We start from the raw sequence: 57,671 nt of genomic DNA, 5'->3' as shown, positions 1-57,671 counted from the left end.
AATCGTGATTCATCCCTCGCAGCAGCCGATGATTGAAGAAGTGCTCGGCTCCGGAAGCTTGATGGGTATCAATCTGCAATACATCTACCAGCACGAACCCAAGGGGATTTCAGATGCGGTTCACAAGGCGCAGCCTTTCATTGGCGGGGACGCGTTTGTACTTCTTCTTGGCGACAATCTCATACGTCAGCCTCTTTCCGTATTAAAGGAAAGTTTGATGGTTCACGGGCACGATGCTTCGCTGCTTCTTGCCGAAGTTACCAGTCCCGGCGATTTCGGAATTGCTGAGGTGCAGAACGGCCGGATCGTCGGACTGGAGGAAAAACCGGCTCAGCCGAAATCTAACCTGGCAGTGGTAGGGGCATATGCTTTCAAGTCTTCTATTTTTGAGGCGGTTACTTCCATTGCGCCTTCCCGGAGAGGTGAGCTGGAGATCACGGATGCCATCCAGTGGCTTATTGATCAGAGGTACTCCGTTGCCTATGACCTGTGCCGAAAGGGAAGCATTGATGTCGGTACCTTCGGACGGTGGCTGGAGGCCAACCGGTGGCTGCTTGACGAACAATCCGAACCCGTTACGATACATGAAACGGCTGTCGTACAAAACTGCCGGTTCATCCCGCCGGTAACTGTCGGACATGGTTGTTTCCTAAAGGACTCTATCATCGGGCCCTATGTTTCCGTCAGTTCCGGAGCCATGATTGAACAATGCCACCTGGAAAACAGCATCGTTCTGCATCAAGCCCGCCTGCAGCATCTTCCCGGGACCATCAGAAACCAGTTTATCGGATTTAAAGCTGCGTTGGCCGGCATACCAACCGAAAGGAGTGCAACGAAAGGAGATAAGATGTAATGGGCGATCGGGAGAGCATCATACGCACTTGCCGCAGAATGAGGATCGAACGGAAGCTATCCGCCTACTTTCATAAAAGGGTGACCTTGGCCGAAGGAGATATACGCTGCCTGAAAGATACCCAGAAAAGCCAAGTTTGGCGGCTGGGCATCCGCAAAGACGGAAAAGCGGGCTATATCGTGCTGAAGATCATCAAGCCGCTTCCTTTCACCAGGGAAAAAAGCCTGGTCGAGATCAACATGTACCGGAAGGCCAAACCCGTCCTGAACCGGTTCATGCCGGACGTGTATTATACCGAGTCGCTCGTAAACGGAGGGGAATTTTGGGCCTTTATGCAGTATGTGCGCCCCACCTCCAAAAGAAAGCGGATAAGCATTCATGAATTAGAGACCGTGATGAAAAATTTAGCCCAGTTTCACAGCCTAACCTATAACAGGCGGTTTTCCCGCCACCGACGCAGGTTTGAAGGATGGCTGCCCTTTCACTATTCGTCCGACCAAAAACAGCTCAGGCTTGTCACAATGCAAAAAACGCTGGCTTATTTGGATCAAGCCATGCAGAGGCCTGATCTTCACTCTATTCTCGCTCCGCATTATTCCTTTCTTGAGGGACAGCTCAGGAAGGGACCGGATTTTTTCCGCAGGCTGAAACGCGCGGGGCAAAGTGTCGTGCATCAGGACCTAATCTCACTAAATATTAGTTTTACCGGCTCCTCCTCACAACAAGTCGCATTTATCGACTGGGAAAGCGCTAAATTCGCTCCCTGCTGGTTCGATGTGGTGCATGCCGTCCGCATGTATATCATGGAACATCCCGAGTGGGAGAACAGGGAAGCTCAGCTTGCGGAACGGTGCGCACGCACCTATGCCAGAGCGATGAAGCGCCTCGGGATCCGGTTCGGGTCCCCCGCTGTAACTTTATATAAAATGGCTTCCGTTCAAATGATTTTGCAGCATTACCTGTATTTGTTTTTGCGAAGGGCAATGAAAGGAAGGCAACCGGCCCCGGATTTGGTGAGAGATTTACAAAAACTCAATATTTGGGGCCAACAATTGGGCTTGCATTAGACGGATGTGCTTCTTTCCCCCTCACTCCTCGGGTCCTTCTGCATAAAATATAGGACGAAGGAGTGAGGTGAATGGCCGGAAAGACCATCAACGGCAGTACGATTATCCACTTTTGGAACGAACATCAACTCTCGAAGCACATCGAATCGGCCTTCGGCAAAGAGGCGGAACTGAATCGGCGGGGAATGAAATGCTTTAAGGATTCCTTCAAAAGCAGCATATGGAAGCTGAATCTCCTTACGAAAAAAGGCCCCTCTTCGATTATCCTGAAAGTCTTCAAATCGTACGACCGGGAAAAGAATGCCGTAGAGCTGAATATGTACAGCAAGGCCCGAAAAGCTTTCGGTGACTTTATGCCCGAAATCTATCATGCCGAATACAGTAAGGAAAGCAAAAATGTCTGGGTCCTGATGGAAACCATTCAGTCCCTGGAAAGCCAGGTGGTTTACACTCCGCATCATTTTGACCAAATCATCCCCGCTCTGGCCAAGATGCATGCCCGTATGCACGGACACCGTTTTTACGAACACCGGGATGTGTTCGCGGGGTGGTTGCCCGAATATCATTCCGAAGAAAAGATCCAACGGAGGAATGAAATCAAGGAACTCACCTTGGCGTATTTGGAAAAGGCGATGAACCGTCCCGACCTGAATGCCGTCCTGGCTCCCTCCTATTCTCAGATACAGCGAATCATACGGAAAGGCCCCCACTATTTTCCGGAGCTTCTGGAGGCGGGGCAAAGCATCTGCCACAGCGACCTGCAAGCGCTGAACATCGGATGCAACAACATCAAAGACGCCCGATGGAATGTAAAGTTTCTCGATTGGGAAGGGGCCCGCTACGACCCCTGCTGGTTCGATCTGGTCAGCCTGGTTGGCGTTTTTCTATCTTACCGGGATGACTGGAGGAAAGACGAGACTGCCATCGTAGCCCGTTGTGCCCGGCTTTATGCCGATGAAATGCGCAAATACGGCATTGTCTTTAAGCAGGACCCCGTTACGCTTTATACAATGGCGGAGATGCAGTTGATCCTTGAAAAAAATCTGTACCTGCAGCTGTATTGGGAAGTGGAAGGTGTAAAAAGAGGATACCTGCTGCGCGGATATATGGAAAAGATCAACAAGGCAGGCAAACAAATGGGACTCTGATAACACTTCCTGCATTGAACAGAAAGGAACGAATCGGATGAGCAAAGATGTAACGACCTTTCATACTTTCAATCTTCTGCTCGGAAAGCTGCCTGCGAGAAAGCATCTGCTCAGGCTCCCCGCATTTCCAATAGACCGCAAAATTCATATCCGGGTGGAGCGTACGCTTCCTTTTGAATTTATCAGCAGTGTCCTTCCCCCCTTCATGGGGTTGTGGGGCTGCGGATATACAATCAGCTATTCCGACTATGACCCCAGCCTTTCCCGCATGACGTCCTCAGCAAATGCGGATGTTTATTTGTTGTGGATGGATTGGCGGGTGTATCGGAAAGCCATGACGGCGGAGCAAGCCGCCGATTGGCTGAGGGACAGGATTCAAGTACTGAGAAAGTCTACCGACAGACCCGTCTTAATAAATACCTGGCTGGAAGAAAACGAGGCCTCGGATGTGCTGTGGAGTCCGCAAATGAGCGGCCGGGGCTGGGTCAGGGAACTGAATCTGCGTCTTGGCGCCCTGGCCGGCGACCTTCCCGGATGTGCGCTGATTGATTTGGCCAGCGTCGCCGGGGATACGGACGGGGCATTTTACGATGGCAGGAACGATAAGCTGAGCAACTACCCGTTCTCCGATCAGGCTTCGGTATCCATTGCCCGTCATTTGGGAGTGCATCTTTTCCCAGCCGTTCTCGCCCCGCGCTTAAAGGCGCTCGCGCTGGATCTGGACGATACGTTATATAAAGGTGTACTTGGGGAGGACGGCATCGAGGGCGTGAAGCTGACGGAAGGACATGAGAGGCTGCAGCGGCTTCTGCTGCAGCTGAAGGAATCCGGCCTGCTGCTTACGTTATGCAGCCGCAACGAAGAAGCCGATGTGAGAGCATTGTTCGAAGCGCGCAAGGACTTCCCTTTGAGCTGGAACGATTTCGCCGCTGTGCAGGCCAACTGGAAGCCGAAGGAACACAATATCCGGTCGTTAGCGAAAACTTTGAATATCGACCCGTCGGCTTTTCTGTTTATCGACGATAACCCGGCGGAGCTCCTTAAAGTATCCCGGGCTTTGCCTCAGGTAAAACTGCTGCCCGCCGATGAAGACGGCATGGCTACTTTTCTTCGTCTCTGCCACTATCCGGGTCTCTATCAGCTTCGCGCGGATGCAACGGCTTCGGTAAGAACCGCCGATATTCAAGCTAATCAGGTACGAGAAACCCTCAAGAGTAATGCAGAAAACTTTCATTCTTATTTAGAAAGCCTGCAGATGGTCATCCGGCTTGGCAGAAATCGTCCGGATCATAAGAAAAGGCTTCATGAATTAAGCCACAAAACCAATCAATTTAATATGGCATTACAGAGGTACAGCGAACAGGCGGTTGACCGGTTTCTGGAGACGCCGGAGCATTCCGTATTTACGGTACAGCTGGAAGACGCCTTGACGGACAGCGGCGTTGTAGGCGCCTTTGTCTGCCGCTTGAAAGACGGAACGGCGGATATATCCGAAATCCTGTTCAGCTGCCGGGCGCTGGGAAGAGAAGTGGAAACTGTCTCCTTCGCGTATGTATTGAAACAGCTGGTTCAGCAAGGGGCGGAACAAATTCGCATTGCCGTTAAGGAAGGCCCGCGAAACCGCCCCGCGCGGGAGTGGCTGGCCCGTTTCACGGCGAAAGGCGAATCGTCCTTTCCTGCTGCGGCACTGCTGCAGCGGGTAGAAGCATCTTGTTCCCAACATCCTGCTAGAGTGGAGGAAATGCGATGACACACGATATTCGTGCCCGCGCCGCTGACGTGCTTTCGGAGGCGCTGGGCACTTCCTTATCTGCAGAAGAGAATCCCCAGCGCCATCAACTGGACGCTTGGGATTCCCTGAAGCATATGGAATTAATTCTCCTGCTGGAAGAGGAATTTAATGTCCGGTTCAGCATGGAGCAGGCTGTAAATCTAAACAGTCTCGATGACATTGTAAACATCCTCGGAGAGCTGCAATGAATCACAACATCACTGCAGCGAAGTTTGGCGTAACAATAAGGCCTGTTTCCATGGAGGATGCGGAATTCATACACAAACTCCGGCGGGATCCGGTACTGTCTGAACATATCGGTGAAGTGGATGAGCGATTGTCCGTACATGCCTCGTGGATGGAGAGATATTTTGAAAGGGACGGAGACTATTATTTCTGCATTGCATTAGACGGAGACGGAGAAACTCCCGTTGGTACGATCGCCCTTTATGATGTGGCGGACGGGTCTGCCGAATGGGGCCGATGGATCATGAAGCCGTCCGTGCCCGCGGCTGCGGCCAGCGCCTGGCTGGTATATCACGTTGCATTCGATGTCCTCGGTTTACACAGCGTATACTGCCGCAGTGTTTCGGATAACAAGCATGTGCTCTCCTTCCATGACCGGTCCGGATTACGACGTACGGGCATCGAGCGCAACGGCCTCTGCATCCGCGGAGCATGGAAAGACATGGTAGTTCATACGGCATTACGTTCCGACTGGAGTGCGATCCAGAAAAATTTAGAACCGGCTGCCCAATTGGCGATGCGGTTCCTGCAAAGGTGACACCTATGAATAATGGAACGCTGGACCTCCGATTTCATCATGTCGGTTTAGCCTGCCGGAGGCTGGAGGCGGAGCGAAAAGCACATGAATTGCTCGGCTATGTGGCGGAAGGAGAGACTTTTGTAGATCCCGTTCAACGCATCCGGGGCCTGTTTATGACCAACGGGGGAATGCGCATCGAGCTGCTTGAACCTGCCGCTTCCCCCTCCCCTGTAGATGAGATTCTGCAGCGCGGTCAGAAGATGTACCATCAGGGCTTTCTATGCAGCGATATTCGGGCGGCCGTCGCCTATCTGGAGCAGAACGGAGCAAGGGTCATTTCCCCTCCTGTTCCGGCTGTCGCATTCGGCGGTAAGGAGATTTCGTTTCTGATGCTCCGGACTTTGATGATTGTGGAATTGATTGAGAGGTGAAATAAACAAAGAAGATGGCCCCGTCCTTTGGGGCCATCTTCTTTGTTTATCGGTGAGGTTAAGCCTTAAAAGCTTTCAATGTTTGAATGATGCGCTCCTGATCCGCTTCCGTTATGTTCGGGTGGATCGGCAGCGTCAAAATCCGTTTCCAGATTTCCGAAGTAACCGGCACCACAGTCTTGATATCATTGTAGCAAGGATGCATATGGCAAGGATAATAATGCACACCGGTTGCGATGTTATGCTCCTGCATATGGCCGATTAGACGGTCCCGAAGCCGTTCCTCCGGAAGCTTGATCTGATATAGATGCCAAGAGCTCTTAGCGTACGGTTTCTCCTTCGGCAGTTCGCTTATCCAAGAAATGTCCTTCAGTTCTTCGCCGTACCTTTCCGCAATTTCCCGCCTCCTGCCGTTCAGCTGAGACAGCTTCTTGAGTTGAACAAGGCCCATAGCTGCCTGCATGTCGCTCATGTGGTATTTGTACCCTACTTTATCCACAAAGTACTGCCAGGCATAAACGCGTTCCGTCGAGGAGCGGATCCATGTATCCTTAGATATGCCTACCCAGCGTTTCTCCCGGAACTTTCTGGCCATCCATTCCGCATTGCAGGTGATGGCTCCGCCCTCGCCGGTGGTCAAGTTTTTCACGGCATGAAAGCTGAAGCAAGTCAGATCGCTTACGGAGCCGATCGGTTTCCCTTTATATTCCGCACCGCAGGCATGGGCTGCATCTTCCACTACCTTGATGCCCTTGGCGTTAGCCAAAGCATGAATCGCATCCATATCGCAGGGATGGCCGCCCATGTGTACCGCTAGAATCGCTTTGGTTTTATCCGTAATTTTCCGCTCTATATCAGCTGGGGATAAATTCATCGTATCCGGCTCAATATCGGCAAAGACCGGTGTTGCCCCTACATAACTGACTGCATGTATGGTCGAGATAAAGGTCATCGACGGGACGATAACTTCGTCTCCCGGGCCTACTCCTAATGCCTCCATGGCCAGATGAAGTGCAGCTGTGCCTGAATTCAGGGCTACGGAGAAGCGGCTTCCCGCAAACGAGGCGAACTCCTTCTCGAACTGCTCCGTCTTAGGTCCGATGCCAAGCCAACCGGAACGCATCACTTCCGCTACCGCGTCAATCTCTTCCTGCCCGATACAGGGCTGCAGAACAGGAATCAGTTTGTTATCCATTGTCCACTACGTCCCTTACGTTTATTTTTAAACGCCTAGAACCAGTTTATGCCACTGCTCAGCACAGCGTGCGATACTGTAATGCTTTCTTGCGTACTCACCGGCATTAAGCCTGATCTTTCTTCTCAACTCCGCGTCTTCGATTAACTGTTCCATGCATGAAGCCCAGCTGTCCGGGTTCGATGCTGCGTACATGCCGGTTTCCCGGTGGATTACGCCGTCCCTGTAAGCCGGAGTGGCACTGTAAATTCCGGGAACGGAACAAGCGGCATATTCCCTGAATTTATTGTTGGTCTTGCAGTCGTCAAACAAAGTATGTTCCAGCGGCGCAAGCCCGATATCCCATGAAGCCTGCTTAAACCGCTTAAGAAATGATCTGTAGTTCGGATCGCCTTCAATATAAGTCACTCGATGATGACTCTTCAGTGCGGAAGGAATATACCCCATGAACTCCACCCTTACACGACCCCGGTACTTCTCCAAAATACGGAGTATAGCCGGAACGACCGGGGAAAATGCCGAATCCTTGCTTCCGCCTTCATAACCGATGACGATGGTGTTGTCTGTGCGCTGGCGCGCTTCTAATTTATCTACGTAGGAAAAATCAACACTAGCCGGAAAATACACGGCATTCCGGTTGAAATGGGTGCGGATATGCTGGCTGAAAAAAGAGGAGTCCACTTTTACCACATCCGCTTTCCTCAGAAATTCGGTATACAGCCTTCGTATTTCGGGATCTGCATACCGTTTTCCTAAGCTCGCCTTCATGGGGATAGCCAGAAAGTGGTCATCAATGAAATACACGGTTTTCTTGCCCAGCTCCTTGGCCCACATGAGGCAGTCCAGAGAACGCTGCTTTACAGTACGGAATAAAATGACGACATCAAATTTCGAGATGGTTTCTTTCGTTACTTCCCAATCCCATTTCGTTTCAAAGCGGTAGTCCTTTTCTTTTTCAAGCAAAAGGAACGGCTGCCTGATTCCGATCTGATATGAAGGAGTATACGCGTTTCCGATGATCAGAACATTTCTTCTGCCCAACGATGTACCTCCTCTCCGGTTTAGGTATAAAAAATGAGTTCGTTCCAACGGTCGGCACAAGAATCCACCCGAAAATGTTCGCGCGATAATTCGGCCGCCTTGCTTTTGATCGTTGCCCGCATAGCAGGATTCTCAATCAGCTGTTTTATCCCCGCGAACCAAGAATCCTCTGTATGCAGCGGCAGCAAGTACCCGGTCTCTCCGTGCTTAATCCATTCCGTGTAGAGCGGCAGGGCCGAATAGATTCCGGCAATCCCGCAAGCGGAGTAATCCCTGAATTTATTGTTTGTTTTGCTGTTATTAAACGGTGTGTCGGCCAGCGGCGCCAGTCCGATATCCCACCCCCGCTGGTAAAGCTTTAGAAGAAACTGCTTGTAATCCGTCTCCATCGGGAGGAACGAAACGTTGCTGGACTCCGGAATGCCGGCGGGAGCAAAGCCGAAAAATTCCAGCCTGACGAATCCGCCGTAATAATCCAAAATCCGTTGCAAAGCGGGCACGACAGGGGCAAACGTTTCTTCCTTATATCCTCCCGCATAACCGATTACTATAGCGGCTGAATCTTTCTGCGGTGCGGATGCCTGATCCAAAAGCGCAAAATTTACACTAGCCGGGAAATAGATCACATTCGGATTAAAATGAGTCCGGATATAGTCGGCGAAGTACGTAGCGTCCACTTTTATCATTTGGGAATGCTTCAGAAATTTGCGGAACGTCTCCCTGCGGGATTCATCTTGGTAATACACCCCAATCGGCGTAGTGGCGGGAATATCCAGGAAGTTATCGTCGATCACATAAACGGTACGCTTGCCCATTTCATGAGCCCATTCCAAGTACCGGTAAGCGGCCGGCTCTACGTTGCGCAAAAATACGACGACGTCCGCCGCGGCAATATCTTCCCGGGTAACCTCTTCTTCCAGCTTCACCTTATATGCGAACCCGCCCCGGTTGCTTAATTCCTCAAAAGGCTGGATGATCCCGATATTTAACGAAGCAATATAGCCTGAGGCGATCACCAGGGCGTTCTTGAGCGCAGCCGTTGCAACGATTCCCGGAGATTCCGCTTTAGATCCTTGTTCGAACCCTGCCTGCAGGCCGTCTCCCCAGCCCTTGGCATAGCCGTCGATCCGCCCCTGTTGATAACCGGCCGCGCTGGAACTCCTCGCTTTGCTGCTCAGGGGCGGCTTACGCCTGAATATGCTCCTCTTCCGGTTTTTCACGACCATAGGTCATTCTCCCTTATAAGCTTCTTGTTGTCCTTTTTCCAGCCCTTCCGCATACCCGGAGTTGTATCCCTCGTTATATGCCTCGTCAAATCCTGCATTATAGGCTGTATTGTAGGCGCTGCGAAAAACCCTGACCCCCGTTCGCTTCGTGACGCCCTTCGCCCGTTTCCCGATTGTTTTTCTGCGGAGCTTCAGCCTGGTTTTCGTGTTTCGAACCCGCGCAGCTGATAAGGACCTGCGTCTTTTGCTTACTGCCATGCTCGGATCACCTCACACTATAAATTGTCAGCCTTTAAAACCGGAGGCGCAATGATGGGGAGGCCTTGCGGAAAGCCCGCCAAGTCTTTATCCTGTATTTCCGTCCTGTTGTACTCATGAAAGTTCCAGGAAGCCAGGGCATGCCCGTTCACAATCCAGCGAAGGGTGCCTCCTTCCAAGCGATAGCACCGGCCGTCCGGCGCACTTGCGATAGTTCCTTCCCTCATCTGCTGATCAGGATGCTGCAAATCCGCTAGTTTTGTGTGCAGTTCCTCAAGCGACACCGTTCCTGTCAGCGGCCAACTCCTCAAATCGGGCCGGGATATACGGGTCGCTGCGTAATCGGCCGGACCGCCTTCAATTTGGTACCTCAATCCGCCCTCGATCCAATAAGCTGCCGAATCCGGTCCCCGGACTGCGACACGGTCCGGATACAAATCAATCGTACGAAGCGTATGGTCAGAGAGGATGCGGTCAAGGACGAATTGGGGCTCCCCCCATTTACTGATGTAAAACATCATGTTCTTCTCATACACTTCCTGGAACCTGGATTGAAGTGTTTTCATGCTTACGCTGCCATAGTGGTGTATGAAAGCATCCCTTGCAATAACAAGCTTCAATCCCAGCATCCGGAGGCGGAGGCCATAGTCGTCATCCTCACAATTGCCGATTTCAAATCCTTCATCAAAGTATCCCAGCCGATGAAACACATCCCGGGTCATAAGCATGCAAAAACCGGTCATCCGGGCGGTTACCGTCCATCGCGCCGGGTCGGACACATTGTTCTCCGCTGCATACCGCTGCATCTCTTCTACCGACCGGTAAGACGTATCGACCAGTTGTTCTCCGCTGATATAATTGGTAACAGGACCTACAATACCCGCTCCGGGATATTCATGCAGGCATCTCATGAGATTGGACAGCCAGTTGGCGGTAACCACCGTATCATTATTTAAAAGCAGCAGGGTAGATCCTCTGGCCATTTGCAGTCCCTGGTTTACCGCACCTGCGAATCCCAAATTATGTCCGACCGCCCGATATCTCAGGTTTCCCCCGCCAACCGATTGAAGGTAAGGCACGGTACCGTCCGTCGATCCGTTGTCGACAACAATGATTTCATAAGGCTGCGGAGTAAAGGCACGGATGCTCTCTATGCATTCCTGCAGGAACCCTTGCTGGTTGTATGTCGGAATGATAATGCTGGTACCTTCGAACAGCCTGCCCCCCGCTTCCCAGCCTTGATTAAAGCCTTCGTCAAAGCCTTTATTGAAACCCGCCCCATAGCCTGCCTGATATCCTAGCCTGGAACGCAGTCCGGCCGGTCTTTTGCGCGGCTGTGCTTTCAAATGGAATCACCTTCTCCCTTTTCCTCCAGTAACAAGGTTCTACAGCGGAGCTTCCCCTTTGATCATCGAATCCGCTAGATGCCCGAAGTCGATAGCGACTTTTCCCATCTGCCCGGCGATTCTCTGCGAGATGACGACTGCGGGAATCCCTGCGCCTACCAAAGCAAGGTCGAAGTCGTGCCGATGGATCTCTTCCATGACTCTGGGAATGTCGAACATCCCATGCACAGGGGACACGGCACCCGCCACATGAACCCCGCTGCTGCCGAGGAACCGGGATAACGGTTCTGCGGAATTCCCTACAGTGAGCACACGGCGTCCCGCCAAAATCGTACGGAAAAAGCCTTCCAGATATAAAGAGTAATTGATAGTGGAAAGCGTCAGCGCCATGTCCCTGTATTCCATTCCGTGAGCCTTCAAGACTGCAAAGGCCAACGGTTGAAAATAAGGGAGCCTGATCTTGGGGATGCCGACAATATCCGCCAGCTTGACGGAAGCCAGAAGCTGGTCACGCGATGCAAGATCCGGCACCTGCACACCTGCATATGCAAGAAAGGAGCCTGCACTTTGCACCTCTTCAACGGGCATTACCGTTTCCTGAGCCAGCGTAAGCAATTCTCCATCCCCCAGCCGCACAACAGACAGCGGGGCTTTCGCCTCCAGTGCCTGCAAGATCCGTTCTGCCACCTCCGGCGCTCCCATGACCCGGTGCTGCAGCGGTCGCAGCTGTTCGATGCCTGCCGCCAGTATTTGGGTGACATGGACCTCAGGAAGAAGGTCCAGATCAGGCAGGATCGAATCTACAATGCCGTCGCCGCCTGCGTAAAACCCTCTTCGAAAACCCTCGTCATACCTTTGATTTTCATCATGTGCAGAAGATCCGCCGAGCTCCAGCAAAGCCCGGTTATATCCTGTATCATACCCCTTGTCATAAGCGGCTGAGGTTTGCTGCGCCGCAGCTGCTGCGCTGATTCTCTTTCCCAATGGCTTTCTTGCTGCCGCTTTTCGATTGGACCTCGACCGGTAACGGGTCCGGCTTCTCCGTACGGCCGTCTTTGGCGCTGCAGCACGAGGCATGATGATCCCCCCATCCAGTGCTTAACCTATCATATTCGTGTCAAGTCCCCAGGAAACGGGGACAGCCAACTAATTTATCGATTTGTCGGAAAAATAACCGACAGCATTTCATACAGCCTTTTCTTGTACGTATGATCCTTCATCGTCCTTCGCAAGCCGTGTAGTGCAATTTCCTGCCGTTCCTCTTCATGAGTCAAATAATAGTCGATTTTCTGCATCAGCTCTTCGGGAGTCGTATATGAGGCTATTTCAACACCGGGTGTAAATACGCTCGCCATATCCCCCCGGAGATCGGCAAGCTGCAGCGTACCGCAGCCCGCAATCTCGAACGTTCTTGGATTTACCGAAACAGCCCCGATATTCCGCCCGTTCCGGTTAATCTCCGAATCTTCCGAAGATCGGTGCAGGTTGATTACAATCTTGGCGCCGTTGTAATAATTTGCCGTTTCCTCAGCGCTCATCCAATCACCTAAACGGATACTTCCGCTTAACTTGGAATAATTCTGCAGACGGTCCCACCACCAGCCCGAAATGAGAACTTTTCTGCCGGAGAATACAGGATAGATCCGGTCGATCCACGATACCCGGTTCCAATACGCCGTTCCGATGAAACAAATATCGGTATGATAGGATGTATCTACCCGCTTGGGACGGAAGGTTTCCGGATCCAGTCCGAACGGCAGATAGTGAACATGGCGGCAGCCGAGCTCCTGATAAAAAGGAACGCAGTTTAATTCCAAGGTGAAGACATAGTCATAGTTCGGTGCAATGGAAACCGTCCAATCGGTATAATAAGGATCGTCGGTAAACCAGATGGCCGTAACGATGCCTTTATCTCTTAAGCTTCGAAGCTGCTCCGCAGGCAGTACCACTCCATTAATGGCCAGCACCAGGTCCGGCCTGTTCTGCTCCGCCCGACCGGCAATGTCCTCTGAAGGGCTGATGACCTCAAGCCCGCTTACCAAGCCTTGCAATGCTTTGATAATTGCGTGATCTATAGCCGGGTAAGGCACTCCGATTCCTGTAGTAACATAAAGGACTTTGCGGTCGAGAAGAGGAAAAGCCCCGTTCCTGGCCAGCGCTTCGCCGAGCGCAGCGTCGCATTGGCCGTCGAAATATCCCCGCTGCCAGCCTCTCATGCGCCCGTCTTCCAACCCCTTTGCCCTCCCTTGGGCAGCTGTGGTCCCGCTTCCGTTCAACGGACCGTTCCTCCTAACCACTTGAATCACCTCCATTACTCGTCTTTCTTCCCTTGATCCCCTTTGCCTTTAGCTAACCTGCTGCCGGCTTCCAGCAGAGAGGCATGTGTTCCCGCGTCGGTCCACCAGCCTTTCAGCAAGTTGTATGACAGGCGGGAAGATGCGGCATACACGTTGTTCACGTCTGTAATTTCCAATTCTCCGCGGCTGGACGGCTTAATTTGCTGAATGATGTCAAAAACGCCGAAATCGTACATATAAATTCCTGTGACGCAATAATTAGACTTAGGGACAGTCGGCTTCTCCTCAATCCAGATGATCTTATCTTCCAGCAGGATAGGAACCCCGTATCTTCTCGGATCCGCCACCTCTTTAAGCAGCACTTTCGCGCCTTCTTCCTGCTTAGCGAAATCGGCTGCGAACTCCTTGATGGAGTCTTCAAACAGATTGTCGCCCAGCAGGACGACGAATTTATCGCCCGGATAGACAAATCCCTTGGCCAAATTCAAGGCCTCCGCGATGCCTCCGGCCTCTTCCTGAATTCTGTAAGTGAGACGGACGCCCCACTCTTTTCCTCCGCCCAGGAACTCCGTATACAGCCCTGCCGATTGCTTTCCCATGACGATCAGAATGTCTTCTATTCCCGCTTCCTTTAATTTCTCGACCCCATAATAAATCATCGGGTATTTCCATACGGGAAGCAGATGCTTGTTAACGATTTTCGTCAACGGGTAAAGTCGGGTACCTGTTCCCCCGGCAAGAATAATACCTTTCATCCCGGAACCACCTTTCGTTGTATTCACCTGCTACATGTAAATGGAAGGATCTACGCCCCACTTGGCTATAAACTTCTCCCGGTTTCGGATCAGCAGCTCCTTTACCTGCTCCTGATCCTCTTTACCGAAGCTCTTGCTTCCCAGGTGATATATGAACGAATCCCCTGCGATCATGAGCCGGTATCCCTCTAACCTGACCCGGAAGCAATAATCGTCGTCTTCATAATGGCCGGGTGAAAATCGTTCATCGAGCAGACCGACCCGGTCAAACACTTCCCGTTTCATCAGATAGCACAAGCCGACGATGCGGTCCGCAACCTGCCACTTCCCCCGGTCGCGGGTACTGAATTGCGCCAGCACCTCTTCTTGCTGCATTCCTGACACATCTAACTGCTGTCTCCCGCTGGCATAATCGGTTACCGGTCCCACTACCCCGATATCCGCGCTGCTGTGGAGGCAGTCCAGCATTCTCTCCAGCCATTCCCGCGTGACCAGAACATCGTTATTCAGCAGCAGGAGGTTGTCTCCGCGGGAAAGTTGAAGCCCGATATTACAGGCAGCCGGAAAGCCGCGGTTTTCCGGCAGAGAGACGAACGTAATTTGTTCCTGCCGGCAGAACTCCGTACTTCCGTCGGTTGAACCGTTATCCACCACGATAATTTCGTAAGGAACATCGGTATGCTGCCGGATCGAGTAAATACAGTCGGCAAGGAGAGTTCTCCCGTTATAGTTCGGAATGATAATGCTTGTTAAGTTCATGCCTGCTTCATCTCCGCCATCGTTCTGTTCCGGATTTGGTCGCCGTAAGACAACCTGCTTCCTCCGGCTTCAAGCGCCTCCTGAAGTCCCTCCAGGTGATCGCCGACAATCATTTCCGCCACCAGGTTGTTCGAACCGGCATTGTTCCTCTTCAGCTTATTCCTCGTAATTACATCTACGCTGGATGGCGCAGTAACCCGTAAGCCGCGCTGTAATGCCGCTGTCTGAGCGGCAGGAGGGATCATTAGTTTCCGGCAGCCCAGCTCCTCGATCGCTCTGCGGGATAACGCGTGAGGAACGGCTGTGAGGGAATTTGCATGCAGGTCCGCCCTTCCTAAGGCACGATTGACAAACTCCTTCATCACGGTCACGTTATCGCGATACATAAAAGCAGAAAGATAAGGAGTGATGTTATTAAGAGCCAGGTCGCTTCCCTGCTGAACGGCATGGACAAACGGAACCAAATGCTCGGCTTGAATTGCAAAATCCCCGTCCAGAAACAAAACGATATCCGCCGTGGTCAACTTGGCTCCAACGGAACGCCCGACATCATGACCCAACGGTTGGGCGTAATGGACAATGACTGCAGGGAGTGTGCTTCTTAGTAATGGGAAACTCCTGTCGGACGTACCATTTACAACGATCACCAGTTCATCCAGAGGAAGCCTCGCCAGCTGCTCCGACACACTCGGAATGCTATCCTCTTCATTCATGACCGTAAGCACAGCACCCACCGTACCTTGAACCGGCAGCAGGACCCACGGGGGTACGGGGGCGGCCGACTTATGGTATATGCCTTTCAGAAAAGCTTTGGCTGCCAGTTGATATACGGCCCAGGGCATATGCTTTTCGCTTGCAAGAAACCATTTCGCCCACAGCCTGTTCACGGCCAGTTTGTCGCCTGCCGTGTGCCCGAAAGCCTGTTGCGACCCTTCCTGGAGACCGGCTTCATAGGCGATGTTCGTCCAGTTCCTCCGCGCTGCCGAATTGCTTTTTCTCGCTGTTTTCAGGCGAATCCGCCCGATTCGGCTTCGTAACCCCTTCCGGCTTCCCGGGAACGCTCTCTTTCCCTTCGTCCGGATTCTTCCCTTTCTGCCGCTCCGCCCGGGAAGCATTTTGCTCCGTTTGGTTTTGCGGCCGGGTAACCTGCGCTTCATACACTCACCTCACGATGTCCCTATCACGCCATAAGTCCGTCATATTGGCACGTCGATTCGTATTTTCGAGATACCAGTCCATGGCTTCCAGATGATCCCCGATGATTAACGGCTCTAAAGGGTCTACTCTGAATTGCCTTCTCCGCCTCGGATTGGTCTTTCCCACTTCAATGTACTGAACAGCCTTCACAGTAAGCCCTTGATAAACCGCAGCCGCCAGCGCTTTCGGAGGGACCGCCAGCTGCTCGGCTCCGATCTGCTGAAGCGCGTTCCGGCTGAGGGCATGCGGGATTGTCGTTAAGGAAGCTCCCCCCAGATCGGGGCGGGACAATGCGATATTCAGACTATGCTTGGCAAGAATCACGCCATGTACTCTCGTTTTATCCGTAGGACCCGTATACCGGTTTAAGGCTACGTCTATCCCTCCGGCAACCGCGTTTACAAGCGGAATCAGCAGCTCTGCTCTGATGACGATATCCCCGTCGGTGAACAGAAGGATATTCCCTTTGGCTGCTGCGGCTCCGATCGATCTGCCTACATCATGTCCCACTTTATGGGCAATCCAGATGACCTTGGCCCCTAAGTTCTCTGCCAGTTCACGTGTGCCGTCGGTCGAGCCGTTGGCTACGATAATCACTTCGGTTTTGGGATGCACGCGGTAAGCCTGTCGAATGACTTGAGCGATCGTAGCTCTTTCATTTACAACAGGTATGATCACGGATACCTCAGGAGATTCGCTGTTCGTGTATCGGATCCCGGTCCAGCCCCGCCATCGTCTGCCCCCGGGCCTTGCTTTTCTCTTGAGCAGTTTCTTTTTCATGCAGCTCACCTCCTCAAGCCAAGCGGGACTACTGTTTACAACCCATAGTATGTATTTATCTCGTGTTTGTAAGGGCGATTTGATCACTCCCGAGAAAAAGGCGCCGTCTTGTCCCGCCCAAAGGGTCCATTCGCACTTCCCCTCCATTTCATATCGGGCACCGCCCATTCCTTCATCTCCGTTTGCCTATTGGGCCGAAACCGAAAAAAAAAATGGCAGTGCGGGAGTAACCTCCCGACTGCCATTTCTCTATCTTTTTTCACCCATTGCAATCCAATTCAACAACCCGGTCGTCTCCGGCGTAAATTTAATCCGGACGACATGCAGCGTAAAAGAGGACTCTGACTTCGCTTTCAGCGATACGCTATACGCGCTTTGATTCGTCATAGCCACAGCAGCATACCCTTGATGGGCAAAAGGTTCATGCAGCTGCACAGTCACATCTGCCGATTCTTCATGCGCTGCAAAAGTAAACATTGTAACCCCGCACTGCTGGAGTGTCTGGGTTTGGGAGGCCGGCGCTTCCACGGGACGAAAATTCAGCTTGGAGGCCGGAATGCTGTTATCCTTTAAGTGTTCACCGCTTAACGCAGCAGCTGCAACTTTTTCACCGGTGATGCTGTTCGGCGCCAGTTTCTCCTCCGTTACCGCCTCGACTGCGAGCTGGAAAGACGTGATGCTTTCCTCCTGAATATGCTCTCCGCCGATACACTGTTCGCTCAAATGTTCGGATGTGATCGCTTCATTGGCAATATGGCAGCCCATCACACTATCGAAAGCCAGTTTATCAGCCGTTACGGAAGCGTTGGCCAGATGTTCCGTGTCGACACTTACTTTCGCCAGCTTCTCTCCGCCGATACTCTCATCCGACAGCATTTCACCGTGAAAAGCGCCGGGCTGAAGATGCCTTCCTTGTACAGCCCCTTCGGCAATATGCCTGCTTTCCACTGCCGAAGACTGCAGGTGCTCGACACCCACAGACTCTCCCGCTATCGTCCTTGAATCGACAGACCGGTCAGCCAGATGTCTCCCTTGCACCGCCCCTTCAGCAATATGCCTGCTTTCTACTGCCAAAGACTGCAGGTGCTCCGCTCCTACCGCCTCTCCCGCTATCGTCCTCGAATCGACAGACTGGTCAGCCAGATGTCTGGCCTGTATGCCGCCGTCAAACAATTTTTCAGCCGTAACGGAAGCGTCAGCAAGGTGTTCTGTACCGACAGATGCCTTCGCCAGCTTATCACCGCTGATGCTCTCATCCGACAGAATTTCACCCTGAACAGTCCCTGCTTGGAGATGCTTACCTTGTACAGCCCCTTCGGCGATATGCCTGCTTTCCACTGCCGAAGACTGCAGGTGCTCCGTACCTATTGCCTCTTCAGCAATTGACCTCGAATCGACAGTTCGGTCAGCCAGATGACTCCCTTGCACCGCCCCTTCAGCAATATGCCTGCTTTCTACTGCCAAAGACTGCAGGTGCCCCGCTCCTACCGCCTCTCCCGCTATCGTCCTCGAATCGACAGACTGGTCAGCCAGATGTTTGGCCTGTATGCCGCCGTCAGACAGTTTTTCAGCCGTAACGGAAGCCTCAGCAAGGTGTTCTGTACGTACAGATGCCTTCGCCAGCTTATCACCGCTGATGCTCTTATCCGACAGGATTTCACCGTGAATAGCGCCGGGCTGAAGATGCTTTCCTTGTACCGCCCCTTCGGCAATATGCCTGCTTTCCACTGCCGAAGACTGCAGGTGCTCCACACCCACCGCCTCTCCCGCTATCGTCCTCGAATCGACAGTCCGCTCAGCCAGATGTCTCGCCTGTATGCTGCCTTCAGCCAATTTTTCGGCCGTAAATCCGCCGTCTGCAAGATGCTCCTGAGCAATGCTTCCCAAGGCAAGCTTGCTGCCCTCTATGCTAGCGTCCAGCAAATGCTCCGCTGCAAAAATCTGCGGCGCAAGATGATAGGGAAGGATCGTTCCCCTGCGCAGATGGTAGCCGTGCAAAGTCTCCGCTTTGATGTGCTGGCCGGAGATTTCTTCAATGCCTATTTTCTCTCCAGTGACCGCCTCCGCCGCCAGCTTCGCTGCGCTCACCGCGCCGTCCTGCAGTGCGGCTTCTCTCACCGCTCCGGCACTCACATGCCGCGCGGTCACGGCGCCTTCGGCGAGATGCGCCGTTTGCACCGCCTCATCCGCCAGCTTCGCTGCGCTCACCGCGCCGTCCTGCAGCGCGGCTTCTCCCACCGCTCCGGCACCCACGTGCCGCGCGGTCACGGCGCCTTCGGCGAGATGCGCCGCCTGCACGGCCTCCGCCGCCAGCTTCGCTGCGCTTACCGCGCCGTCCTGCAGCGCCGCTTCTCCTACCGCGCCGGAACTCACGTGCCGCGCGGTCACGGCGCCTTCGGCGAGATGCGCCGCCTGCACCGCCTCATCCGCCAGCTTCGCTGCGCTCACCGCGCCGTCCTGCAGCGCGGCTTCTCCCACCGCTCCGGCACTCACATGCCGCGCGGTCACGGCGCCTTCGGCGAGATGCGCCGCCTGCACGGCCTCCGCCGCCAGCTTCGCTGCGCTGACCGCGCCGTCCTGCAGCGCGGATTCTCCCACCGCGCCGGCACTCACGTGCCGCGCGGTCACGGCGCCTTCGGCGAGATGCGCCGCCTGCACAGCCTCCGCCGCCAGCTTCGCAGCGCTCACCGCGCCGTCCTGCAGCGCGGCTTCTCCCACCGCTCCGGCACTCACATGCCGCGCGGTCACGGCGCCTTCGGCGAGATGCGCCGCCTGCACCGCCTCCGCCGCCAGCTTCGCAGCGCTTACCGCGCCGAACTGCAGCGCTGCTTCTCCTACCGCGCCGGAACTCACGTGCAGCGCGGTTACGGCGCCTTCGGCGAGGTGCGCCGACCCGATTGAACCGGCCTGCACATGCTGCCCCGTCAGAGCATCCGCCGAGATAAGTTCGCCGGTCACGGCTCCGGGCTCAATATGACGGGTCTGGACGGAGCCTGGAAGAATATGCTCACTTTCCACAGATTCCGCCTTCAAATGACGTCCTTGAACCGCATCATCCGCAATTGTTCTTTCCGTCACGGCTCCTTCCAGCAGCACCCGTCCAGACACCGCATGATCCTGAAGATGGCACTCCGCAACGGAAGAAATAGCCAGATGCCGTTCGGTTATGCTTTCATCCGCAATGACCCGGGACACAACGGCCCCGGTTGCCAGCTGACGCTCGGTTACCGTGTTGTTTGCCAGCTTGCTTCCCGTTACGGCCTCCTGATTTAAATGGCGGGTATCGACTGCAAACTCCATCAGCTTTTCACCGTTAACAGAGCGGCCGGCTATTTTATCTGCAGTAACCGACTCCTGGCCAAGCAGCTCCGTAGTGATAGAGTCTCTCGCAATGTGGGCGCTTAAAACTGCACCTTCACCGAGCTTATCGGAGGTCACCGCACCCGGAGACAGATGTTTCTCCTGAACCGCACCGCCGCTCAGATGCACTGAGGAAACCGCCGCCTCTGCAATCTGTCTGCCGCCTACGGAACCTGCTGCCAGCTTATCGGATGTCACGGCTTCCGATTCCAGATGAACTGACTTTACGGAACTTTCAGACAGCTGCTTTGAGCCGACCGCATGTTTCCCGATATGTTCCGCCTTCACCGAACCGGCTGCCAGTTTGTCGGCAGTTACCGCCCCTGAAGCCAAATGGGATTCTTTTACCGCTTCCGCAGCTACGTGAGCCGAAGTGACCGTTTTCTCCGCAATATGGCCGGATAATACCGAACCTGAAGCCAGCTTCGAGGAAGTAACGGCGGAACCGGCTAAATGGATGCTCTGAACGGAGTCTTTAGCCAAATGAGAGGAACCGACCGCCTTCTCTCCAATATGGCCGCTCAGAATTGCTGCCTCCTTCAGGTGACCGGAGGCCACCGACCCGGGAGCCAGCGCTTTGCCGGTTACCGCCCGGTCGGCAAGCTTCTCTCCCGTAACCGCTTTGGCAGCCAGATGTCCTTCCCCTACTGCCCCTTGGATCAGATGCTCCGGTCCAACGGCCTGAGGGGACAAGTGAGTTCCGCCGACAGCACCCTGGGCAATGGCATCTCCGGTTACGGCAGCGCGGGATATATGCTCCGCCTGCAGTGCCTGCTTCGCCACTTTCGCCGAAGTTACCGCCCCGTCGGCCAACTTTGCCGTTGTGATGGAACGGTCGGTCAGCTTATCGCTGGATACGCTCTCCTGCGCTAATTTCGAGGTGGTAATCGCATGGTCGGCAAGATGGTGCGTGATGAGAGAGCCCGTTCGGATATGGCTCCCCTGAACGGCTTGCGGAGCAAGAATTTCGGAAGTGACACTTTCTTTAGCCAATAGTTCGCCGGTAACAGTTCCGGAACCGATATGCGACGTGGTAACCGCCTTATCGGCCAGATGCCGGGACTGTACCGCACGATCCGCCAGATGCGCGGCATTCACAACTTCCGTACCCAGATGCTCGCTTTGGATTGCCTGCACCGCCAACTTGTCAAAGGTAACCGACTGCTGGGCTAAATGAACCGTCGTTACTGCTCCTGCGGCCAGATGTTCGGACCGCACCGCCTCGTCGGCTAGTTGAGCCGATGAAACGGCCTTTTCGCCCAAATGCCGGTTTGCTATCGACTGAGGCGCTACATGTTCCGAACCGACAGCCTCCTGCTGTATATGTCCGCTTTGCACGGATGCAGAAGACAAATGCCGGCTGAGTACGGAATCATTCCCCAAATGAGCGGCTCCGACCGCTCCCTCAGCAAGGTGTTCCCCCTGTATCAATCCGCTTCCTATATGATTCCCCTTTATTGAACCGTCGGCCAGATGCCTGCTTTGCACCGATTCACCGGCAAGATGGACGGACTCCACACTGCCTTGGGCCAGCTTGGAGGACGTCACCGCACCGTCTCTGATTTTCTGCGTGATGACGGCGCCATCCGCCAATTTAGCCGCATCGATCGCTTCATTAGAAAGATGGCTCGGTTCGATACTTCCCGCACGGAGCTTGCCCGGAGTAACCGCGCCGTCTTGAATTAATTCCTCGGTAATAAGAAAACGGCTCAAATGCTTGGACAGAATGGATCCTTCCGCAATTTTCATGGAATCGATCGTCTTATCCGCCAGCTTCTCCGAAGTAATTGAATTATCCTGAAGCTTCTCTCCTGTAATGGAGCGGTCCATTAACTTATCACCGGAGATGGAACCTCCGGCAAGATGCCGCTGGTCCACCGAATGTTCCGCAAGCTTCGACCCGGTAACCGTTCCATCAGCTATTTTTCCGCCTGTGACGGCATAATCGGATAAAGCGGACGTTCCGATACTTTCCGGCCTGATTTTCGTTCCGTCAATCGAAGCCGCAGCCAGTTTAGAATCGACAATCGATCCGTCTGCGATATCGTCAGCATAAATAAAGGGTGCCCGCCCCTCGTTCTTGCGGTTCAACAGGGTTTCGGACGAAACTTCAGATATTAGGGATTCTTCCGGTTCCTCGTGCCCGGGCGGCGTTTCAGCTGCAACGGTCTCTTCCGGTTCCCCCTGTTTCAAATCTCCCCCCCCGGATGTTTCAGCCTCCGTGGCAGAAACTGCTTCCTCTTCCGCTTGATCTGTGACAGCGGGGTCAGACGTTCCCGGCTGGTCCTCTGCCAGGGCTACAGATCGGATTTGTACCGCGTCCTGTTTGGCGTTTTTCCTGAGAGCCAGCTCTCTTGCTTCCTCAATCAGTTTAAGTTCCATCATATTCGGGTTATCAACGATAAATTTAGGGCGGTTCGAATGCTTCGTATTGCTGCGTCTGGAAGATTTCTTCATGACGAATCCCCTTTCTAAAATATAAGAATGGATAAGCAATCCTTATCCTTGTTCTTCTATTTATCCGGTTTGGAACGGACAGCTCCGCTTAGGAACGGCGGCCGCCGTCTCACCTTGTATGGACTTCCGCTTAGATCAGGTTATGCAGGGACCCGGGCAGAAGTCACGGGATTCGTGGCAAACGCACAAAAATTAGGCTTAACCATACGTTTTACATCTTTCTCGGCAGCTCCCGGTACATGGCAGCCAGCCGCTCCGCCGTGTGGATCCAGCGGAAGCGGGCGCCGGCACGCAGCATACCGTCTTTCCCCATTCGCTCTCTTAGCTCTTTGTTCCCCAGCAGCTGAAGCAGACTCAAAAGCAGCTCCGCCTGAATGGCCTCAGGCCTGACAAGGTACCCCGTAACGCCGTCCTCCACGATTTCAGTAATCCCTCCGGCCTTGGCTGCCACTACAGGAACACCGGCCGCCATCGCCTCTACATTGACAAGCCCAAAAGCTTCATTCCGCTCGGACGGAACAACGGCCGCATCCGCTAATTCAAACCACCTGCGCATCTCATTGTAAGGCACGTAGGGAACAAACAGGACGTGGTTCGGCATCTTCTTGCCCGCCTGATGAAGCCGCCGCACATAAGGCGTCGTTCTGTGGCTGCCGTAGAATGCGCTTCCTACTACAACCAGCAGGGCATCAGGCTCGGTTTCGATCAGGGACTGCATAACCGGGAATAAATGATGAACTCCCTTAATCGGGATCAGCCTGCCTGCATACAAAATCACTTTCCTGCCTTGTATCCCAAGTGATTGAAGCTGCAGCTGCCGCCGTATTTCCCCTTCCGGTGCCCACCTGGATCCGTCCTCGACCCAATCTACGCCTAGATGATTTACAACCAGCCTGTCGGCCAGAATCGGATAGCGGGACAGCAGGTATTGCTTCAAAAATTCGCTATTCACAATAATCCGGTCCGTGCGGATCAGATGCCTTCTTAATTCGGATGGGGTAATGTTGGGCCTGCTAAGAAAGGTGACGGAGTGCAGGGACAGCCAGACCGGGATGCGGGGATGCTTTTTTTTAAGATAGGAAGCGATGCGCGGCCGATTCTCCACTTGAATGACATCCGGTCCGAGCGCGGACAGCCGCCGGCTGATCCATGGAAGGTATCGGCCTTTGCCGCCGGGATGCCGCATAAACACTGCGCCCTCTATCGATTCCACCCGGGCCTGCCCGCGGCCTTTTCGGCCGAATACCCAAATACGGGCGCTCCCTTGCAGAAGAGGAACGACTTTCTCTACGACGCGTTCCACCGAACTGCTCCTGGGGGAAGGAATAGGGAAACTCCCGGGAGTAATAATCGCTACTTTGGGGATGCATGTATCGGTAATGGACATGAGCGTCACCCTTTGTTTTTTCTACTATAGTATCCATGGAAGCAGGGTTGTTGAGAAAAATAGACGAACACATACCACTCTCGTCCATACCTCCCTCCCCGCTGTAACATATTGTGAATAAAGGCATGTAACCTGGAGGTGAACCGTGATTGTGGAAAACCGGATGATTGGCATACTGGTTAATCAGTCTTTATATAAAAGAATTCCTGCAGGTAAAACCGGACACGAAATGCTTTCCTTCTACGAAGAAGCAGCCAAAGAACACGGCCTGCAGCCGGCTTTCATCAGCCTGGAGAACGGGATGAGCAGGAACGGCATGAACGGCATGGTACGGGCATATGTCCGCGTGAACGGGAACTATGTGCAGCAGACGATTCCGGTCCCCAAAGTGATCCACAACCGCGCTCTCTATTTTCAGCCGAGCATGCACAAGAGGATGGAAAAGCTTCGGACCCGGGGCACGGTCGTCTATAATCAGCGGAACAGGTACGGTAAAATGCAGATCCACCGGCTCCTTCTCCTTAACGAGGAGCTCAGGCCGCATGTACCCGTTTCCTATGTCGCCGGAGTCGAAGCCATCCGATCCATGATGAAAACGAACCGGGAATTAATTATAAAGCCCAACAATAGCAGCATCGGACGAGGGGTCATGAAGCTGCAAAGCACGGCCAGAGGCTGGAAACTGAGCTACCCTGTGCACCGGAACTCCTCTCAAACGCGCAGCATCTACTTAAAAGGAAAGCTTCCGCTGCTGCTTCGCCGGCGGATTCGCCGGGAAACCTATCTGGTGCAGCAATGCATCCCTTTGGCAGCTTATCAGGGCAGGCCATTTGACCTGAGAGTATCGGTCCAGCGGAACAGGTCCGGCATCTGGCAGGTCACGGGAATTATAGGAAAAGTAGCCGCCAAACAGAAATTTGTAACGAATGTGGCCAAAGGAGGGAGTGTCCAGCCGCTGAATGAGCTGCTGAGCGGGTACCCCGAGCTGCAGCCGGACCAGGTCCGTTGGCAGATAGAGTCGCTCTCTCTTCGTATAGCCGAGCATCTGAGTCTTCATCTGCCGCAACTTGCCGATATTGGCCTTGACATCGGGATTACGGAAACGGGATTCCCAATGTTTATCGAATGTAACGGAAGAGATCAGCGTTACAGTTTCGGGGAAGGCAATCTGATGGACGAATGGAAGGCGACTTACGCTAATCCAATTGCTTATGGGAAATTTTTAATGGAGCAGACACAATAGCCGGATTCTTTACACCGGTATAAACACCCAATCATACCGCTGCATAGGTTCATAAGATACATCAGCAATAACGAAAGGAGGCAGAAGAACATGGGTGGAGTCGGTCAAGGCCTGTATACTTCTACTGGAGCAATTTTGGTTCTTTTTATTCTGTTGGTAATCATTTCCCGCAGTTTCCTCTACTAACAACAACTTTGAATGAGCCATCTCCCTTAGGGGCGGTGGTTTTTATTTACATACCCTAAAAGACGCGTACGCCGTTTCCATGTCCGGGAGGTTTGGAACAGGAGATGGTTGTACATAATTTGTAACGTATAGTGAAATTCAGAATTCACGATCATAAGGAGCTGTTTCTATGAACAAAATAGTATATTCCTCGATCGCCCTTGCCTGCACTCTGCTTCTCCCTGCATGCGGGTTCAAATCGCTGGCGACCCAAGCCGATGCGGTTTCGGCGAAACCGGTACAAGTGAAGCTGGTAGATACAAAAGGAAAACCGGCTGGTACGGCAGCGATAACACAACAGGCCAAGGGTGTGCTGATAACTATTGAAGCAGCGGGCCTGACTCCCGGCAAGCACGGATTTCACATTCACGAGAACGGAAAATGCGAACCTCCGAAATTTACCTCTGCCGGCAGCCACTTCAATCCGGGCGGCGCCGAACACGGCTTTAACAATCCGAAAGGGTATCACGGAGGAGATTTGCCAAACCTGGTTGCCGATGCAAGCGGAACAGCCAAAGGGGAAATTTTCGTAGATTATGTTACGCTAGCCAAAGGGAAAGCCAATTCCTTGCTGAAGCCCGGCGGCACCTCGATTGTCATTCATGCGGGGGAAGACGACTATGTGACGAACCCGGCAGGCAATTCCGGTGACCGTGTCGTGTGCGGTATCATCAGCGAATAACTGCAGAAAAAAGGACGAGCCCTCACGGGTTCGTCCTTTTTTCATATGCGCTTCTTTCCAGCCGTCCAGCCCGACCACAGCAGAAGATGAATAGCGTACACTCCCAAATACCCAGCGGCCCCAAGAAACAAGGGATTCAAAAAGATACGGTGGACCGTAGTCATAAACACTTCATGATGCTGCAAAATATCATACACCGTGCCTGCCGCGATCACTCCGGCGGTATAAAGTGAAGCTGCAGCCAAATAATGAAGCCATGCCGCCGCGGGTTTCCACATTGCGCGCAGCAGCAGGAAAGCTGCGGGTATAACGATAGCCATTGCGTAAATCAGCCAGAGCATGTGAATCACCTCAACATCAAGCTTGGTCATCAGCGGTGAAAACCATACTCTGCTTTACCCCATTCCCTACAATTTGAACTGGGAAACAGCCTGCCGCATTTCCTGCGCAGCATCGCTCAACGACTCTGCGGATGATGCAATCTTCTCCAGGGATGCCGACTGTTCCTCAGCGCCTGCCGATACCTGGCTGAACTGCTGTTCGGTTTGCCTGCAGATCGTAACAATGCCTTCCATCGTCGCTGTCACCTGCTCCGTACCGGCCGACAGCTCCTCGGTCGCTGCGGAAACCTCCGTAATCTGCTCGGCCACGAGTTCCACCCGGTCCTGAATCCGGTCGAATACGCGGCCTGTCTCCGTAATCAGCTGCATGCCGTCGCGGACATCCTTCATCCCTGCCTGCATGGAGGCGACTGCCTCTTGCGTAGCCTGAGTCATCGCCTGAATCATAGCATGGATACGGCCCGCCGATTGCTTCGTCTGATCCGCCAGCTTGCTGACCTCCCCGGCAACTACCGCAAATCCCTTCCCGTGTTCGCCGGCTCTTGCCGCTTCAATGGAAGCATTCAAAGACAGCAGTTGGGTTTGCTTGGAAATATCGGCGATGACGTCAACAATTTTGCCTACTTCCTTTGAACTTTTACCCAGATCGGCTACCACTTGCGAAGCTTTGCCCACCGTTTCGCTGATGACGCTCATCTGTTTTACTGCATTATGCACGGATTCCGCACCCTGCTTGGCCTCTCTGGATCCGTCAAGCGCGGATTCCGAGACGGTGGATGACGTTTCCGCAATCCGTTGAATGCCCGCCGCCATCTCCCCGAGTGCAATGGCATTTTCCCTTGAAGCCTCCAGTTGGGCATGAGCTCCTTTGGCGGCATCCCGAACGGCCGATAAAATTTGTTCGGTCGAGGCTGCTGACGACTGCGCCGTCGCGGTAAGCTGCTCGGAAGAAGCCGCCACATGCTCAGCCGTGTTCTTATTCATCCTCATCATTACTTGGAACGATTCAATCATCCGGTTAAATCCTTCGCTTACTTGCGCGAATTCATCTTTTGTCAGTACCGGCATCCGGACGGTTAGATTGCCCTGTGAAAGCTCGGAAGAGGTATGAGATAAATGCGTGACGACCCGGGAAACCGAAATGTAAAACGAAGTAAACAGATAGAATGCAATGAGCAGGATCAGCACTACCGATAAAATCAGCAGGTTCCGTTTCAGCACGAGATCGCCCGAACGTTCACTCAGAAGCTGCTCCAATTCCGCCCCTGTCTGCTGCAGAAGCGCGCCCGCAGCATCAATTGCCGGGGCAACGGCTTTGCCGTAGTCTTCCCCGCTGATCTTCACGCCGCCCATGGCAAGCAGCTTCAAATCCAGCGTATCGGAAAATACATTCATAGCTTGAATATATTTCTGAACGTTAGCGTTCAAGAGGTTCATTAGTGCAGGATTCGCTGTATTGGTGTTCTGCAGCGTAAGGCGTACCAGATCGTTCGTTCCTGCAATTTGCTCCTTAAGCAGCAGCAATTGCGTCTTCTCTCTGATGTCCGGTTCGCCTCCCGCCTTGGCCACCGCCGTCCCGCGTGCCTTCGCCTGCTCCAGCTGTTCAATGATCACAGGGAGGCTGCCTGTAGTCAGTTCCATTAAGGCAAAGCTGTCCGCATCCGGGTCGCGGTTAAGGCCTGATGCGCTTTTTGCCTGCGATAGCAGCAGCTGCAGCTTTTGAAGGATGCTTGTGTGGCGGGCATAGACTTCTTCCGGCTTTGATGCGGCATCATCAGCCGATTTCTGAATGACGTCCCATTCCACAGGAACCTTCTGCCAGGTCTCCGTTGTTCCGAACGCGGCCCCGTATTGGGCGTCCATCTTCGTCTGCCGGTCTGCCGACGCCTGTACGGAGGGGGCCAGTGCCCGTAGTTGGCTTTCCGCATCCTTGCTGCCGGCGTTTGCAAGCGCGGCTGCTTCTCTATGCTTCCTCACTTCGTCAAATAACTTCAAAATGCCGGCCGAATAGGCCAGCCCTTCACGTTCTTTTTTCGTGGTATCCAGAGATTTGCCGATTTCAGAGGAGAACAGGAACAGCATATAACCGATCGGAATCAGAAACACGAGGGAGATGAGGATGAATTTCTGAAAATAACGCATCCGGTTCATCAATCTGACTGAGGGCTCGAAAATTTTAAGGGAAGCTTGTCCTAACTTGTTATTACGCATGAAAAGTTCCGCCTTTACATTGGTCAATTAATGGAATGAATAATTTTATATTAAGGGAAAATGATGGTAACCGCAATATAATGTAAAAGAAACTTACGTATTTTGCGACTAAAAAAACACCCCTGCTACGAAGGGGTGCCTGGTGCTTCTATTTGCTATTCAAACGGGTTCAATATTTGGACGTTAAATTTTGTCTTTATTGGCAGCCGTGGGTAGTCCTCCCGCCAATTCATGGATTTCCATAGATCCGGATGATACGCCCTCAAATGCTTGCCTATACCCAGTACATCGGCATTTGCTTGCTGCAGTGACTTTACGGTGCCGTCAGCGAGATGTTCCATATGCTGATTCAGCTCTCGTTCATAGCTTTTTATGGTGTCCGTTGTAAGCACGCGTCCGCTCCGCCCTAAATCCAAAACTGTTATTTTCATTTTGACGCTTATCATAATGGAGGGCGATCCCTTGGGTCTTGCTTTCACCTTGATTGCAGAGGTGTTTTTATTGATCAAAAATGCGTACTGAAAATCGTCCGTATGGCCAGCTAAAGGTCTCCTGACCGTTGAACCCGACAGCTTCGCTGACATTCGCTGCCTGCCGTTATTGCCTCCCAGCAGCAGTCTTAAGATGCGTACCTGCTCCTTGGTGATTACTTTCCCTGAACTTTTGCCCTGAGTGAATAAGAGCGCACCCTTTAACTCAATCCCTGAATCGGATTGTTGAACCAGCGGCAGAGCTGCATCCTCCAATGGCTCCTTTTGGGACAGGATTAGGTGCATCATCGAGATGGTAGGCATAATTCCTCTCGGGTCCAAGGAATTGATAAAATCGCTCAATTGATTCGTGAATTCTTTTGGAGGATGCTTTAGCAGCTCCGCCATGGGTCCATCGTATACGGCTACGGGTGTATTGATCGACGCATAGGGGGCATGCAGCAAAATTGACATTTCTTTTGAGATGTCCCTGGATGCAAATGCTTTACTTATTAAATAGATTCTGGAGTTGATGCCAATAAAAGGCCCCCTATCTTTGTATTCTCCCTCCCCAATGGCTTCCATCAGACTCGGACCTGTAAGCTCCGTCGTTTCCGAAAGCGGTTCCCCCTCTCCTTGTCCTGCTTTGTTGAGCTCAGTCACCACTTGATACACAATGACGCCTCCGTTTTTTTTATCTACATCTACACCTGCCACATCCACTAAATGAATCTTGCGAAGCGGCACTTGATCCCAACAACCCGTCAGCAGCAACAAGACAGCAGCTGCATATACCGCTTTCCTCATCCTAACGCCGCCCTCCGTCCTCTCACCAATGAAACGGCAAGCAGTATGGCGGGAACGATAGCAATGATTCCGATGGTTGCGGCATTATGAAATACGGAAAACTGAAGGAACCGCTGCCGGTCTTCTCCCCAAAGCCCAACGATATAACAGACCGCGGCCAGCATCCACACGAGTATACGGTGATGCGGATTCTCTTTGACACCGACGAAGGCAAGGTAACGGGCTGACAGAAATAAATACACATACAACGTTACTGTGGTAACCGAAAGCCATATTGTCATGAACAAAATATCCAGGCTTTGCACAACCGGCCAATTAAATTGGCGTAGAAGGAAGATCATCGGTTCCGGGATGAATTTCAGCTGGTTCTCACTGAAATTGAAGGTAACGATAACTGAAATCAAGACGTAAAATAACGTCGTAAAACCGTTTGCCGCCGATACGGTGATCAATATCGCTCTTTTCTTGCGGCTATTTATGTAGGGAAACACATACAGAAGAAGCTCATAGCCGGCATAAGCCCATAAGGAGGGTACGACCCCCTTTAGAATTGGCAGGAATCCATGCATCCCGACCGGGAGGAAATGTAGAACGTCCCCTTTTCCCATACCGCTTACAAAGATAATGATCAAGCATAACAAAAACATCAGCATAATGGACTGCGTAACCGTGGCAAGGGAAATTAGAGAGGAAGAAGCGATATAAGCTGCTGTAAACAGCGAAATCCCAGTTAACACGAACCAGGGGGTCGAAAATAATACCCAGCGGCTGATCACATCGGAATAAGATACACAGACGATAAGACTTGATCCTAGACAATAAACTGCTATGAACAGGTTCAACAACGAACCCAGCGGTTTTCCCGCAAGACCGAAAATGAATTGGGGCAGCGAAGCGTTCGGATGACGCCCGTTTAACAGATATATCATCCAAATGACGAATTGTGAGATAACCCCGCCGATCAATAGCGAGATCCAAGAGTCGTAGCCTGCAAAGCGGGACTCCTCATATGGGATGGTTAAAACATGGACACCGACCTGAGTAAGGACGACCAGGCAAAACACTTGAAAAAGGGATATCTGATTCAGTTTGTTCATGTTTGATGTCCGCCCTCTTTTATATCGTATTCTTGGTTGTACTAGAAACCCTTACATTATTTCGGACGTTTTTTAAGCTTTCGAATCGGGCCTCTGATCACCGTATCCAGTATCGAATCACTAAACCCGTTGAAAAAGTAAGGAATCCCCATTGTGTTGATGCGGGCCAAATGCGTGATCAGAAGAAGGAAAGAAATCTCCAAACCGATCAGCCCGAACATGAAGGACAACCAGATGACCGGATAGGCCAAATACCTGGCAGCAGCGCTCATCTCATAGGAAGGAATGATAAAAGAGGCCACGGCCGTAAAAGCCACAACGATGACCATCATATTGGAAATCAAATTGGATTGAACGACAACCGTTCCAAGCACGATACCTCCGACGACACCGATCGTCTGGCCGATCGGGCTGGGAAGGCGAATGGTAGCTTCCCGAAGAATATCCAAAGTAATCAGCATGAAAATTGCCTCGAATATAGGAGGCATGGCGATATATTGCATCGAGCTCTGCAGCGTAAGCGCAATTTCAAATGGGAGGATTCGCGGATCGAAGGTAACTAGCGCAACGTAAGCACCGGGTAACCCGATGGCAAAAATAAAGCATAAGATCCGGAGAAAACGTAAAGCGCTGCCGAGCAGCCACCCCAGCTGATAATCTTCCGGGCTTTGAAAGAAAGCCCAAAAGGAAACCGGAAAGATAAGACAGTCCGGGGAGCCCTCCGTTAAGACGGCGATTTTTCCATCCATCAAATTAGCCCTGACCCGGTCCGGCCTTTCAGTGACCAGCATGCGCGGAAACAAAGAGAACTTCCGGTCCTGGATCAACTCCTGCAGAAACCCCGGTGCTTCTACGTAATCCAAATCAATATTTCCGATTCTTTTTTCAAATTCCGACAACATGTCTTTATCTGCTATGGAGTGCATAGAAAGGACTGCAACATTTGTATTGGACTGCCGGCCCAGCTTATATGTCTTTACGACCAGATCCGGGGTAGCAATGAGTTTCCTCATCAAGTTTAAATTTGTCTGCAAATTCTCTATTAGAGCTTGATTGGATCCGCGCAAAACCCGCTCGTTTACCGGGATGTTGATCGACCGCTCTTTATCCAGAGCTGTTTTCAGCAAGTATAACCGGGCTTGGCCTTCGATTTGAACCACAGTTTTACCTTCCACAAGCGCTGTCGCTGCTTCCGAAATCAGTACCGTTTCACCGTAATCAAGAACAGTGACGGCTTCCCGGATGCCCGCAAAGGAATGGCTCAACAGCGGCCGTATTACATGTTCCTGGATGATGGCCGGGTCAATCATAGAATCCATATAAAACAGACGGATGCGGCGTTCGCCGACAAGGAGGTCACTGGTTTTAAAATCTGTGCTTTCCGACAAGGAGGCCTTCAGCAGCTTCTCGTTTGTATCTAGAAATGAAGAGGAATTCATAAGAAGAGCACCTCACCGCATGCAGGGTTTTCCTTATTTTTCCCAATGCAATGATTCCTATTCTTTCGCCGGCGCCTATCATCCCTTATATGCAAAAAACACCCCTTCTAAGAAGAGGTGCCGTCAGGCTGGCGGTCTGGTTTTAACAGTTCATAAATCGTCCGGCGCAGCTCGGTAAATTCGGGTAAAAGCTTAACTGCATCGGTTCGGGGCCTTGCAAAAGGAACTTGAATTTCCCGGATCACAGCGGCAGGCTTTGACGACAAAATGAAGATCCGGTCCGACAGCAGCAGCGCTTCCTCGATCGAGTGCGTGACGAACAGTACCGAGCGTCCGCTGCCTTCCCACATGGACAGCAGCCAATGCTGCATTTCTTCGCGTGTCAACGCGTCCAGCGCGCCAAAGGGCTCATCCAGGCACAGCAGTTCCTGAGGGCTGAGCAGTGCCCGAAGGAAAGCGGCCCGCTGCTGCATCCCCCCGGACAGCACATGCGGATAAGCGTCTGCATAAGCTTCAAGCCCGATTCTGCGCAGTCCCTCCATCGCCTCCGCTTTGGCGCCCGCATGGATTGTTCCTTCCACTTCCTGAACAAGCAGAATATTCTGCAGCACCGTGCGCCAGGGCAGCAGCGTATTGTTCTGCGGCATATAACTGATCAGTCCGCGCCGTCCCGTTACATCAACACCGTCCATATGCACGGTGCCGCTGTCCGGCTGAAGCACGCCTCCGATAATATGAAACAGCGTACTTTTGCCGCTGCCCGAAGGCCCGATTACAGACACGAACTCCCCATCCTCTACCTGCAGGGTCAGATTCTTAAGGACAGGAGGCGGAGATACTTCCCTTTTTCTATTGGGGCGGAATCTCCTCCTCCAGCCGGAAGCCCCGGCTTCCGCCGGAAACGTCAGTGTAATTCCGTTCACTTCCAGCTTACTCATGAACTTTCCCCCTTCCGCCTTTCCGGTTCCACGGTATCAAATAACGTTCCAGCACTTGAACCAGGCCGAATAACAACAAGCTTAAGGCCACAATGACGCCGATCGCCACGAATACCCGGTCCGCCCGGTACGAAGAGGAGGCCAGCGTCATATATACCCCGATCCCTTTTTCCGCGCCAAGCCACTCCGCGATCACCGCTCCTGTAATGCTATAGGTTGCCGAAATCCGCAGACCTGAGAATAGGGCGGGAAGGGCGCCGGGAAACTCCAGCTTGCGGAAAATCTGCAATCTCGAACTTCCGATCATCTGCAGATACTGCAGCATAGTCCGGTCAGCCTGAGCGAACCCGCCAAGGGCGGCGATCAATACCGGAAAGAAGCAGACCAGCACAATAATGACCAGCTTTGGCATTATGCCGAAACCCAGCCACAGCACAAGCAATGGGGCAAGCACAATGCTCGGCACACTTTGGGATAAGATGAGAAAGGGCTGTGCCAGTTCCCTGAGCAGGGGAAACAGATGCAGCAGCACGGCGCAGAGAAGTCCCATTGCGACACTCAAGGCAAAGCCGCCTGCCGCCAGCATCGCTGTAGATTGGCTGTGCATCCACACGCGGTCCGCCGAGACGAACGCCTCCTTGGCGACCTGCCAAGGACTGGGGAGCAGCCACTCCGATATGGCAAAGACCGAGGTCGCCGCCTGCCAGATCAGCAGAAATGCGGCGATCCCGGCCAGGGCGGACCATAAAGGCCGATTGCGGTGTCCGTTCATGTTATCTGTATTTCTCCGTCAACTTGTCCATGGATGCTCCGTCCGGCTTATGCAGGATTTTGATCTGCGAAATGATGCTCGGACATTCTGCTTCCACCATCGCATCGTTCATGTCCTTTACAATGTCCAGCAGCTGCGGAAGTTCGCCTTCCATCGTCGTTTCCAGCGCATTCACCTGATGCTTTACGCCGGAACGCTGAATGATTTCAATCGCACGGTCCACATAAGGAATCACGTCGCCGCCCCCGGGAACGCTCGGTATGATTTGTATACTTAACAGCGTAGTAGCCATAGTAGGATTCATCTCCTTAAGTTATCTATTATTTTGAAGGCAAGAAGTCATTGGTAAACGCGGATTCCGCATCAAGCTGCTTCTCCATCAGCTTGTTCTCATACATCCATTCCGCATAGCCCTTCCACACTTCCAGCTTCTGCTCGCCCCATCGGGGAGCGTCGTCCTGATATTTCGGGCTCAGCCATTTCTGGGAAGCCCGGACAAGGTCCGCGTTCAAATCCGGAACGGCCTTGATCAGCAGCTCGGCAGCCTCGGAAGGATGATCTATCGCATACTGATATCCCTTCGCGGTCGCCGCCATAAATGTTTTGACAAGTTCGGACTGTTCTTTGACATGCTTCTCGTTTGTGATGAGAACCGGTGTATAGTAATCCAGTTTCTTCGAATACTTGTTCAAATAAACCATATCGATCTTTTCTCCGCGGAGCTCCGCTTCCACACCGGTCCATGCATAATAGATCCAGGCAAAATCTATATCTTTCTTGGTCATGGTAAAAAAGTCAGCATCGCCCGCGTTCACGATTTTTACTTTCTTCACATCGGCATTCTCCGTGCGCATCAAAGAGTCGATCACCGCTTCTTCTGCTGGAGAACCCCAGCCTCCGTAAGTTTTGCCTTCAAAATCCTTCGGCGTCTTGATGTTCAGCGCAGCCGGAGCGGCAAAGCCTGAGGTGTTATGCTGTATGACAGCCGCCAGCGAAACGATGGGCACATTCTGCATCCGCGCCAGCGTCACGCCTTCCTGATAGCTTACCCCGAAGTCTGCGCTGCCCGTGGCAACCATCTGATCGGCGCCGCTCTGGCCCGGCTGAATGATCTCCACATTTAATCCCAGCTCTTTATAGTAACCTAAGTCCCGGGCCGCATAGAGTCCGGTGTGATTCGTGTTAGGCGTCCAGTCGAGCACCACTTTTACATCGGTAAGCTTAGCCGGAGCCGCAGCATTGCCCGTCTCCTCTTTCTTCGCTGTGCCGCATCCCGCAAGCAGCAAAGCTGCAGCCACGAGAATTGCAGATGTTTGCCGCATCCATTTGTTCATAACCTTCATCTCCCCATATATGTTTGTTGATCATGGAAATGAGAGATTCGCCCGCTCAGACAACAAAAAAGACCCCAAGGATCTCCATCTGCGGTCTAATAGGACGGTACGCCAAACGGCGGTGTACCGTGAAATTCTCTCCGCTGGCATTATCCAGTTCAGATTGACGGTCAGCGGCAGGCGGCCGCACTCTCAGCCCGACTTCATCGAGCTCCCGTATTTCCATATTCAGTTCGTTACAAGGATACAATGAAACGGTGTACCCGTCAATCCCGTGCTAAGAGTAAAGTATATTCTCATTTACAAAAACTTCATTGTAGAAATCTGACATTCTACTAACAAACAGTTACCAATACCAAACTTTTGTGTTACATTATAATTTAGAAATATATAGAAAATATTAGGAGATGGACGACAGACCTCATTTTCATTTAGGTCAGGAGCGTGTTCATGGACGTATTGAAGCAGATTAAATCCGATTTGCTGAAAGTGACGACTGAATTAATTTCTCCCTGCAGCTATTGTACTCTCATCTCTACTGATCCCGAATCCAAAGCTCCCATCCAGTGCACCAAGTTTTCCGGGTCCTCGTATCCGATTAACGTCAATGCTGCTGCCTGCCTTTCGTGCAGAGAATATGAGAAACCGCAGAGCCGTTCTCATCCGCGCCATGCCTCTTAGATAGTAGTTCCATAGAAATATGCTGCTAAGAATGAAGGCCTATGCAGGCCTTTTTTTCTTTGCCTTGCCATGGTTTTCAGGTCTGCGGGCGGATGCTTTCCGGCACGGTATCCATTGATTTGTCCCTGAAATTATGTCAAGATGAGATAAACCTCTGTAGAGGTCAAACCCCTTATATTTATGCATTTTCATGTGGTAAGTAAATAGATGGATTGAAAGAGAAGGAACAGGTGAACGAAGACCATGATGAAATCTGCAATGCGAATGTTAACCGAACTCTCTTCGCGCAAGTTTATTTCCAGAATCACCGGTTCATTTGCCGCCTCGCGTGCCAGCCGGAAACTGATTCCCCGCTTCGCTAAAATTTACGGTATCCGCCTGGAAGACGCGGAGAAAGCCGTCCATGAATATCAATCGCTGAATGAATTTTTTACGCGCCGTCTGAAGCCGGGACTCCGGCCGATTACTGAAGATACATCCGCATTGGTCAGCCCGGTCGACGCGCTGATTACCGGAATGGGAGCCATTCAGGACGGTACGATCCTGAATGTGAAGGGGCAGGATTATACGCTCGAAGAGCTGCTCCACTACTCACCTAGACAAGAAAACTACAAGCACGGCTTCTACTATGTGCTTTACCTGAGCCCGACGGATTATCATCGGATCCATACGCCGGTTGGCGGCGAGATCGTAGAAACGGAACACATTCCCGGCAAAGTATATCCGGTGAATGATTTCGGCCTGAGGCACATGCCCCGGGTGCTGAGCCGCAATGAGAGGCTGATCTCGTATATCCGGCATGCAGGCGGCGAAGTAGCGGTAGTCAAGGTCGGTGCCATGAACGTCAGCAGCATTAAATTTACCGATGAGACTGTGAAATCATTACACAAGGGCCAGGAATTAGCCTACTTCCAGTTCGGATCAACCGTCGTGTTATTGATGGAAGACGATACGTTTGCCCCAAGGGAAGATCTCAAGGTAGGAAGCAGAGTGAATATGGGTGAGGCACTAGGTTTACTGCTTGCTGACTAACTGAATTGTCGGATGGGAGAACGGCCTTAGGGCCGTTTGTTTTTTTTCCGGCGAGTCCCACTCTGCCGCATCTCCGACGGATCAGTTGTGAAAGAAACTATCCGCATACGCATTCAGGGCATCTCTTCACGAATAGGCGGCCCGGTTGTCCCAACCCGGTCGGTACATGCTATAATGAGTACATCTAAACTGTAAGCGTAACCGTTTTGGTTCCGAGGGAGAATGATTCGATGATAATCCGTAACTTGACGAAAGAGATCCAGCATCAGCCGATACTTACCAAAATCAGCCTTGAAATTAATGAAGGTGAATTCGTTGCGGTGTTAGGCGCCAGCGGGAGCGGTAAAACTACCTTTTTAAAGTGCCTTGCACTCCGTGAAGCTTGGGACGAGGGGCAATACATTTATGAAGGGAAGGATATTTCGAAGGCCGGCTGGCTCGAAAAACTGAAGCTGAACAAACACTGGGCGTTTTTGGAAGAGAAAGCCGATGTACAGCCGAGGAAAAGCGCTTTGAAGAACGTCCTGCGCGGAAGGCTGTTCCATACTCCTATTTGGCGGCTAATGACCGGCAGGGTATCCACTGAAGAATATGCTAACGCTATGGATTATTTGGAGAATGTCGGGCTGCTGGATAAAGCGTCCATGGCTGCCGAAAAGCTCAGCGGCGGAGAAAGGCAGCGGATTGCGCTGGCAAGGGGATTTGTGCAGCGGGCTAAGGTTATTTTTGCCGACGAGCCCATCTCGGGGATTGATCCCGCCGGAGCGGAAAGAGTCATGCAGGATTTCAGATACGTCTGCCAACGCGACAAAGCTACCGTCATCTGCACGATGCACAACGCCGAGTTCGCGCAGCGCTATGCAAGCCGTATTCTGGGCCTAGCGGGCGGCAAAATCGTAGTGGACGTCACCGGCCGGCCGCTCACGCAGCGGGAGAAGAGCCTGATTTTTGAGTAGCATATCCCCCTAATCGCGGGGCCGATACCTTTAAAAAGCCCTTACCGGATCTCGGAAGGGCTTTTCCCCGTATATTGCTTGAACTGGCGGCTGAAGAAGAAAATATCCCGGTACCCGAGCGCGTCCGCCACTTCCGTCACGTTCATTCCCGCATGATGCAGCAGATGCTCCGCGCGTTCGATCCGGGTTTTGATCATATAATTTTGGACCGAATGGCCGATAATCTCTTTAAATTTGATCGAAAAATAACGCGGCGAAAGGCCGGCCCGTGCGGCAAGCTCCTCCACCCTATGGGATATCCCCGGATTTTGCCGCACATAATTCGCCACCTCATGGATGACCTCCGTCAACTGGTTGCTGTATTTCTTGGTTTCCCCGAGTTCCTGGCGGTCCTCCCGGAGCAGGTGAATCATCATTTGCTTCAAGATCAGCTTCGCTTCTTCCTCGGCTGCGAACGTCTCCACCAGAAACAGGCGCACATAACGTGCCAGTAAATATTCGAAATCCAGTGTCTCCCTCATCACCCGGTAACGTTCCGGAATTTGCATCAGCTCTTCGTTCCCGTCCACGCCAAAATGAATATAAGTAAGTACCAGCGGCTTCTGAGGGTTATGCGTCGCATGGGTAAAGTCGCCGGGGCGAAACAGGAAGCAGCTCCCTTTGCCGACCGCGTATGGCCTGTCGTTCAGCACGACTTCCCCCTCACCGCTCCACACGTAGAATAGATCATAGTTTTCAAAAGGTTTCTCCCGTTTCAGCCATTTCCAGGACGGTTCACACACAATTTTGGCAAAGGCAGGCTTCAGCCTGAAGGCATCGGGCAAAACGTGCAGCACAATCATCGCTCCTCAACATCTGTCTCAACTGTTCATCTGCTTCCATATGCCGGCTAACCTTTCTACACCCCGCTCCATTTCGCTCTCCGTCAGGTGAGCGAACCCGAGGCAGGCCGCCGGACGGGCCTCCAGAAAATCATAGGAGGAAGCATCGGTCCATTCAGCTCCCGCTTGGACACAAGCGTTCCTATACGTATTATACAAGCTGGTTTCGCCTTTCCACCAGCCAAACATATGCAGCCCCGCATCCGACTTCACCCAGTCGAAAGCTCCGTTAAGCCTGCTGCGCAGCAGGCCGGACAGCAGCTGCGCCTTCCGGCCGTAATGCCGCGTCATCCGCCGCAGATGACGCTCATAGCCGCCGCTGTTCATGAACGCGGCGAGCGCGCGCTGTTCCACAGCCGCACTCGGATGCGGCTCGAACAGCGCCTTGGCCTGCACTGCCGCGCGCACCAGGCTGCGCGGCAGCAAAGCGTAGCCGATGCGCACCTCCGGCAGCATCGTCTTGGTGAACGTGCCGACGTAGATGACGCGTCCGGCACGGTCCATGCCCTTGAGCGGTGTAAGCGGCCGCCCGGCCCAGCGGAACTCGCTGTCGTAATCGTCTTCGACGATGACGGCACCGCGGCGTTCCGCCCAGGCCAGCAGCGCCTGCCGCCGCTCCAGGGGCAGCACCGCACCCGTCGGGTACTGGCGCGCGGCGCCGGTGAAGAGCACGCGGGCCGGCCAGTCCTCCGGGGCCAGCCCCTGCCCGTCCACCCGGGCGAACAGCGGCACCGCGCCGGCCGCCTCTACGGCCCGGAGCGTTCCCGGGTAGCCCGGGTTCTCGAGCACGGCGGGCTCGCCCGGGTCCAGCAGCAGCAGGGCGAGCATAGCCAGTGCCTGTGAGGAGCCGCTGTACACGACGATGTCTGCGGCCTCGGCGTCGATGCCCCGGGCGCGGCGCAGGTACTGGGCGATTCCCTCACGCAGCGGCAGATGTCCCTGCGCTCCATCAGACCCTCGCCGCCCTGTCCGGCTGGACCGCCGGACCTCCCGGCTCACAAGCCGGCTCCACTCTTGCGCCGGAAACATGGATAGATCGGGCTCCCCCAAATGGAAGCTCACCCGCTCCCCGGCAACCTCTGCCGCAGTGCTCACGGAGGAATCTGCGCGTTCGCGCACTTCCCCGGCGAGCCCACTGTCCCCGCCGCGTTTCCTGCCTGCCTTTCCTTGTGCGGCTCCTTGCACCGCTCCAGGCTTCCCTTCAGCTGCAGAGCCATTTGCGTTCTTCCGAGCCGCTCCTCCCGCGGTCCGGATGCCCGGCGCGGGCCTCATCAGCTGATTCCTATCCCATCCCGTTACCCTGTTTGCCCAAGCAGACAGCTTCGGCGGTTCTCCCGGCTCCTGTCCCGTCGCATCTTCCTGCCGGACACGATATAAAACATACGTGCCGCTTCCTCTCTCAGCGGCCGCATACCCTTCCGAGATCAGCATGTCGTACGCCCGGTTTACGCTGCCCCGGGACAGCCCATACCTGGCTGACAGCTCTCTGCTTGACGGCAGCTTCGTACCGTAAGCAAGTCTTCCTTGCAGCATCGCATCTTTCAAGGCCTCGTACAAAGCCAGATAGGCATAGCGGAACTTCTCCCTGTAAGCGTCCATGGGCAGCATTACGTCCATAGTCCCGAAGCCTCCTCTACACGCCTAGTTCCGTTCTTTCATGTCTCTCTATTATAAATCTTGAAGAGCGAAAACTACAAACACGCCAAAAAGGCCCCCGAAGGAACCTGCCTGAATCCATTGCAGTTTTATTCACCATTGAGCTGCTGCCTGCCGGAGTCTTTGCCTTCCCACGACGCCGCGCGGATCGCTGACGGCGTGAGCCCGGTCCGCTGTTTCACACTTCTTGCAAAATGATAAGACGTCTGAAACCCGCACCGCTCCGCAATTTCGGAGATGGACAATCCCGTATAGGCCAGCATTTCCTGCGCTTTCAAAACCCTGTAATTCCACAAAAACTTCATCGGCGTCACCTGCTCGTACCGTTGAAACAAGCGGACCAGATGTTCCGGAGAGACGCCCCCTGCTTCGGCCATCGCCCGCAAGGTCCAGCTTTCCGCGTAGCTGTTCTGAATTTCCCGTTTGACAGCCGCTACGGATGGATGAGCTTCCAGCTTGGCACGGATACGCTGCTGTTCGGCCGCAAACAGCTCTAACGCGCTGATCCCGAGAGCCTTTAACGTTTCATAAGCCGGCTCGCCTTCCCCCTGCAGGGAAAGCATCACATCGGTTAATCGGTTCAATTCCTCTGAAATAGGCACATTCCAGGGGAGCTTTTCCAATAACCGTTTTTGCTCTGCCCCTCCGGGTTCCAATTCGATGGAAATCCAACGGTGCCACGTGCTCTGCTCCTCTGCAAAATAAAACATTTCATGATGCCCCGGCTTCAGCAGTATCACGGTTCCCGGCTGGACTTGACGGGCTTCGCCGTCCACCTGGATGTTCAGCATCCCTGTATGCAAGAGCACCAGTTGAATATCCTGCTGGACCCTCGGACCGTAACGCCCGCCAGGGGGATAGACGATGGAACCTGCCCAAACGGATCGTACGGCAGGAAATAAGGCAGCGGCTGCCCCTCTTTCCATCACATCTCCCCCTTTAAAGCTATTTTTACTCTAGTACAATGGGTATTTCTCCCTCAAATCTTCCCTCAACGTAACAGCGGAATCTTCACGAATGTAGTGGCAGACATAGGATCTTCTCCAGCGGTCTTTGCTGCGGTTGCGGTTGGAAGAGTGAATCAGCAGCTCATGAAAAAACAGAATATCTCCCTTTTCCATAATGACCGGAATCTGCTTAGTAAGGTCTATGCCTTCCGTTTCGTCCGTCCACGGCTCGTGCTCATCAAGATTCTTCACTGCACCATGCGGCAGCAGCCCGAGTTTGTGCGTTCCCGGAATGACCCACAAGCAGCCGTTTTCTTCGTCCACTTGATCTTCCATGGCGGTCCAGGCTGCAACCATGGTCATCGGATCATTTTTGATGTAATAATAGTCCTGGTGCGCGGCTTGGCCTGGAGAACCCGGTTCTTTATAAAAATACATGCTTTGCACGCAGACCGCTTCCTTGCCCATCAACTGTGCGAGTGCCCCGCGAATGACAGGCAGCTTCATCAGCTGTCTGGAGAAACTGTCGTGCTGATGCGGGTTGAACAGTCTCAAAGTGAATCGGGATTCTTCATTAGTACGCGCCCAGTCCTGCATTTGCTCCAGCGGAACTGCCCGCAGCTCATAGATGTGTCTATTAAAGGCATCGATCAGGTCGGAACTGCATCCCTTTTTGATCAGAATATACCCATCTCTTTCATATTGAGCAAGCTGTTCATCATTCAAAGGCTTCAGCAAAGGATTCTGTACTGTTAACATTGTATACGACTCCCTTTCATGGGGCAAGTTGTTTACTACATCTTCACTATAGTGGGAGAGCAGTCCTCCGGCAATGCTTCTGGCTATCCACTTTGTGTCTGAAATTGATTTCCTTCCTTTTTTTAAAGTGGTATATATTTTTTTACCATTTGTGGATCTTTTCTAACTCCACTTTTCTGACTATGCTTAATACCAAAAGGAGAGGTGAACCATGCGCAGAAAAGAGTTTACTATAGAAGACCAGGCGGAACTGGAGGAGTTTTTGACGGAGGAAAGCTTCGGATATTTGGCTACGGCCGGTGTGGACGGGCTTCCGAACATCAAGCCGTTGAATTTTGTATATACGGAAGGAGCGGTTTATTTTCACGGCAGCCGCGGCGGAGAAAAAATGAAAGACCTGAAGCGGAACAACAGCGCTACCTTTGCCGTTGCGAGGGAGTTTGCCCTCATTCCTTCCTACTTTACGGATGATACATTTGCCTGTCCGGCTACGGCCTTTTTCAAGTCGGTGCAGATGCGGGGAACGATCGAAGTTGTCGAGGACCTCGAAGAAAAAGCGCGGGCCTTCACTGCTTTCATGGGTAAGCTCCAGCCGGAGGGCGGCTTTCGGCCTTTCGATCACGTAGACCCTGACTACATCCCGCGCTTAAAAGGGGTAGCGCTTCTGAAATTGAATCCTGATGAAATTTCGGCTAAATTCAAATTTGGCCAAAATATGCGCGAAGCAGATCGGGACAACATTATGACAGGGCTGGAGCAGCGCGATCGGCCGCTCGATGAGGAAACGGTTCGCCTTATGAAGAAGTATTGTCCCGCTCACAAGGAGAATTGATGTTTTGTAATGACTGGATTGGGCTAAAGTGGTATAATAGCACACAAAACTTGGCTAACGGCTGCCGCTTGCGCGGCGTCGCCGATCCACTCATTTATTTTCCGGAAGGATGGACAGGATGAACGCTTTAGTACAGCAGTTGAATGAAACAATCAAACGTGAAAACCGCAATGTCTACGACATGCTTTCTGCTTTGGGCAAACAGATTTATTTTCCGAAAGAGGGCATTCTGAGTCAGTCGGCGGAAGCAAAGGCGAAAGCGAAGAAGTTTAATGCAACCATCGGGATCGCTCTGGAGAATGGCGAGCCGATGCATTTGCCGTTGATTCAAGATACGCTGTCGGCCTATGCGCCGAAGGATCTTTATGAATATGCACCCCCGGCGGGCAAACCCGAGCTGCGTTCGGCCTGGCGTTCCAAAATGCTGAAGGAAAACCCTTCGCTGCAAGGCCGCAGCTATGGCAATCCGATTGTTACCAATGCGCTGACCCATGGCTTAAGCATCGTGGCCGACTTGTTTGCGGACGCGGGGGATGCGGTTATTTTTCCGGATAAAAATTGGGAAAATTACGAGTTGACCTTCGGGATTCGCCGCGGCGCCGAGATTGTGAATTTCCCGCTGTACGACGACGCCGGCCAATTTAATGCGGACGGGCTGCGCGAAGCGATTCTGTCCCGGAAAGAGCAAGGCAAAGCGATTGTCGTTCTGAACTTCCCGAACAATCCGACAGGCTACACGCCTGACGCGGAAGAAGGCCGCCGTATTGTAGAGGCGATCCGCGCCGGTGCGGAAGCAGGCATCAACATTGTTGCCGTGACGGATGACGCTTACTTCGGCCTGTTCTTCGAGGATTCATTGCAGGAATCGTTGTTCGGCCAACTGGCAGAACTGCATCCAAGAGTTCTGGCAGTGAAAGTGGACGGGGCTACGAAGGAAGAGTTCGTTTGGGGCTTCCGTGTAGGATTCATCACGTACGCTTCGGAAAGCGACGCTTTACTGAGTGCATTGGAGCAAAAGACGATGGGCATCATCCGCGCCACCATTTCCAGCGGAGCTCATCCGTCTCAGACGTTCGTGCTGCATGCACTGCAATCGCCGGAATTCGAGAAGCAGAAACAGGAGAAATTCGAGATCATGAAGGGCCGTGCCAACCGTGTGAAGCAGCTGCTGGACAGCGGGAAATACGGGGATGTATGGAGTTATTACCCGTTCAACTCCGGGTACTTTATGTGCCTCAAGCTGAGAACGACCGACGCCGAAACACTGCGCGTCCACCTGCTGAACCAATACGGCATCGGCACCATCGCTCTAGGCGAGACCGATCTCCGTATCGCCTTCTCCTGTATCGAAGAAAGGGACTTGGAAGAACTGTACGACACCATCTACCAGGCTGTCCTCGATTTGCAGAAATAGCCTGAATAAATGAAGGCTGCCCTTCTATTTTGAGGGGCAGCCTTTTTGCGGTTCTATCATACTGGAAATGGTTCAGCATTCAACCGGTGACTCTGTTAATGATACGTCATATCACTAACCATGTCAGTGCCCGCTGCTAGTGATACCTCATATCACTAACCATATCGTGCCCACTGCTAGTGTTACCTCATATCATTAACTCTCCACCAGACGCCGAATTCCCACCATTATGCCTGAGTTTGCGCGAGCTAGTGATACGTCATATCACTAACCATGTCCGTACCCACCGCTAGTGATACCTCATATCATTAACTCTCCCCCAGACGCCGAATTCCCACCATTATACCTAAGTTTGTGCGAGTTAGTGATACGTCATATCACTAACCATGTCAACGCCTGCTGTTAGTGATACCTCATATCATTAACTCTCCCCCAGACCTATTGCCACCGAAAGGCCGGAGTTTGTGCGCGTTAGTAAAACCTCATATCACTAACCACGTTAACCCCCCTGCTAGTGATACTCATATCACTAACAAGGGGCACCAACAGCTCATTACTCTACTTCTTCACCGCCAGCGCGTGGTTCACCAACTCCACGACCTCCTCAGCCGTGTCGAAGTTCAGTGCCTCGGCAGCCAGTGCTTCGCAGTCCGCCTTGGAGAGGCTGCGCAGCAAGGTGCGTGCGCGTAGGATCGAACTGGCGCTCATGCTGAACTCGTCGAGGCCCATGCCCAGCAGCAGAGGTATCGCCGTGGGGTCGCCGGCCATTTCACCGCACATCCCCGCCCACTTCCCTTCGGCATGGGCCGCGTCGATGACCTGCTTCACCATCCGCAGAATGGCCGGGTTATACGGCTGATACAAGTAGGAAATCCGCTCATTCAAGCGGTCCGCCGCCAAAGTGTACTGGATCAGGTCGTTCGTGCCGATGGAGAAAAAATCGGCCTCTTTGGCAAACCGGTCCGCCAACACCGCGGTGGACGGAATCTCTACCATAATGCCGATCTGAATCGTTTCGGATATGGCGGTACCGCCATCCATGAGCTTCTGTTTCTCTTCCAGCAGCACTTCTTTGGCTTCCCGGAACTCGCCCAGCGTCGCAATCATAGGGAACATGATTTTCAAGTTCCCCTGAACACTTGAGCGGAGCAATGCCCGCAGCTGTGTCCGGAACAAATCCTTCCGGTCCAGGCATAAACGGATCGCGCGATAGCCGAGAAACGGATTGGCTTCTTTGGGCAGCTGCAAATACGGCAGTTCCTTGTCGCCCCCGATGTCCAGCGTCCTCACGACAACAGGCTTTCCTTCCATCTGCCTTAACACTGAAGAATAAGCCTCGTACTGCTCCTCTTCTGTCGGCATCGTATCCCGGCCCATATAAAGAAATTCTGTCCGGTACAGCCCAATGCCTTCTCCGCCGTGTTCCTTCACACCGGCTACATCCTTCGGAGTCCCGATATTCGCTCCGATTTCCACCCGGTGCCCGTCTGCAGAAATAGACGGCTGATCCTTCGCTTTCAGCCATTCTTCCCTCAGTCGGGCATATTCTTCCTGCTTCCCCCGGAACTCCCGTATTTCCTCTTCGGAAGGGTCCACAATGACCTGGCCGGAAGTGCCGTCCACAATGACCATCATCCCGGCCTCCGCCTGGGTTGTCACCGATTTGGTCCCGACCACCGCGGGAATTTCAAGCGACCTGGCCATAATCGCAGAATGCGATGTACGCCCGCCTATGTCGGTCACAAATCCCTTAACAAACGTCCGGTTCAGCTGTGCCGTATCGGACGGAGTCAAATCCTCGGCTATCAGCACTACCTCTTCTGAGATCGAAGCCAAATCCGCCGTCTGCACACCCATTAGATGGGACAGCACCCGTTTCGTCACATCCCGGATATCTGCCGCACGTTCTTTTATATAATCCGATTCCATAGTGAGAAAAAAATTAATGGTTGCGTCGCTAACTTCCTGCAGCGCAAACTCTGCATTCACCTTCTCCGATTCGATCTTGCCGATCGCCTCATCCACGAATTCAGGATCTTCCAGCACAAGCAGGTGGGAGGCGAAGATTTCCGCCTTATCTTCGCCTAGCTGCTGCTCCGTCCTATCTCGAATCGCCTCAAGCTCCCGTGTCGATTTCTCGACCGCCTCCCGGAAACGCCGAACCTCCGCATCCGGATCCTGCACGCTTCCCCGTTTTATGGTCAGATCAGGGTGCTCCAGACGAAACACCTTGGCGATAGCAATCCCGTTAGAAGCCCCGATCCCCATAATGGTCGCCGACATTACGCTCCTAACCCTTCCTTCGTCATGGTCTCCGCAATGCCTTCCAGCGCCTCGGCAGCCTGTTCTCCCTCAGCCGTAAACTTGATGACCGCCCCCTGTTGTATCCCAAGCTTCACCACTGCAAGGAATGATTTCAAGCTAACGGTTTTGCCGTTGTATTCCAACTGTACGTCCGCATTATATTTTTTGGCCGTGTTTACAAGAGCAGTGGCCGGCCGTGCGTGAAAACCGTCTTCGTTCGTTACCGTAAACGTTTTTTCCATCATCGACACTCCTTTTTATCTAATCTCAATAATGCCGGTCGCCCCATGGGACAGCTCCCCGGTTTTCAATAGAGCCAAGGTTTGTCCTTCTTGCAGGTCCGTAAATACGATCGGGGTAATAACAGACTCCGCATGTTCTTTAACATACGCCAAATCCACCGTCATCAGATGCTGCCCTAACGTTACCCTGTCGCCTTCCGCGATATGTGGATGAAAGCCTTCTCCCTTGAGTTTCACCGTGTTTACGCCAAAATGGATCAATACCTCCTTGCCCCCGACTGACCGCAAAATGATTGCATGCTTCGTCGGAAACACATTTTCGACTACGCCATTGACCGGGGAGTAGATCTCGCCGGATTTCGGCACTATGGCGAAGCCTTCGCCCATCATTTTGTCCGCAAAAGTCGGATCCGGCACTTTGGAGATGTCGACCAGTTCCCCGTCAAGGGGCATGGCAAACGGATCGACTCCTCCCTTCTGTAAAGGAACGGTGCGTTGTTCAATAGCGACCGCCGCGGCTTTAGCTTGAAAAGGATCCACATCCGGAACCGGTTTCCGGCCCGCCATGACATCCTGAATTTGAGATTTCAATGTATCCGACCGTGTGCCAAAAATCGCCTGAACGTTATCCCCTACCTGAAGCACACCTGACGCGCCAAGCTCCTTTAACCTTGTTTTGTCCACACTGCCGCTGTCTTTGACCTGTACCCTTAGCCGGGTAATACAGGCATCCAGGTTTGAGATATTAGAGGTCCCGCCCAATGCCGTCAAAATATTCCGCGGTAAATCCTCAGCAGACGAAGCTGCCGCTTTTTTCTGTCCGGTCCCCCCCTTCTTTCCTGCCGGAGGAGCCGCTGTATCTGCAGCCATTTCCTCACGGCCCGGGGTGGCCAAGTTCCATTTACGGATCGCAAACCGGAACCCGAAATAATAGATGACCGCAAATACGAGCCCCACTGGGATGACCAGCCACCACTGGGTCCGGTTCGGCAGCACCCCGAACAGCAGGAAGTCAATAACGCCACCGGAAAAGGTCATCCCGATTTTCACGCCCAGCATGTGCATGATCATAAACGAGAGGCCTGCAAATATCGCATGAATTCCGAACAGAACCGGAGCTACGAACAAGAACGAAAACTCCAGCGGCTCGGTAATCCCTGTCAGGAAAGAAGTTAATGCGGCAGAGCCCATGATGCCTGCGACCATTTTTTTATGCTCCGGCCGCGCTTCATGGTACATTGCCAGAGCAGCAGCAGGAAGGCCGAACATCATAAAAGGGAATTTCCCCGTCATAAACGTGCCTGCTGTAAACGGAACGCCGTCTTTCAGCTGTTCGAAAAAGATTTTCTGGTCCCCTCGCACCAGTTGTCCTGCTTTGTTCGTATACTCCCCGAATTCAAACCAGAACGGGGAATAGAAAATATGATGAAGCCCGAACGGAATGAGCGATCTTTCGATAATCCCGAAGATGAGAGCCGCCAGTGTCCGGTTTGCATCGATCATGCTGTGCGAGAAATAATTTAAAAACTGCTGAATCGGAGGCCAGACAATGGTCATCACAATTCCGAGTATCAGCGCACTGGCCGCCGTGATGATCGGTACAAACCTTTTGCCCGCAAAAAAACCGAGATAAGAAGGCAGCTCGATCCGGAAAAACCGGTTATACAAAAACGCCGCCATTAACCCGACGATAATTCCTCCGAAAACCCCTGTCTGCAGTGTATTGATACCGAGTACGTTCGCGTAGGAGAAATCCGTCTCCGCCATCTTGGGAGTCACGCGCATAATGACACTCATGACTACATTCATTACAAGGAACCCGATAATGGCTGCCAGACCGGCAACGCCTTCCCCGCCTGCAAGACCAACCGCTACACCGACGGCAAATAATAACGCCAAATTGGCAAAAACGATACCGCCTGCCTGTTCCAGTAAATTCGCGAACAACGCCACGTTATCACCGGCAAGCCAGGGAAGCCGTTCTACCAAGGCTCCGTTTTGCAACGCATTTCCAATCGCCAGCAGAATACCTGCCGCAGGCAGAATCGCTACCGGAAGCATAAGCGCCTTACCGACGCTTTGCAGCACGCCGAATATTTTTTTGAACATAGGGGCCCCTCCTCATCTTGATTACCAAAGTTATCTATACTTAGTAGTTACCAAAGTGGGACCAAATCATGTTTACAATGAAAAAACCCTTGCCGGAAGGCAAGGGCTTTTCACCGTTCAAAATAGTCCTCCGCAGACCATTTCCGGATCAACCGTTTGTTATATAGCAGAGGGAATCCGATGCAGAGTATGACGCAGAAACACAGGCTGGGCAAGGACTGGCTGGTAAACAGAACTGTAAGCAGCAACACGCCTGCGGAAGCCGTATGGGCTCTTAAGACGGTTTTTGCCATCGCCCCGGTTTTATATTCCGGCTGCAGCGGATAAATATGGGTCCAGAACACAAAACGGTGATGTTGATCCAAGGCGGAAAGCTGGACTCCTGCTAACCACAAAGCCGCTGCTGTAAAACCTGCCTGCGCCCACGGCCCCCGAAACAACAGCAGGCCAACCGCACCGATTAAGGTGATCCGGATCACAATGGAAGACAGTTCCGTCCGCGTGATGGTTTTCGTATACAAGTAGTAGAACGTGTTGCGGGGCTCAAACGGGATCCTCCCCGTCCAGCCCTCCAGCCAACGCCTCCGGGACAGCCTCACAGGAAGCTCGCTTACATCCGTAAACCAGCTGAAAAACCGGAAGTATGCCCCCCGATGCCGCTGTTCCCTGTTAATCAGCTCCGACCAATGCAATTTGTACCGGCGGAAGAATCTCAATCCTGCCATATATACGGCCCATACGAGGACGATAAAGAGCAGCGCCTGAGGTCCGGTATAGGCAAGAAGCACATAAAGAGCTGCTGCATTGCAAATCAGTCGGACCCCTTGGTACAGCTTACGGCTAAGGGGCTCAGCTATATTGACTTCCGCCCAGCTCCCGAGCAAATTGACACTTTTTACAGCAAGCAAAACCACCCAAATGTAGTAGAAGGAATGCTCAGGTAAGTCAGCAGACCGGCTGTACATTGGAAACAGGACACCCCACACAACGGAAATCTGCACCCATTGGATAACCGCGCTTCTAAGCAGACAGGACCGGATATACTCGTCCATCTTCCATTCCAGCGGGAGAAGATACACAGAATCTGCTGCCGCCATGTAGGTACGTACCGGGCTGACTTGCAGTACAGGGAGTAGAAGAGCCAAACAAACCCACAACACCGGGAAGGTACTCGGCATCCCCTTTAAAAAACCTGCATACACAATCGAACAGACAACGAGCAGCATAATAACAAAACCGGGAAATCCGCTGCGCAGCACATAGGACCAGTAGGGAAACGTTTCCTTACGGAAGCCGGCTCTCCGACGCTGCAGCAGCTTGTTCATATCCGCCTTCATCATGCAGTGGGACCGTCCTTAACGAGAGCGTAAAAAGCATCCTCCAGCGGCTGACCCGGACATCCCGCCTGCTCTGTAATCTGTTCCAGTGTGCCGGTCGCCGCCATGCGCCCTTTATGCAGCACAACATAGCTGTCACAATATTTTTCGATGGTTGCAAGAATATGGGAGCTCATTAATATGGCCGCGCCTTCTTCCTTCATGGATACCATTAAATCAAGCAGCGAGCGGATCCCCAACGGGTCGAGCCCTAGAAAGGGTTCGTCAATGATATACAAGGCGGGTTCCACCATAAAAGCGTTCATAATCATCATTTTCTGACGCATGCCTTTGGACAGATGCTGGGAAAACCCGTTCAGCTTCTCTTCCATCTGGAATTCACGCACCAGCTTGGTCCTTCTGCTTTCATATGCTTCCTTCGAAAGTCCGTAAGCCATGGCCGTCAGCTCCAAATGCTCCCGAACGGTCAACTCATCATACATCAAAGGAGATTCGGGAACGTAAGCCAGGGCCGAACGGTATTGCTGCGGATCTTCCGATAATTGTTTTCCATTCACTCTGATGCTTCCCTTGTGAGCTTGAAGCAGTCCTAGAATATGTTTGATGGTCGTACTTTTCCCGGCGCCGTTCAATCCGATTAAGCCTACCATTTCGCCTGGCTTTACCTGAAAGTCGATGTTATGTAAGACCGGCCTTCCTACGCTATAGCCTCCGGTCAGTTGTGATACCGATAAAATCGCGTCCATAAGTTCACCTCCCTTCTATTATAACGAACGGCCTGCCAATAACGCAAAACAACCCCTCCCTGCCTTCCGGCAAAAAGGGGCTGTTCCTATTTAAGTTTACCAATTCCTATTATTATTGAATTTCAATCGTTTGGACCACTTGATTCTCGCCCTTAACGATGACGACTTGATCTTTCTGGAGCTTGGAAACATCACCTTTGATTACTACATTCGAAGCAACGTTGTAGGTGACGATCTGATCAGCGCCGTTCACGTTCTTGATCAGAGTGATCGTGGACAAACGAAGTTCAGCATTCATTGTTGTGTAGCTGATTTTGCCTACATCCACGAAAGGAACCTTGACCGGTGCCGGTTCAGCTTCTTTTCTCACTTCCATGTAGACCACTACGTTGTTAAAAGAACGAGCCAGCACTAGATCCCCTGCAACCAGAGCGTTTACGCCGACTCTCACGTTATTGCGGAAAATAAACGCGTTCGGATCCACGATCAGCGCGGTGGAAGTACCATCTTTCTTCTTGATCGTAACAATGTTGTTGGAAATTCCGGTAACCGTTCCGGTGACAGCGGTCTTATCTTCCTTATCCGGAAGCTGTTCATCTGTGCGGCCCAGCAGCGCGGCCAGCTCTGCACGGGTTACCGGCTGGTTCGGACGGAACGTCCGGTCGTCATATCCGGCAATCAGTTTCTTTTCCAAGGCGACTGCAACATAGCCTACGGAACCTGCAGGAATTTTATCAGCATCTTTAAAATCAAGCTTGGTGTTCATTTTAGCTTTGGCTTCCCCGTCTAATTTGAGGGCTTTCACCAGTAGGGTAGTTGCCCATAAACGGTCGGCCGGTCTTTCAGGTTGCACTGCCGTCTCCGTCTCGCTGAAGAGGTCATTCTCCACTGCTACGGCAATATAGCCGACAGCCCAAGGGAATTTCTCTTCAATTTTTTTGGCATCGGTGAAATTCAGCTTCGTTGCTTTTTCTTCCGCGGACTCCGCTTTGTCTTTCAGCCCCATTAGCCGTACCGCTGCGGTAATTGCTTCGGCCCGTGTCACTTTTTTCTGAGGAAGGAAGTTTCCTTTCCCGTCTCCGCTAAACACATCTTTGGACGCCAGGCCCATAATATATTGCAAAGCCCACTGCAGCTGCTTTTCGTCAATGTCTTTGAATTGAATAGTTACATTCGATTTGGCTTGTACACCCGGTTTGTGGTCGTCATGGCCTTTCCCCTTGCCCTTGCCGTGATCATCCTTCGCAAAAGCCGCCGCAGGACCGCCTACAGCTAACGCCAGCGCCAACGCCGATACCGTCAATACCTTGAATCTGCTCTTCTTTTCCATCTAAATCCCTCTCCCTAATCGGATTTCAGTTCCTGTTGTTTGAAAGATAATCTTTGTGAAATGAGAAGAACCTTCGCGAAGTTCTGCTTTCACTTATACATTCGCCCAGGACAATCCTAATTGGGGGGGTGATGAAAAAATATTTCTCGGCTACAGCAAACTAAACCTGAATTTTACACGGACCGACTTGGCTTCAAATGTTACTTTGGAGATGCTGAAGCCTAGTGGCAGCTGGTCTCCAATCGGAATAACAACAGGCTGTAAACCCGCTTGTGCTGCCGTTACTTTGGCTCGTTTCACCTGAACTTCTACCGGTTCCGCGATCAGGTTCGGGTTGTCCCATGTTAAACGGTACACCGCTGTTGCGCCGACAGGCACCCGGCCGGCATACAATACATTTACATCCACATCCATCCGTTCGCCGTTCAAGCGTCCTTGCGCACCGGTTATTTCCCAATGTTCCGATAGAAAATTGTTCGCAGCGAGCCATTCCTTCAAAGCCTGATTGAGCTCCTCTTCCGTAAAAGCAGTCTCAAGCTTTCTGCTGCTGATCATCTCCAGAACCTTATTTTCGATAGCCAGCGGCTTATATTCCAAGTCTAACGGCTGTTCAGGGCGGACGTACCACAGCATCCCCAAGCCGGCGGAAACGATCAAAACACATACGAGCAAAAGGCTAACGGCCGCTTTCTTCATTCCGATTCTCCTTTCTAAGCAGATAAAGGCAGCTTTCCTTTCGGAAGCTGCCTTTGTTGCCACATAACAACCGTTCAGATTACTCTTGCGGACGCTTGGCTTTCAGCCACTTGGGAGCACCTTTATTTTTACGGTCGCGTTCCCGATCCGCTTTGCGCTTTGGAGGCTGCGTTCTGTTTGTATATTCAGAACGTACTGCCTGCATCCCGGTCCGTCCTTCAAGCGCATCGGCTGTATCCGCACCAAATTCCTTAAGGGTATTGATTGGACGAGCACTTTCCGAGATCCGGACTTTGCTTTGGGGAGATTTCCGCCTTACCTCTGTACGCGGTCTTGTACCTGGCTCAATCAAATTCCCTTGGAACATGTCTTTTTCCGGAATGTCAATGTTCAGCTGTTTGGAGAACTTCGATATGATAAAACGTTCTTTCGGCGTAATAATGGAAATGGCTGTTCCCGCGCGACCCATTCTGCCGGTCCGTCCCACCCTGTGAACATAATGATCGGCATCTACAGGAGGATCCAAGTTGATAACATGGGTGACGCCTTTAATGTCCAATCCTCTGGCAGCCACATCCGTTGCGAGCAGCAGCTGAAACTTTCCTTCGCGGAACTGCTGCAGCACTCGGGCACGTTCTTGCTTATCCGCTTCCCCATAGATCGCTTCAATGGATAAACCGACATAACGCATCTTCTCCAGCACTTCGGCAAGCGCGTTGATCTCATTGACAAACACAATGGCCATCTGGGGATTGAACATCCTGACAATTCTGCGCAGATGGTCAATCTTCTCCCGTTCCTCACAAACAAAGTATAGATGCTCCAGAGTTTCCGCAGTACGTTGTGTAGGTTCGATTGAAATTCGCACAGGTTCCTTCATCCATCTGGCAGCTACATCTTCAATGGCATGAGGGATGGTCGCCGAAAAGAAAACGATTTGCCGGTCCCTCAAGGCGCTCTTAAAGATGCCTTCTACTTCATCGATGCTGCCCAGATCAAAAACTTGGTCTACTTCGTCCACTACAATCGTCTTCACTACATGCATTTTCAGTTTACGGACTTTGATCAGCTCCAAAATTCGCCCCGGTGTTCCGACGATCAGCTGAGGGTGCTGCTTCAATTTTTCAATCTGCCTTTGGACGGAGACGCCCCCAATCAGCGCTTGTGCCCCGATCTCCTGATTGGGGTGGAGCATCTCCACTTCCCTTAATATCTGCATACCCAACTCACGCGTAGGTACGAGAATTAAAGCCTGCAGTTCTTTCCGCCCGCGGTCTATCCGCTGCAGCAATGGCAGCAGGTAAGCAAGCGTTTTTCCTGTTCCGGTCTGGGACTGAGCTATAACATCCTTGCCCGAAGCAACCGCAGGAATGGCCTGCTCCTGTATGTAACTTGGTGTAACGATTTCCTGTTGTTCCAAAATAGCAGTGTACTCTTCCGAAACCGAAAGAGCGGTAAACGTTGTACTCATCTACTGATTCCTCTTTTCCTTGCCGGCTCTATAAATTCTAAACGGACTTACAGCCTAGAGCTCAAATGCAGCATGCGTTCTCCGGGCACAAACATTTTAAAAGGCTGATCCGGATACGCACGGTGCAAATAATCCACAAAATAAGCAGGATTGTCCGTATTAAAAGCAAATAAATCATAATGCATAGGAACGACCAGATCTGCCCCGATTTCTTCCGTCAAATCAGCTGCTTCCCTAAAGGTCATGTTCCCTGCGAGATTCTGATTGTTCCTTCTAAAGTCATGCCCGTTGATGGGCAGGCATGCTACTTCGATCCGCAGCGGTTTGAGCTGCTCAATCAGTTCCGGGAAAATCACCGTATCCCCTGCATGGTACAAAACCAGTCCATCCCAATCAAATACATATCCCAAAAATTTATGATGGCCCTTCTCATCCTGTTCAAATTGTTCATGCATACAGGCAACCGGTGTTACCTCAAGCCCCTCGGCCTTTATAGGTTCTGCTGCATAAGCCAAAATCATCCGCTCCGGTGAGATGCCCAAATCCGTTAAATTTTGCTTAAAAGGGGCGGGTACAACAAACCGGGCGCCCGGAGATCCCTCCGCTATTCCCTTAATACTTACAGGATCCAAGTGATCCGCATGCTCGTGCGTGATGAATACATAGTCTGCATTCGTTACCTGGTTTGGCTCTACGGGCGTAGGAAAGCTTCGGGGAGCACCGCCGTACATTTCGTCAATGGAGTTGCTTAAATATGGATCAATGTACACGATAAGGCCGCCTCGTTTAAACACCATGCTTTCCTGCCCCAGATGCCACATAGCCATGCCGTCTGAAGGCACTTCTGTTCGGTTTATCTGATCAATCAATTCGGTACCGGTTTTGACATGTTTATAAAAAGTAGACATTAGGCCAATCCCTCCTAGGAAAATGCTCGTTCAGAATGTCACCTGTAAAATTACCACCGAAAAGCAATAAAAAAACAGCCAGAACCAAGATTCCGGCTGTCTGTTCGTATGTATGGAGCGGGTGATGGGAATCGAACCCACGCTACCAGCTTGGAAGGCCGGAGTTCTACCATTGAACTACACCCGCGCAATCATCAGTAGAGATACTTTACCATATCTCCAAAGTAAAATCAAGGAAACAGCAATCGATACTCCGCCAATATACAAAAAAACACCTTCCTGCAATTCCTTGCAAGCGATGTAATTTCGAGAAAGATTAACCTTTAAATCGGGACGACACGATTTGAACATGCGACCCCCTGGTCCCAAACCAGGTGCTCTACCAAGCTGAGCTACGTCCCGTAAAGATGGAGCGGAAGACGGGAATCGAACCCGCGACCCTCGCCTTGGCAAGGCGATGCTCTACCGCTGAGCCACTTCCGCGTAAGAAATAAGTGCGCGTGGAGGGACTTGAACCCCCACGTCAAAGACGCTAGATCCTAAGTCTAGTGCGTCTGCCAATTCCGCCACACGCGCATGAAAGTAAATGGGGCGATCGATGGGACTTGAACCCACGAATGCCGGAGCCACAGACCGGTGCGTTAACCCCTTCGCCACGACCGCCATAATATCATGAAATTTAAATGATTGTCAAGCATCGATTCAGAAGTTGATTATCCTAGAGGATAAATGGCGGAGCCGACGGGATTCGAACCCGCGGTCTCCTGCGTGACAGGCAGGCATGTTAGGCCTCTACACCACGGCTCCACACTTTACTTCTGGTTCTTTGCTATGTAAAGCAATTGCGGGGGCAGGATTTGAACCTGCGGCCTTCGGGTTATGAGCCCGACGAGCTACCGAGCTGCTCCACCCCGCGACGGTATATTGATGGTGACCCGTAGGGGATTCGAACCCCTGTTACCTCCGTGAAAGGGAGGTGTCTTAACCCCTTGACCAACGGGCCTTACTCAAGAACGGAGAGAGAGGGATTCGAACCCTCGCACCACTTACGCAGTCTAACCCCTTAGCAGAGGGTCCCCTTGAGCCACTTGGGTATCTCTCCAAATAATTGGTAGCGGCGGAGGGGATCGAACCCCCGACCTTACGGGTATGAACCGTACGCTCTAGCCAGCTGAGCTACACCGCCAAGAAGAATGTTACTGACGGAGAGGGTGGGATTCGAACCCACGTGGACTTGCGCCCTAACGGTTTTCAAGACCGCCCCGTTATGACCACTTCGGTACCTCTCCGTATCTGTTTCAAAGAAATGGCTCCCCGAACAGGACTCGAACCTGTGACAACTCGATTAACAGTCGAGTGCTCTACCAACTGAGCTATCAGGGAACATCATGGTGGAGCCAAGCGGGATCGAACCGCTGACCTCCTGCTTGCAAGGCAGGCGCTCTCCCAGCTGAGCTATGGCCCCATGAAAAAGCCCACTTACTTTAGGAAGTGGGTTCCGCTTGGCAACGTCCTACTCTCCCAGGACCCTGCGGTCCAAGTACCATCGGCGCTGAAAGGCTTAACGGTCGTGTTCGAGATGGGTACGCGTGGTTCCCTTTCGCCATTGTTACCAAACGGTTTTAAGTTTTCGTTAGAAAACTCTGTTTTCAGGATTTGCACCCTGAAAACTGGATGTGAAGTAAAGTGTAAGTCTGCGCAGACTCTGTTCATTCAG

At 52.4% G+C, this 57,671-nt stretch carries 50 protein-coding genes, 13 tRNA genes, 1 rRNA gene and 1 riboswitch (1 of these 65 running past the window's edge); of the genes, 15 read left to right on the top strand and 49 right to left on the bottom strand.

The genetic code is table 11. From position 1 onward, the window contains the following. The 7 genes from ACFSUF_RS08040 to ACFSUF_RS08010 form a co-directional block, all read left to right on the top strand. Positions 1–853, top strand: the 3' portion of a protein-coding gene (locus ACFSUF_RS08040; RefSeq protein ID WP_377601883.1) for a sugar phosphate nucleotidyltransferase. Its footprint begins 149 nt before the window's first position; 853 of the gene's 1,002 nt are visible here — the last part of the coding sequence; the start codon falls outside the window, past its left edge; it ends in the stop codon at positions 851–853. Then, positions 853–1,920, top strand: a complete 1,068-nt coding sequence (locus ACFSUF_RS08035; RefSeq protein WP_377601881.1) for a phosphotransferase — start codon at positions 853–855, stop codon at positions 1,918–1,920. The genes ACFSUF_RS08040 and ACFSUF_RS08035 overlap by 1 nt, the downstream gene beginning before the upstream one ends. 71 nt (positions 1,921–1,991) lie before the next feature. Then, the gene (locus tag ACFSUF_RS08030; protein ID WP_377601879.1) at positions 1,992–3,068 is read left to right on the top strand and encodes a phosphotransferase; all 1,077 of its coding nucleotides are present in this window, start codon (positions 1,992–1,994) and stop codon (positions 3,066–3,068) included. Between the two features lie 37 nt (positions 3,069–3,105). Next, the gene (locus ACFSUF_RS08025; RefSeq protein WP_377601877.1) at positions 3,106–4,818 is read left to right on the top strand and encodes an HAD-IIIC family phosphatase; all 1,713 of its coding nucleotides are present in this window, start codon (positions 3,106–3,108) and stop codon (positions 4,816–4,818) included. Then, entirely contained in the window at positions 4,815–5,048 is a 234-nt protein-coding gene (locus ACFSUF_RS08020) for a phosphopantetheine-binding protein (RefSeq protein WP_377601875.1), read from the top strand. The genes ACFSUF_RS08025 and ACFSUF_RS08020 overlap by 4 nt, the downstream gene beginning before the upstream one ends. Further along, positions 5,045–5,623, top strand: a complete 579-nt coding sequence (locus tag ACFSUF_RS08015; RefSeq protein WP_377601873.1) for a GNAT family N-acetyltransferase — start codon at positions 5,045–5,047, stop codon at positions 5,621–5,623. The genes ACFSUF_RS08020 and ACFSUF_RS08015 overlap by 4 nt, the downstream gene beginning before the upstream one ends. A 5-nt stretch (positions 5,624–5,628) precedes the next feature. Next, entirely contained in the window at positions 5,629–6,036 is a 408-nt protein-coding gene (locus ACFSUF_RS08010; protein WP_377601872.1) for a VOC family protein, read from the top strand. Positions 6,037–6,094: 58 nt separating this feature from the next. Here ACFSUF_RS08010 and ACFSUF_RS08005 read toward each other — a convergent pair whose 3' ends face one another. From ACFSUF_RS08005 to ACFSUF_RS07945, 13 genes are all read right to left on the bottom strand, one after another. Next, positions 6,095–7,231: a DegT/DnrJ/EryC1/StrS family aminotransferase gene (locus ACFSUF_RS08005; protein ID WP_377601870.1), complete on the bottom strand. Its 1,137-nt coding sequence runs from the start codon at positions 7,229–7,231 to the stop codon at positions 6,095–6,097. A gap of 27 nt (positions 7,232–7,258) precedes the next feature. Further along, positions 7,259–8,272 (bottom strand): glycosyltransferase family protein, encoded by a 1,014-nt coding sequence (locus ACFSUF_RS08000; protein ID WP_377601869.1) that lies wholly within the window; start codon positions 8,270–8,272, stop codon positions 7,259–7,261. Positions 8,273–8,292: 20 nt separating this feature from the next. Then, positions 8,293–9,498 carry a glycosyltransferase family 1 protein gene (locus ACFSUF_RS07995; RefSeq protein ID WP_377601867.1) on the bottom strand — a complete coding sequence of 402 codons (1,206 nt, stop codon included), beginning with the start codon at positions 9,496–9,498 and terminating at the stop codon, positions 8,293–8,295. A 3-nt stretch (positions 9,499–9,501) separates the two neighbouring features. Then, the gene (locus tag ACFSUF_RS07990; protein WP_377601865.1) at positions 9,502–9,756 is read right to left on the bottom strand and encodes a hypothetical protein; all 255 of its coding nucleotides are present in this window, start codon (positions 9,754–9,756) and stop codon (positions 9,502–9,504) included. Between the two features lie 17 nt (positions 9,757–9,773). Then, the gene (locus tag ACFSUF_RS07985; protein WP_377601863.1) at positions 9,774–11,102 is read right to left on the bottom strand and encodes a glycosyltransferase family 2 protein; all 1,329 of its coding nucleotides are present in this window, start codon (positions 11,100–11,102) and stop codon (positions 9,774–9,776) included. A 39-nt stretch (positions 11,103–11,141) separates the two neighbouring features. Next, on the bottom strand, positions 11,142–12,179 hold the full coding sequence (locus ACFSUF_RS07980; RefSeq protein WP_377601861.1) for a GT-D fold domain-containing protein: 1,038 nt from the start codon (positions 12,177–12,179) through the stop codon (positions 11,142–11,144). Positions 12,180–12,253: 74 nt separating this feature from the next. Further along, the gene (locus tag ACFSUF_RS07975; protein ID WP_377601860.1) at positions 12,254–13,378 is read right to left on the bottom strand and encodes a CgeB family protein; all 1,125 of its coding nucleotides are present in this window, start codon (positions 13,376–13,378) and stop codon (positions 12,254–12,256) included. A 35-nt stretch (positions 13,379–13,413) separates the two neighbouring features. Beyond that, positions 13,414–14,154: a sugar phosphate nucleotidyltransferase gene (locus tag ACFSUF_RS07970; protein WP_377601858.1), complete on the bottom strand. Its 741-nt coding sequence runs from the start codon at positions 14,152–14,154 to the stop codon at positions 13,414–13,416. A 30-nt stretch (positions 14,155–14,184) separates the two neighbouring features. Continuing rightward, positions 14,185–14,913 carry a glycosyltransferase family 2 protein gene (locus ACFSUF_RS07965; protein WP_377601856.1) on the bottom strand — a complete coding sequence of 243 codons (729 nt, stop codon included), beginning with the start codon at positions 14,911–14,913 and terminating at the stop codon, positions 14,185–14,187. Beyond that, a complete protein-coding gene (locus tag ACFSUF_RS07960; RefSeq protein WP_377601854.1) occupies positions 14,910–16,070 on the bottom strand; it encodes a glycosyltransferase family 2 protein in 1,161 nt (386 codons plus the stop codon). The genes ACFSUF_RS07965 and ACFSUF_RS07960 overlap by 4 nt, the downstream gene beginning before the upstream one ends. A 4-nt stretch (positions 16,071–16,074) precedes the next feature. After that, positions 16,075–16,890 (bottom strand): glycosyltransferase family 2 protein, encoded by an 816-nt coding sequence (locus ACFSUF_RS07955; protein ID WP_377601852.1) that lies wholly within the window; start codon positions 16,888–16,890, stop codon positions 16,075–16,077. 249 nt (positions 16,891–17,139) lie between these two features. Beyond that, the gene (locus ACFSUF_RS07950) at positions 17,140–22,707 is read right to left on the bottom strand and encodes a WIAG-tail domain (protein WP_377601850.1); all 5,568 of its coding nucleotides are present in this window, start codon (positions 22,705–22,707) and stop codon (positions 17,140–17,142) included. A gap of 211 nt (positions 22,708–22,918) precedes the next feature. Continuing rightward, positions 22,919–24,010, bottom strand: coding sequence for a glycosyltransferase family 4 protein (locus ACFSUF_RS07945; RefSeq protein ID WP_377601848.1), 1,092 nt, complete (start codon positions 24,008–24,010; stop codon positions 22,919–22,921). Between the two features lie 229 nt (positions 24,011–24,239). Here ACFSUF_RS07945 and ACFSUF_RS07940 point away from each other — a divergent pair, with 229 nt between their 5' ends. From ACFSUF_RS07940 to ACFSUF_RS07930, 3 genes are all read left to right on the top strand, one after another. Beyond that, positions 24,240–25,337 (top strand): YheC/YheD family protein, encoded by a 1,098-nt coding sequence (locus ACFSUF_RS07940; protein ID WP_377601846.1) that lies wholly within the window; start codon positions 24,240–24,242, stop codon positions 25,335–25,337. Positions 25,338–25,427: 90 nt separating this feature from the next. Next, positions 25,428–25,523: a YjcZ family sporulation protein gene (locus tag ACFSUF_RS07935; protein ID WP_377601844.1), complete on the top strand. Its 96-nt coding sequence runs from the start codon at positions 25,428–25,430 to the stop codon at positions 25,521–25,523. A 169-nt stretch (positions 25,524–25,692) separates the two neighbouring features. After that, entirely contained in the window at positions 25,693–26,244 is a 552-nt protein-coding gene (locus ACFSUF_RS07930; protein ID WP_377601843.1) for a superoxide dismutase family protein, read from the top strand. Positions 26,245–26,285: 41 nt separating this feature from the next. On the opposite strand, the gene ACFSUF_RS07925 is transcribed toward ACFSUF_RS07930, so the two are convergent. The 9 genes from ACFSUF_RS07925 to ACFSUF_RS07885 all read right to left on the bottom strand — a co-directional run bounded on the left by ACFSUF_RS07925 (position 26,286) and on the right by ACFSUF_RS07885 (position 35,653). After that, entirely contained in the window at positions 26,286–26,615 is a 330-nt protein-coding gene (locus ACFSUF_RS07925; RefSeq protein ID WP_377601841.1) for a hypothetical protein, read from the bottom strand. A gap of 36 nt (positions 26,616–26,651) precedes the next feature. Further along, the gene (locus tag ACFSUF_RS07920) at positions 26,652–28,796 is read right to left on the bottom strand and encodes a methyl-accepting chemotaxis protein (RefSeq protein ID WP_377601839.1); all 2,145 of its coding nucleotides are present in this window, start codon (positions 28,794–28,796) and stop codon (positions 26,652–26,654) included. A gap of 155 nt (positions 28,797–28,951) precedes the next feature. After that, positions 28,952–30,073 (bottom strand): Ger(x)C family spore germination protein, encoded by a 1,122-nt coding sequence (locus tag ACFSUF_RS07915; RefSeq protein ID WP_377601838.1) that lies wholly within the window; start codon positions 30,071–30,073, stop codon positions 28,952–28,954. Continuing rightward, on the bottom strand, positions 30,070–31,170 hold the full coding sequence (locus ACFSUF_RS07910) for a GerAB/ArcD/ProY family transporter (RefSeq protein WP_377601836.1): 1,101 nt from the start codon (positions 31,168–31,170) through the stop codon (positions 30,070–30,072). Before ACFSUF_RS07910 ends, ACFSUF_RS07915 begins: the two co-directional genes overlap by 4 nt. 56 nt (positions 31,171–31,226) lie before the next feature. Then, positions 31,227–32,609: a spore germination protein gene (locus ACFSUF_RS07905; RefSeq protein WP_377601834.1), complete on the bottom strand. Its 1,383-nt coding sequence runs from the start codon at positions 32,607–32,609 to the stop codon at positions 31,227–31,229. Positions 32,610–32,716: 107 nt separating this feature from the next. Beyond that, a complete protein-coding gene (locus ACFSUF_RS07900) occupies positions 32,717–33,547 on the bottom strand; it encodes an ABC transporter ATP-binding protein (RefSeq protein ID WP_377601832.1) in 831 nt (276 codons plus the stop codon). Then, entirely contained in the window at positions 33,540–34,319 is a 780-nt protein-coding gene (locus ACFSUF_RS07895; protein ID WP_377601830.1) for an ABC transporter permease, read from the bottom strand. The genes ACFSUF_RS07900 and ACFSUF_RS07895 overlap by 8 nt, the downstream gene beginning before the upstream one ends. 1 nt (position 34,320) lies before the next feature. Next, on the bottom strand, positions 34,321–34,611 hold the full coding sequence (locus tag ACFSUF_RS07890; protein WP_377601828.1) for a thiamine-binding protein: 291 nt from the start codon (positions 34,609–34,611) through the stop codon (positions 34,321–34,323). Positions 34,612–34,639: 28 nt separating this feature from the next. Beyond that, positions 34,640–35,653: an ABC transporter substrate-binding protein gene (locus tag ACFSUF_RS07885; protein ID WP_377601826.1), complete on the bottom strand. Its 1,014-nt coding sequence runs from the start codon at positions 35,651–35,653 to the stop codon at positions 34,640–34,642. A 118-nt stretch (positions 35,654–35,771) separates the two neighbouring features. Continuing rightward, a riboswitch (TPP riboswitch) is annotated at positions 35,772–35,881 on the bottom strand. A 222-nt stretch (positions 35,882–36,103) separates the two neighbouring features. Here ACFSUF_RS07885 and ACFSUF_RS07880 point away from each other — a divergent pair. The 3 genes from ACFSUF_RS07880 to ACFSUF_RS07870 all read left to right on the top strand — a co-directional run bounded on the left by ACFSUF_RS07880 (position 36,104) and on the right by ACFSUF_RS07870 (position 38,322). Then, positions 36,104–36,334 (top strand): hypothetical protein, encoded by a 231-nt coding sequence (locus tag ACFSUF_RS07880; protein WP_377601825.1) that lies wholly within the window; start codon positions 36,104–36,106, stop codon positions 36,332–36,334. 243 nt (positions 36,335–36,577) lie between these two features. Further along, positions 36,578–37,366, top strand: coding sequence for an archaetidylserine decarboxylase (gene asd / locus ACFSUF_RS07875; protein WP_377601823.1), 789 nt, complete (start codon positions 36,578–36,580; stop codon positions 37,364–37,366). 230 nt (positions 37,367–37,596) lie between these two features. Beyond that, positions 37,597–38,322, top strand: a complete 726-nt coding sequence (locus ACFSUF_RS07870; RefSeq protein ID WP_377601821.1) for an ATP-binding cassette domain-containing protein — start codon at positions 37,597–37,599, stop codon at positions 38,320–38,322. Positions 38,323–38,363: 41 nt separating this feature from the next. On the opposite strand, the gene ACFSUF_RS07865 is transcribed toward ACFSUF_RS07870, so the two are convergent. From ACFSUF_RS07865 to ACFSUF_RS07850, 4 genes are all read right to left on the bottom strand, one after another. After that, positions 38,364–39,158, bottom strand: coding sequence for a helix-turn-helix domain-containing protein (locus ACFSUF_RS07865; RefSeq protein WP_377601819.1), 795 nt, complete (start codon positions 39,156–39,158; stop codon positions 38,364–38,366). A 24-nt stretch (positions 39,159–39,182) separates the two neighbouring features. Beyond that, on the bottom strand, positions 39,183–40,820 hold the full coding sequence (locus tag ACFSUF_RS07860; RefSeq protein ID WP_377601817.1) for an aminotransferase-like domain-containing protein: 1,638 nt from the start codon (positions 40,818–40,820) through the stop codon (positions 39,183–39,185). A gap of 128 nt (positions 40,821–40,948) precedes the next feature. Continuing rightward, a complete protein-coding gene (locus tag ACFSUF_RS07855) occupies positions 40,949–41,785 on the bottom strand; it encodes a helix-turn-helix domain-containing protein (protein ID WP_377601815.1) in 837 nt (278 codons plus the stop codon). Between the two features lie 30 nt (positions 41,786–41,815). Continuing rightward, positions 41,816–42,565 carry a phytanoyl-CoA dioxygenase family protein gene (locus ACFSUF_RS07850; protein WP_377601813.1) on the bottom strand — a complete coding sequence of 250 codons (750 nt, stop codon included), beginning with the start codon at positions 42,563–42,565 and terminating at the stop codon, positions 41,816–41,818. A 211-nt stretch (positions 42,566–42,776) separates the two neighbouring features. Between ACFSUF_RS07850 and ACFSUF_RS07845 the strand changes: the two genes are divergently transcribed. Both ACFSUF_RS07845 and ACFSUF_RS07840 read left to right on the top strand, forming a co-directional pair. Then, entirely contained in the window at positions 42,777–43,397 is a 621-nt protein-coding gene (locus ACFSUF_RS07845; RefSeq protein WP_377601811.1) for a pyridoxamine 5'-phosphate oxidase family protein, read from the top strand. A 118-nt stretch (positions 43,398–43,515) separates the two neighbouring features. Continuing rightward, complete coding sequence (locus tag ACFSUF_RS07840; RefSeq protein WP_377601809.1) at positions 43,516–44,811, top strand: aminotransferase class I/II-fold pyridoxal phosphate-dependent enzyme; 1,296 nt, start codon at positions 43,516–43,518, stop codon at positions 44,809–44,811. A 558-nt stretch (positions 44,812–45,369) separates the two neighbouring features. Here ACFSUF_RS07840 and ptsP read toward each other — a convergent pair. The 23 genes from ptsP to rrf form a co-directional block, all read right to left on the bottom strand. Continuing rightward, positions 45,370–47,094: a phosphoenolpyruvate--protein phosphotransferase gene (gene ptsP / locus ACFSUF_RS07835; RefSeq protein WP_377601808.1), complete on the bottom strand. Its 1,725-nt coding sequence runs from the start codon at positions 47,092–47,094 to the stop codon at positions 45,370–45,372. Beyond that, positions 47,094–47,357: a phosphocarrier protein HPr gene (locus ACFSUF_RS07830; protein WP_377603128.1), complete on the bottom strand. Its 264-nt coding sequence runs from the start codon at positions 47,355–47,357 to the stop codon at positions 47,094–47,096. The genes ptsP and ACFSUF_RS07830 overlap by 1 nt, the downstream gene beginning before the upstream one ends. Positions 47,358–47,372: 15 nt before the next feature. Next, on the bottom strand, positions 47,373–49,466 hold the full coding sequence (ptsG, locus tag ACFSUF_RS07825; protein ID WP_377601806.1) for a glucose-specific PTS transporter subunit IIBC: 2,094 nt from the start codon (positions 49,464–49,466) through the stop codon (positions 47,373–47,375). A 110-nt stretch (positions 49,467–49,576) separates the two neighbouring features. Beyond that, positions 49,577–50,806, bottom strand: a complete 1,230-nt coding sequence (locus ACFSUF_RS07820; RefSeq protein WP_377601805.1) for an ABC transporter permease — start codon at positions 50,804–50,806, stop codon at positions 49,577–49,579. Beyond that, positions 50,803–51,549 (bottom strand): ABC transporter ATP-binding protein, encoded by a 747-nt coding sequence (locus ACFSUF_RS07815; RefSeq protein WP_377601803.1) that lies wholly within the window; start codon positions 51,547–51,549, stop codon positions 50,803–50,805. The genes ACFSUF_RS07820 and ACFSUF_RS07815 overlap by 4 nt, the downstream gene beginning before the upstream one ends. 112 nt (positions 51,550–51,661) lie before the next feature. Beyond that, positions 51,662–52,879: an S-layer homology domain-containing protein gene (locus ACFSUF_RS07810; RefSeq protein ID WP_377601802.1), complete on the bottom strand. Its 1,218-nt coding sequence runs from the start codon at positions 52,877–52,879 to the stop codon at positions 51,662–51,664. A gap of 150 nt (positions 52,880–53,029) precedes the next feature. Next, positions 53,030–53,575 carry a hypothetical protein gene (locus ACFSUF_RS07805; protein ID WP_377601801.1) on the bottom strand — a complete coding sequence of 182 codons (546 nt, stop codon included), beginning with the start codon at positions 53,573–53,575 and terminating at the stop codon, positions 53,030–53,032. Positions 53,576–53,654: 79 nt separating this feature from the next. After that, on the bottom strand, positions 53,655–55,046 hold the full coding sequence (locus ACFSUF_RS07800; RefSeq protein ID WP_377601800.1) for a DEAD/DEAH box helicase: 1,392 nt from the start codon (positions 55,044–55,046) through the stop codon (positions 53,655–53,657). Between the two features lie 47 nt (positions 55,047–55,093). Beyond that, complete coding sequence (locus ACFSUF_RS07795) at positions 55,094–55,954, bottom strand: MBL fold metallo-hydrolase (protein WP_377601798.1); 861 nt, start codon at positions 55,952–55,954, stop codon at positions 55,094–55,096. 113 nt (positions 55,955–56,067) lie between these two features. After that, a tRNA-Gly gene (locus ACFSUF_RS07790) sits at positions 56,068–56,141 on the bottom strand. A gap of 141 nt (positions 56,142–56,282) precedes the next feature. Further along, positions 56,283–56,356 (bottom strand) — tRNA-Pro (locus ACFSUF_RS07785). A 6-nt stretch (positions 56,357–56,362) separates the two neighbouring features. Then, positions 56,363–56,437 (bottom strand) — tRNA-Gly (locus tag ACFSUF_RS07780). A 12-nt stretch (positions 56,438–56,449) separates the two neighbouring features. Beyond that, positions 56,450–56,530, bottom strand: a tRNA-Leu gene (locus ACFSUF_RS07775). Positions 56,531–56,541: 11 nt separating this feature from the next. Then, positions 56,542–56,617, bottom strand: a tRNA-His gene (locus ACFSUF_RS07770). 67 nt (positions 56,618–56,684) lie between these two features. Further along, a tRNA-Asp gene (locus ACFSUF_RS07765) sits at positions 56,685–56,761 on the bottom strand. A gap of 35 nt (positions 56,762–56,796) precedes the next feature. Beyond that, positions 56,797–56,870, bottom strand: a tRNA-Met gene (locus tag ACFSUF_RS07760). A gap of 12 nt (positions 56,871–56,882) precedes the next feature. Further along, positions 56,883–56,957 (bottom strand) — tRNA-Glu (locus ACFSUF_RS07755). Positions 56,958–56,968: 11 nt separating this feature from the next. Then, positions 56,969–57,056 (bottom strand) — tRNA-Ser (locus ACFSUF_RS07750). A gap of 7 nt (positions 57,057–57,063) precedes the next feature. Continuing rightward, positions 57,064–57,140 (bottom strand) — tRNA-Met (locus ACFSUF_RS07745). 17 nt (positions 57,141–57,157) lie between these two features. Then, positions 57,158–57,243 (bottom strand) — tRNA-Ser (locus tag ACFSUF_RS07740). An 18-nt stretch (positions 57,244–57,261) separates the two neighbouring features. Then, a tRNA-Asn gene (locus ACFSUF_RS07735) sits at positions 57,262–57,337 on the bottom strand. A 6-nt stretch (positions 57,338–57,343) separates the two neighbouring features. Then, a tRNA-Ala gene (locus ACFSUF_RS07730) sits at positions 57,344–57,419 on the bottom strand. Positions 57,420–57,454: 35 nt separating this feature from the next. Continuing rightward, positions 57,455–57,571: ribosomal RNA gene (gene rrf / locus ACFSUF_RS07725) — 5S ribosomal RNA — on the bottom strand. Positions 57,572–57,671: the final 100 nt, after the last annotated feature.

The sequence above is a fragment of the Paenibacillus gansuensis genome (assembly GCF_042684925.1).
GTDB lineage: Bacteria > Bacillota > Bacilli > Paenibacillales > DY6 > Paenibacillus_N > Paenibacillus_N gansuensis.
This window is presented reverse-complemented; position numbering and strand designations above follow the sequence as displayed.

Coding starts and splice junctions, on each gene's coding strand:
- ACFSUF_RS08035 (WP_377601881.1), top strand. CDS start 853: ATGGGCGATCGGGAGAGCATCATACGCACTTGCCGCAGAATGAGGATC.
- ACFSUF_RS08030 (WP_377601879.1), top strand. CDS start 1,992: ATGGCCGGAAAGACCATCAACGGCAGTACGATTATCCACTTTTGGAAC.
- ACFSUF_RS08025 (WP_377601877.1), top strand. CDS start 3,106: ATGAGCAAAGATGTAACGACCTTTCATACTTTCAATCTTCTGCTCGGA.
- ACFSUF_RS08020 (WP_377601875.1), top strand. CDS start 4,815: ATGACACACGATATTCGTGCCCGCGCCGCTGACGTGCTTTCGGAGGCG.
- ACFSUF_RS08015 (WP_377601873.1), top strand. CDS start 5,045: ATGAATCACAACATCACTGCAGCGAAGTTTGGCGTAACAATAAGGCCT.
- ACFSUF_RS08010 (WP_377601872.1), top strand. CDS start 5,629: ATGAATAATGGAACGCTGGACCTCCGATTTCATCATGTCGGTTTAGCC.
- ACFSUF_RS08005 (WP_377601870.1), bottom strand. CDS start 7,231: ATGGATAACAAACTGATTCCTGTTCTGCAGCCCTGTATCGGGCAGGAA.
- ACFSUF_RS07995 (WP_377601867.1), bottom strand. CDS start 9,498: ATGGTCGTGAAAAACCGGAAGAGGAGCATATTCAGGCGTAAGCCGCCC.
- ACFSUF_RS07990 (WP_377601865.1), bottom strand. CDS start 9,756: ATGGCAGTAAGCAAAAGACGCAGGTCCTTATCAGCTGCGCGGGTTCGA.
- ACFSUF_RS07980 (WP_377601861.1), bottom strand. CDS start 12,179: ATGCCTCGTGCTGCAGCGCCAAAGACGGCCGTACGGAGAAGCCGGACC.
- ACFSUF_RS07970 (WP_377601858.1), bottom strand. CDS start 14,154: ATGAAAGGTATTATTCTTGCCGGGGGAACAGGTACCCGACTTTACCCG.
- ACFSUF_RS07965 (WP_377601856.1), bottom strand. CDS start 14,913: ATGAACTTAACAAGCATTATCATTCCGAACTATAACGGGAGAACTCTC.
- ACFSUF_RS07960 (WP_377601854.1), bottom strand. CDS start 16,070: ATGAAGCGCAGGTTACCCGGCCGCAAAACCAAACGGAGCAAAATGCTT.
- ACFSUF_RS07955 (WP_377601852.1), bottom strand. CDS start 16,890: ATGAAAAAGAAACTGCTCAAGAGAAAAGCAAGGCCCGGGGGCAGACGA.
- ACFSUF_RS07950 (WP_377601850.1), bottom strand. CDS start 22,707: ATGAAGAAATCTTCCAGACGCAGCAATACGAAGCATTCGAACCGCCCT.
- ACFSUF_RS07935 (WP_377601844.1), top strand. CDS start 25,428: ATGGGTGGAGTCGGTCAAGGCCTGTATACTTCTACTGGAGCAATTTTG.
- ACFSUF_RS07930 (WP_377601843.1), top strand. CDS start 25,693: ATGAACAAAATAGTATATTCCTCGATCGCCCTTGCCTGCACTCTGCTT.
- ACFSUF_RS07925 (WP_377601841.1), bottom strand. CDS start 26,615: ATGACCAAGCTTGATGTTGAGGTGATTCACATGCTCTGGCTGATTTAC.
- ACFSUF_RS07920 (WP_377601839.1), bottom strand. CDS start 28,796: ATGCGTAATAACAAGTTAGGACAAGCTTCCCTTAAAATTTTCGAGCCC.
- ACFSUF_RS07915 (WP_377601838.1), bottom strand. CDS start 30,073: ATGAGGAAAGCGGTATATGCAGCTGCTGTCTTGTTGCTGCTGACGGGT.
- ACFSUF_RS07910 (WP_377601836.1), bottom strand. CDS start 31,170: ATGAACAAACTGAATCAGATATCCCTTTTTCAAGTGTTTTGCCTGGTC.
- ACFSUF_RS07905 (WP_377601834.1), bottom strand. CDS start 32,609: ATGAATTCCTCTTCATTTCTAGATACAAACGAGAAGCTGCTGAAGGCC.
- ACFSUF_RS07900 (WP_377601832.1), bottom strand. CDS start 33,547: ATGAGTAAGCTGGAAGTGAACGGAATTACACTGACGTTTCCGGCGGAA.
- ACFSUF_RS07895 (WP_377601830.1), bottom strand. CDS start 34,319: ATGAACGGACACCGCAATCGGCCTTTATGGTCCGCCCTGGCCGGGATC.
- ACFSUF_RS07890 (WP_377601828.1), bottom strand. CDS start 34,611: ATGGCTACTACGCTGTTAAGTATACAAATCATACCGAGCGTTCCCGGG.
- ACFSUF_RS07885 (WP_377601826.1), bottom strand. CDS start 35,653: ATGAACAAATGGATGCGGCAAACATCTGCAATTCTCGTGGCTGCAGCT.
- ACFSUF_RS07880 (WP_377601825.1), top strand. CDS start 36,104: ATGGACGTATTGAAGCAGATTAAATCCGATTTGCTGAAAGTGACGACT.
- asd (WP_377601823.1), top strand. CDS start 36,578: ATGATGAAATCTGCAATGCGAATGTTAACCGAACTCTCTTCGCGCAAG.
- ACFSUF_RS07870 (WP_377601821.1), top strand. CDS start 37,597: ATGATAATCCGTAACTTGACGAAAGAGATCCAGCATCAGCCGATACTT.
- ACFSUF_RS07860 (WP_377601817.1), bottom strand. CDS start 40,820: ATGGACGTAATGCTGCCCATGGACGCTTACAGGGAGAAGTTCCGCTAT.
- ACFSUF_RS07855 (WP_377601815.1), bottom strand. CDS start 41,785: ATGGAAAGAGGGGCAGCCGCTGCCTTATTTCCTGCCGTACGATCCGTT.
- ACFSUF_RS07850 (WP_377601813.1), bottom strand. CDS start 42,565: ATGTTAACAGTACAGAATCCTTTGCTGAAGCCTTTGAATGATGAACAG.
- ACFSUF_RS07845 (WP_377601811.1), top strand. CDS start 42,777: ATGCGCAGAAAAGAGTTTACTATAGAAGACCAGGCGGAACTGGAGGAG.
- ACFSUF_RS07840 (WP_377601809.1), top strand. CDS start 43,516: ATGAACGCTTTAGTACAGCAGTTGAATGAAACAATCAAACGTGAAAAC.
- ptsP (WP_377601808.1), bottom strand. CDS start 47,094: ATGTCGGCGACCATTATGGGGATCGGGGCTTCTAACGGGATTGCTATC.
- ACFSUF_RS07830 (WP_377603128.1), bottom strand. CDS start 47,357: ATGGAAAAAACGTTTACGGTAACGAACGAAGACGGTTTTCACGCACGG.
- ptsG (WP_377601806.1), bottom strand. CDS start 49,466: ATGTTCAAAAAAATATTCGGCGTGCTGCAAAGCGTCGGTAAGGCGCTT.
- ACFSUF_RS07820 (WP_377601805.1), bottom strand. CDS start 50,806: ATGATGAAGGCGGATATGAACAAGCTGCTGCAGCGTCGGAGAGCCGGC.
- ACFSUF_RS07815 (WP_377601803.1), bottom strand. CDS start 51,549: ATGGACGCGATTTTATCGGTATCACAACTGACCGGAGGCTATAGCGTA.
- ACFSUF_RS07810 (WP_377601802.1), bottom strand. CDS start 52,879: ATGGAAAAGAAGAGCAGATTCAAGGTATTGACGGTATCGGCGTTGGCG.
- ACFSUF_RS07805 (WP_377601801.1), bottom strand. CDS start 53,575: ATGAAGAAAGCGGCCGTTAGCCTTTTGCTCGTATGTGTTTTGATCGTT.
- ACFSUF_RS07800 (WP_377601800.1), bottom strand. CDS start 55,046: ATGAGTACAACGTTTACCGCTCTTTCGGTTTCGGAAGAGTACACTGCT.
- ACFSUF_RS07795 (WP_377601798.1), bottom strand. CDS start 55,954: ATGTCTACTTTTTATAAACATGTCAAAACCGGTACCGAATTGATTGAT.